At 60.9% G+C, this 57671-nt stretch carries 53 protein-coding genes, 2 tRNA genes and 1 pseudogene (1 of these 56 running past the window's edge); 18 read left to right on the forward strand and 38 right to left on the reverse strand.

All coding sequences use genetic code 11. From position 1 onward, the window contains the following. On the reverse strand, window positions 1-390 hold a 390-nt coding region (locus M2427_RS15155; protein WP_280707175.1), incomplete at its 3' end, for a transposase. A gap of 292 nt (window positions 391-682) precedes the next feature. Here M2427_RS15155 and M2427_RS15160 point away from each other — a divergent pair. Continuing rightward, window positions 683-961: a hypothetical protein gene (locus M2427_RS15160; protein ID WP_280707176.1), complete on the forward strand. Its 279-nt coding sequence runs from the start codon at window positions 683-685 to the stop codon at window positions 959-961. 34 nt (window positions 962-995) lie between these two features. Here the strand turns inward: M2427_RS15160 and M2427_RS15165 are convergent, their stop codons facing one another. Next, a complete protein-coding gene (locus tag M2427_RS15165) occupies window positions 996-1928 on the reverse strand; it encodes a Ku protein (RefSeq protein ID WP_280707178.1) in 933 nt (310 codons plus the stop codon). Between the two features lie 146 nt (window positions 1929-2074). Between M2427_RS15165 and M2427_RS15170 the strand changes: the two genes are divergently transcribed. The 5 genes and pseudogenes from M2427_RS15170 (at window position 2075) to M2427_RS15190 (ending at window position 7158) form a co-directional block, all read left to right on the forward strand. Continuing rightward, window positions 2075-2470, forward strand: coding sequence for a hypothetical protein (locus M2427_RS15170; RefSeq protein WP_280707179.1), 396 nt, complete (start codon window positions 2075-2077; stop codon window positions 2468-2470). A 46-nt stretch (window positions 2471-2516) separates the two neighbouring features. Next, window positions 2517-2966, forward strand: a complete 450-nt coding sequence (locus M2427_RS15175; protein WP_280707180.1) for a hypothetical protein — start codon at window positions 2517-2519, stop codon at window positions 2964-2966. 3 nt (window positions 2967-2969) lie between these two features. Next, complete coding sequence (locus M2427_RS15180) at window positions 2970-3695, forward strand: SOS response-associated peptidase family protein (RefSeq protein WP_280707181.1); 726 nt, start codon at window positions 2970-2972, stop codon at window positions 3693-3695. Between the two features lie 62 nt (window positions 3696-3757). Further along, window positions 3758-4799: pseudogene (gene dinB / locus M2427_RS15185) on the forward strand (DNA polymerase IV). 82 nt (window positions 4800-4881) lie between these two features. Beyond that, complete coding sequence (locus tag M2427_RS15190; RefSeq protein ID WP_280707183.1) at window positions 4882-7158, forward strand: restriction endonuclease; 2277 nt, start codon at window positions 4882-4884, stop codon at window positions 7156-7158. 112 nt (window positions 7159-7270) lie between these two features. Here M2427_RS15190 and M2427_RS15195 read toward each other — a convergent pair whose 3' ends face one another. From M2427_RS15195 to M2427_RS15205, 3 genes are all read right to left on the reverse strand, one after another. Then, window positions 7271-7903 (reverse strand): hypothetical protein, encoded by a 633-nt coding sequence (locus M2427_RS15195; RefSeq protein ID WP_280707185.1) that lies wholly within the window; start codon window positions 7901-7903, stop codon window positions 7271-7273. Then, window positions 7900-8313 (reverse strand): RusA family crossover junction endodeoxyribonuclease, encoded by a 414-nt coding sequence (locus M2427_RS15200; RefSeq protein WP_280707186.1) that lies wholly within the window; start codon window positions 8311-8313, stop codon window positions 7900-7902. Before M2427_RS15200 ends, M2427_RS15195 begins: the two co-directional genes overlap by 4 nt. A 132-nt stretch (window positions 8314-8445) precedes the next feature. After that, window positions 8446-9105, reverse strand: coding sequence for a hypothetical protein (locus M2427_RS15205; RefSeq protein ID WP_280707187.1), 660 nt, complete (start codon window positions 9103-9105; stop codon window positions 8446-8448). 434 nt (window positions 9106-9539) lie between these two features. Here M2427_RS15205 and M2427_RS15210 point away from each other — a divergent pair, with 434 nt between their 5' ends. Next, complete coding sequence (locus M2427_RS15210) at window positions 9540-10127, forward strand: NADAR family protein (protein ID WP_280707188.1); 588 nt, start codon at window positions 9540-9542, stop codon at window positions 10125-10127. On the opposite strand, the gene M2427_RS15215 is transcribed toward M2427_RS15210, so the two are convergent. The 6 genes from M2427_RS15215 to M2427_RS15240 form a co-directional block, all read right to left on the reverse strand. Next, complete coding sequence (locus M2427_RS15215; RefSeq protein WP_280707484.1) at window positions 10124-11074, reverse strand: PfkB family carbohydrate kinase; 951 nt, start codon at window positions 11072-11074, stop codon at window positions 10124-10126. The two genes, M2427_RS15210 and M2427_RS15215, sit on opposite strands and share 4 nt — an antisense overlap. A 54-nt stretch (window positions 11075-11128) precedes the next feature. Then, window positions 11129-13054: a hypothetical protein gene (locus M2427_RS15220; protein WP_280707189.1), complete on the reverse strand. Its 1926-nt coding sequence runs from the start codon at window positions 13052-13054 to the stop codon at window positions 11129-11131. After that, complete coding sequence (locus tag M2427_RS15225) at window positions 13051-14175, reverse strand: hypothetical protein (protein ID WP_280707190.1); 1125 nt, start codon at window positions 14173-14175, stop codon at window positions 13051-13053. Before M2427_RS15225 ends, M2427_RS15220 begins: the two co-directional genes overlap by 4 nt. Continuing rightward, a complete protein-coding gene (locus M2427_RS15230) occupies window positions 14172-16085 on the reverse strand; it encodes a hypothetical protein (protein WP_280707191.1) in 1914 nt (637 codons plus the stop codon). The genes M2427_RS15225 and M2427_RS15230 overlap by 4 nt, the downstream gene beginning before the upstream one ends. Window positions 16086-16096: 11 nt before the next feature. Next, a complete protein-coding gene (locus tag M2427_RS15235; protein ID WP_280707193.1) occupies window positions 16097-17239 on the reverse strand; it encodes a hypothetical protein in 1143 nt (380 codons plus the stop codon). Between the two features lie 1274 nt (window positions 17240-18513). Then, complete coding sequence (locus M2427_RS15240) at window positions 18514-20226, reverse strand: AAA family ATPase (protein ID WP_280707194.1); 1713 nt, start codon at window positions 20224-20226, stop codon at window positions 18514-18516. Window positions 20227-20622: 396 nt separating this feature from the next. On the opposite strand from M2427_RS15240, the gene M2427_RS15245 reads away from it, so the two are divergent. Both M2427_RS15245 and M2427_RS15250 read left to right on the forward strand, forming a co-directional pair. Next, the gene (locus tag M2427_RS15245; RefSeq protein ID WP_280707195.1) at window positions 20623-21183 is read left to right on the forward strand and encodes a hypothetical protein; all 561 of its coding nucleotides are present in this window, start codon (window positions 20623-20625) and stop codon (window positions 21181-21183) included. 275 nt (window positions 21184-21458) lie between these two features. Continuing rightward, window positions 21459-21842, forward strand: a complete 384-nt coding sequence (locus M2427_RS15250; RefSeq protein ID WP_280707196.1) for a hypothetical protein — start codon at window positions 21459-21461, stop codon at window positions 21840-21842. On the opposite strand, the gene M2427_RS15255 is transcribed toward M2427_RS15250, so the two are convergent. The 8 genes from M2427_RS15255 to M2427_RS15290 form a co-directional block, all read right to left on the reverse strand. Then, complete coding sequence (locus M2427_RS15255) at window positions 21826-22479, reverse strand: hypothetical protein (protein WP_280707197.1); 654 nt, start codon at window positions 22477-22479, stop codon at window positions 21826-21828. The two genes, M2427_RS15250 and M2427_RS15255, sit on opposite strands and share 17 nt — an antisense overlap. A gap of 277 nt (window positions 22480-22756) precedes the next feature. Continuing rightward, window positions 22757-23266: a hypothetical protein gene (locus tag M2427_RS15260; RefSeq protein WP_280707198.1), complete on the reverse strand. Its 510-nt coding sequence runs from the start codon at window positions 23264-23266 to the stop codon at window positions 22757-22759. Between the two features lie 535 nt (window positions 23267-23801). Beyond that, window positions 23802-23932, reverse strand: a tRNA-Glu gene (locus M2427_RS15265). Between the two features lie 525 nt (window positions 23933-24457). Next, a tRNA-Lys gene (locus M2427_RS15270) sits at window positions 24458-24533 on the reverse strand. A gap of 168 nt (window positions 24534-24701) precedes the next feature. Further along, window positions 24702-25295, reverse strand: a complete 594-nt coding sequence (locus M2427_RS15275) for a Spy/CpxP family protein refolding chaperone (RefSeq protein ID WP_280707199.1) — start codon at window positions 25293-25295, stop codon at window positions 24702-24704. A 193-nt stretch (window positions 25296-25488) separates the two neighbouring features. Next, window positions 25489-26490: a TRAP transporter substrate-binding protein gene (locus tag M2427_RS15280; RefSeq protein WP_280707201.1), complete on the reverse strand. Its 1002-nt coding sequence runs from the start codon at window positions 26488-26490 to the stop codon at window positions 25489-25491. A gap of 294 nt (window positions 26491-26784) precedes the next feature. After that, a complete protein-coding gene (locus M2427_RS15285) occupies window positions 26785-28347 on the reverse strand; it encodes a 2-isopropylmalate synthase (RefSeq protein WP_280707202.1) in 1563 nt (520 codons plus the stop codon). A gap of 1331 nt (window positions 28348-29678) precedes the next feature. Beyond that, entirely contained in the window at window positions 29679-29945 is a 267-nt protein-coding gene (locus M2427_RS15290) for a hypothetical protein (protein ID WP_280707204.1), read from the reverse strand. Window positions 29946-30234: 289 nt separating this feature from the next. Here M2427_RS15290 and M2427_RS15295 point away from each other — a divergent pair, with 289 nt between their 5' ends. The 3 genes from M2427_RS15295 to M2427_RS15305 all read left to right on the forward strand — a co-directional run bounded on the left by M2427_RS15295 (window position 30235) and on the right by M2427_RS15305 (window position 33290). After that, on the forward strand, window positions 30235-31458 hold the full coding sequence (locus M2427_RS15295) for an SMP-30/gluconolactonase/LRE family protein (RefSeq protein WP_280707206.1): 1224 nt from the start codon (window positions 30235-30237) through the stop codon (window positions 31456-31458). A gap of 86 nt (window positions 31459-31544) precedes the next feature. Then, window positions 31545-32060, forward strand: coding sequence for a GNAT family protein (locus M2427_RS15300; RefSeq protein ID WP_280707207.1), 516 nt, complete (start codon window positions 31545-31547; stop codon window positions 32058-32060). A gap of 96 nt (window positions 32061-32156) precedes the next feature. Further along, complete coding sequence (locus M2427_RS15305) at window positions 32157-33290, forward strand: D-alanine--D-alanine ligase family protein (protein ID WP_280707208.1); 1134 nt, start codon at window positions 32157-32159, stop codon at window positions 33288-33290. Window positions 33291-33335: 45 nt separating this feature from the next. Here the strand turns inward: M2427_RS15305 and M2427_RS15310 are convergent, their stop codons facing one another. The 8 genes from M2427_RS15310 to M2427_RS15345 are packed head-to-tail and all read right to left on the reverse strand — an operon-like array spanning window position 33336 to window position 40214. Further along, window positions 33336-34601 carry an MSMEG_0569 family flavin-dependent oxidoreductase gene (locus M2427_RS15310; protein ID WP_280707210.1) on the reverse strand — a complete coding sequence of 422 codons (1266 nt, stop codon included), beginning with the start codon at window positions 34599-34601 and terminating at the stop codon, window positions 33336-33338. A 12-nt stretch (window positions 34602-34613) separates the two neighbouring features. Further along, window positions 34614-34901, reverse strand: a complete 288-nt coding sequence (locus tag M2427_RS15315) for an MSMEG_0570 family nitrogen starvation response protein (RefSeq protein ID WP_280707211.1) — start codon at window positions 34899-34901, stop codon at window positions 34614-34616. Continuing rightward, the gene (locus tag M2427_RS15320) at window positions 34894-36054 is read right to left on the reverse strand and encodes an MSMEG_0565 family glycosyltransferase (protein ID WP_280707212.1); all 1161 of its coding nucleotides are present in this window, start codon (window positions 36052-36054) and stop codon (window positions 34894-34896) included. Before M2427_RS15320 ends, M2427_RS15315 begins: the two co-directional genes overlap by 8 nt. Beyond that, window positions 36051-37046, reverse strand: coding sequence for a sll0787 family AIR synthase-like protein (locus tag M2427_RS15325; protein ID WP_280707213.1), 996 nt, complete (start codon window positions 37044-37046; stop codon window positions 36051-36053). The genes M2427_RS15320 and M2427_RS15325 overlap by 4 nt, the downstream gene beginning before the upstream one ends. A gap of 2 nt (window positions 37047-37048) precedes the next feature. After that, entirely contained in the window at window positions 37049-37597 is a 549-nt protein-coding gene (locus tag M2427_RS15330; protein WP_280707214.1) for an MSMEG_0567/Sll0786 family nitrogen starvation N-acetyltransferase, read from the reverse strand. Then, entirely contained in the window at window positions 37594-38712 is a 1119-nt protein-coding gene (locus M2427_RS15335) for an MSMEG_0568 family radical SAM protein (protein WP_280707215.1), read from the reverse strand. Before M2427_RS15335 ends, M2427_RS15330 begins: the two co-directional genes overlap by 4 nt. Next, window positions 38639-39694: a Nit6803 family nitrilase gene (locus M2427_RS15340; protein ID WP_280707216.1), complete on the reverse strand. Its 1056-nt coding sequence runs from the start codon at window positions 39692-39694 to the stop codon at window positions 38639-38641. Before M2427_RS15340 ends, M2427_RS15335 begins: the two co-directional genes overlap by 74 nt. 37 nt (window positions 39695-39731) lie before the next feature. Then, complete coding sequence (locus tag M2427_RS15345; RefSeq protein ID WP_188100874.1) at window positions 39732-40214, reverse strand: MSMEG_0572/Sll0783 family nitrogen starvation response protein; 483 nt, start codon at window positions 40212-40214, stop codon at window positions 39732-39734. A 333-nt stretch (window positions 40215-40547) separates the two neighbouring features. Between M2427_RS15345 and M2427_RS15350 the strand changes: the two genes are divergently transcribed. After that, complete coding sequence (locus tag M2427_RS15350) at window positions 40548-41936, forward strand: PLP-dependent aminotransferase family protein (RefSeq protein WP_280707217.1); 1389 nt, start codon at window positions 40548-40550, stop codon at window positions 41934-41936. Between the two features lie 90 nt (window positions 41937-42026). Next, window positions 42027-42926 (forward strand): SMP-30/gluconolactonase/LRE family protein, encoded by a 900-nt coding sequence (locus tag M2427_RS15355; protein WP_280707218.1) that lies wholly within the window; start codon window positions 42027-42029, stop codon window positions 42924-42926. A gap of 753 nt (window positions 42927-43679) precedes the next feature. On the opposite strand, the gene M2427_RS15360 is transcribed toward M2427_RS15355, so the two are convergent. Then, on the reverse strand, window positions 43680-44282 hold the full coding sequence (locus M2427_RS15360; protein WP_280707219.1) for a hypothetical protein: 603 nt from the start codon (window positions 44280-44282) through the stop codon (window positions 43680-43682). Window positions 44283-44330: 48 nt separating this feature from the next. Between M2427_RS15360 and M2427_RS15365 the strand changes: the two genes are divergently transcribed. Continuing rightward, a complete protein-coding gene (locus M2427_RS15365; RefSeq protein ID WP_280707220.1) occupies window positions 44331-44873 on the forward strand; it encodes a Crp/Fnr family transcriptional regulator in 543 nt (180 codons plus the stop codon). 144 nt (window positions 44874-45017) lie between these two features. Here M2427_RS15365 and M2427_RS15370 read toward each other — a convergent pair whose 3' ends face one another. From M2427_RS15370 to M2427_RS15385, 4 genes are all read right to left on the reverse strand, one after another. After that, window positions 45018-45977: an ABC transporter permease gene (locus M2427_RS15370; RefSeq protein WP_280707221.1), complete on the reverse strand. Its 960-nt coding sequence runs from the start codon at window positions 45975-45977 to the stop codon at window positions 45018-45020. After that, window positions 45974-47086, reverse strand: a complete 1113-nt coding sequence (locus tag M2427_RS15375; protein ID WP_280707222.1) for an ABC transporter permease — start codon at window positions 47084-47086, stop codon at window positions 45974-45976. Before M2427_RS15375 ends, M2427_RS15370 begins: the two co-directional genes overlap by 4 nt. Beyond that, complete coding sequence (locus M2427_RS15380) at window positions 47079-48626, reverse strand: sugar ABC transporter ATP-binding protein (protein WP_280707223.1); 1548 nt, start codon at window positions 48624-48626, stop codon at window positions 47079-47081. Before M2427_RS15380 ends, M2427_RS15375 begins: the two co-directional genes overlap by 8 nt. Before the next feature lie 64 nt (window positions 48627-48690). Then, complete coding sequence (locus M2427_RS15385) at window positions 48691-49821, reverse strand: sugar ABC transporter substrate-binding protein (protein WP_280707224.1); 1131 nt, start codon at window positions 49819-49821, stop codon at window positions 48691-48693. Window positions 49822-50272: 451 nt separating this feature from the next. Here M2427_RS15385 and M2427_RS15390 point away from each other — a divergent pair, with 451 nt between their 5' ends. From M2427_RS15390 to M2427_RS15400, 3 genes are all read left to right on the forward strand, one after another. After that, window positions 50273-51583 carry an ABC transporter substrate-binding protein gene (locus M2427_RS15390; protein ID WP_280707225.1) on the forward strand — a complete coding sequence of 437 codons (1311 nt, stop codon included), beginning with the start codon at window positions 50273-50275 and terminating at the stop codon, window positions 51581-51583. 113 nt (window positions 51584-51696) lie between these two features. Next, window positions 51697-51915, forward strand: a complete 219-nt coding sequence (locus M2427_RS15395; protein WP_280707226.1) for a hypothetical protein — start codon at window positions 51697-51699, stop codon at window positions 51913-51915. Window positions 51916-52315: 400 nt separating this feature from the next. Next, window positions 52316-52495, forward strand: a complete 180-nt coding sequence (locus tag M2427_RS15400) for a hypothetical protein (RefSeq protein WP_280707227.1) — start codon at window positions 52316-52318, stop codon at window positions 52493-52495. Between the two features lie 195 nt (window positions 52496-52690). Here the strand turns inward: M2427_RS15400 and M2427_RS15405 are convergent, their stop codons facing one another. From M2427_RS15405 to M2427_RS15430, 6 genes are all read right to left on the reverse strand, one after another. Further along, on the reverse strand, window positions 52691-53002 hold the full coding sequence (locus M2427_RS15405) for a septal ring lytic transglycosylase RlpA family protein (protein ID WP_280707229.1): 312 nt from the start codon (window positions 53000-53002) through the stop codon (window positions 52691-52693). A 100-nt stretch (window positions 53003-53102) separates the two neighbouring features. Continuing rightward, complete coding sequence (locus M2427_RS15410) at window positions 53103-53948, reverse strand: CmcJ/NvfI family oxidoreductase (protein WP_280707230.1); 846 nt, start codon at window positions 53946-53948, stop codon at window positions 53103-53105. Between the two features lie 323 nt (window positions 53949-54271). Then, on the reverse strand, window positions 54272-55210 hold the full coding sequence (locus M2427_RS15415; RefSeq protein WP_280707231.1) for an ABC transporter substrate-binding protein: 939 nt from the start codon (window positions 55208-55210) through the stop codon (window positions 54272-54274). Next, window positions 55207-56301 carry an LLM class flavin-dependent oxidoreductase gene (locus tag M2427_RS15420; RefSeq protein ID WP_280707232.1) on the reverse strand — a complete coding sequence of 365 codons (1095 nt, stop codon included), beginning with the start codon at window positions 56299-56301 and terminating at the stop codon, window positions 55207-55209. The genes M2427_RS15415 and M2427_RS15420 overlap by 4 nt, the downstream gene beginning before the upstream one ends. Before the next feature lie 21 nt (window positions 56302-56322). After that, window positions 56323-57495 carry an acyl-CoA dehydrogenase family protein gene (locus M2427_RS15425; protein WP_280707233.1) on the reverse strand — a complete coding sequence of 391 codons (1173 nt, stop codon included), beginning with the start codon at window positions 57493-57495 and terminating at the stop codon, window positions 56323-56325. Beyond that, window positions 57489-57671, reverse strand: the 3' end of a protein-coding gene (locus M2427_RS15430; protein WP_280707234.1) for an ABC transporter ATP-binding protein. Its footprint extends 612 nt past the window's final position; only the last 183 of its 795 coding nucleotides appear in the window; its start codon lies beyond the right edge, outside the window; it ends in the stop codon at window positions 57489-57491. Before M2427_RS15430 ends, M2427_RS15425 begins: the two co-directional genes overlap by 7 nt.

Raw genomic sequence — 57671 nt, forward strand, 5'->3', positions numbered from 1 at the left:
CTGGTTGCGCACACGCGCCAACATCTGTGCGCCCTGCTGCTCGGGACTTTTGATAGGCACAAAGTTCTTGCGCAGTTTCGGCCGGCTTGCCGCCTCGCAAATTGCCTCGGCGTCCGCAGCGTCCGATTTTCCGCGCTGCACATACGGTTTGACATATTGCGGCGGGATCATCGCCACCTCGTGCCCAAGCGATTGAAGCTCCCGCGCCCAATAGTGCGATGCCCCGCACGCCTCTAGCGCGACAAGCGCAGGCGGCAAGCGACTGAAGAACTCCAAAACCTGCCCGCGCCTCAACTTACGCCGTAAAACCGGCTGCTCCGTTTCGTCAACGCCATGCAGCTGAAATACACTCTTCGACGTATCCAGACCGATGCGAACAATCGTTTCCACAGGCGGCTCCTTCGTTTGAGGTCAGCGACGACCTCATCTTGCCACGCAGTGTGGCGGAAGGGGGCCGTCCACCCCAACACGAGAGCCCGGTGCGGCCCTAGCCGCACGCGCACACCTATTAAAAGACCTGAGCGAACGTGATGCTGGCAATCCTGCGAGCACAGACTGGCATTTCACAGTGGTCTCAGAACGCGGGAAAACCTCGTCCTCTGCCGACGGGGAATCCCAGCCTTGGCGAGCAGCCGGAACAAACGATGGGCCACAGGATTCGTCGTATTCGGAGTCTATTGCAATGCTGATGATCTGTGAACGAAGGCCGACAACACGGACGCTGCGGGGATGGGCGATCCACGTTCTCCAGGAAGTAGGCGCCATCCGCGAGTGCGAGGAGCACGGTTGGATGCAGGATCGCGCCGATCCGCATGCGCGAGAGCGAGCCTTCGATATCGCTCGTCGAGACCCGCCAGCAGAGGTATCCCCTCAGGCGGCGGAAGCCGCGGTTCGCGACGTGCTGGACTCGATTGGCGATACCTGTCCGGAGTGCTCCCCTGACGAGGAGAACCGGCGCTAAGCATCGAGGCCGACCCGTCTCCGACCTTGGGGGCCTAAGCCGACTTTCGCTGCGACCTTGCGGCGGGCTTTTTAGCCGCCCCCTCCTTCGCCGCTTTTTTGCCGGTGATCGGCATCAGCATTTCCTTCTGCCCAGCGGCCGCCTTGCGCGGCTTCTTGGCCGTCTTCCTCGGCGCCTCTGTCGGGCCCGCCGCGTCTCGTCCGAGGCTCTTGCGCAGCGCATCCATCAGATCCACCACGTTCTCACCACGAGGACGCGCCTTCGCGGTGATGGGTTTGCCCGCGCGCTTCTGATTGATGAGATCGATGAGGGCGGTTTCGTACTGGTCTTCGAACTTGTCGGGCTCGAAATGGCCCGCCTTTTGATTGACGATGTGTTTGGCGAGATCAAGCATGTCCTTGGTCACTTTGACATCCTGGATCTCATCGAAATACTCGTCCGCGGAACGCACTTCGTAAGGATAGCGCAACAGCGTTCCCATCAAGCCCTTGTCCAGCGGCTCCAGCGCGATGATGTGCTCGCGATTGGTCAGCACGACACGTCCGATGGCGACCTTGTTCATGTCGCGGATGGTTTCGCGGATGACTGCGAAGGCGTCGTGCCCAACCTTGCCATCCGGGCACAGATAGTAGGGGCGGATCAGATATCGCGGGTCGATCTCACTCCGGTCGACGAACTCGTCGATTTCGATCGTTCGCGTTGATTCCAGCGCGACGTTCTCAAGCTCTTCCTTCGTCACCTCGATGAAGGTGTCCGTGTCGACCTTGTAGCCTTTGACGATGTCCTCGTTGTCGACCTCCTCGCCGGTATCGGCATCCACCTTGGCGTACTTGATGCGGTGGCCGGTCTTCCGGTTGAGTTGGTTGAACGAGACCTTTTCGGATTCCGACGTGGCCGGATAGAGCGCAACCGGACAGGTGACGAGGGAAAGACGTAGGAAGCCTTTCCAGTTGGCACGGGGGGCCATCGCGGGGGAACTCCATTACTGATGCCGGATTCAAGACGATCCACCAGCCTTGGTTCCGACATCACATCCTTCCCGCCAGGATGATTTTTTCTCAGGGCGAGCCGGAGCGGACTCGACATTTGTTCTTGTTATGTTCTAATTCTGACATGACCGACCGACCCGCGAGCTGGCGCATGCCGACCCCGAAGCAGATGGAAAAGCTGGCCGCCGAGGCCGTCCGCAGGCCGACACCTTCCGCTGCGGCTCCGGATGCACCGCTTCCGGCCGAATACTGGGACTCGGTGCTCAAAGATCCTCGCGCCGGCGCGCCAGCAGCCGAGATCCGGCAACAACGTCTTTCCGACGTTCAGCGCCACGTCCTCCGCGTGACCTGCCGCCGCTGCGAGCGAATAGTCGAAATCCAGACGGCCGACGCAGTCCGATTGTATGGCCGCAACGCAGTCTGGAAGGACGTGGCGCAGCGGTTGCTCGACAACACCTGCCAGCAGCGCACCGGCAGGCATGAAGAAGACGGGTGCTGGCCAGCGTTCGAGACGCCGTAGTCGCTCAGGATTTGCCGATCCGATCTCTTTGCGCCTGGATGTCCGGATGGCCCCGAAGTATCACCCTACGCCCCTGTCGGGCGGCGATCGCAAGGCTCTGGCAAAAGAGCTCGGCAAGGCGCGCGCAATGGCTGGCATCCTGGCGACCCAATCGGCGGAGATGCGGGCCAAAGGCGAGGCAATGATCCAGCAAGCCGATAGACTGCTTTGCGAAAGCTGGAACGAGCGGATGTGGAGTGACGGCGAACCGATCGATCCGTCACCTACCATTGATCAGGCTGTGAACGGAGGCTTCCCCTGGCTGGAGATCAGGTGCGCGCGCTGCAAGACGCCGAGCGACGTAGACCTCGCCGCGATGAAGCACCCGCCGACCACCTTCGTGCACGATCTCGCCAGCCGGCTGCGCTGCCGTAAATGCGCCAAGGCGGGCCGGCGTCCATCCGCGACTCTGCTACAGTTGACGTGGCAGCCGCGCCATCCTCGAACCGAATTCTGACCGATGTGCAATCTTTATTCGATCACGACCAACCAAGCCGCGATCAGCGCGCTGTTCCGCGTCGTGAACCGATACGTTGGAAATCTGGCGCCGATGCCGGGCGTGTTTCCCGACTACAACGCACCGATCGTGCGCAACGGAGCCGAGGGCCGCGAGCTCGCTACGGCGCGATGGGGGATGCCATCGTCATCAAAGGCGCAGATGGACGCCACGAAGAAACGGGCCGAGAAGCTGCAGGCTAAAGGCAAGACGGTCGATTTCAAGGAATTGCTGCGGATGGAGCCGGACAGCGGCACGACAAACATCCGCAACGTGAAGAGCAAACATTGGGCCCGTTGGCTCGGCCCCGAGCATCGCTGCATAGTGCCGTTCAATTCCTTCAGCGAGTTCAACAAGGCCGAGGGCGGTGATATCTGGTTCGCGCTCGATGAGACCCGTCCCCTCGCCTGCTTCGCCGGCATCTGGACCAACTGGACGTCCGTCCGGAAGGTCAAAGAAGGTGAGACGACCAACGACCTCTTCGCGTTCCTCACGACGGAGCCGAGCGCAGAGGTCGGCGCCATCCATCCCAAGGCGATGCCTGTCATCCTGACAACGCCGGAGGAAGTCGAGACCTGGATGACGGCCCCTTCAGAAGAGGCTTTGAACCTGCAGCGGCCGCTTCCGGACGGATCGCTCAGGATCGTCGCCCGCGGCGTCAAGGAAGACCAAGCCGGGCAGACAACGTGACCGCCGAGGACGACGACCAGGCAGAGCCCTCGCCCCGCCAACGCAAGATCATCCACGTCGACATGGACGCCTTCTATGCGTCCGTCGAGCAGCGGGACAATCCGGATCTTCGCGGCAAGCCGATCGCCGTCGGCGGCTCCCGGGAGCGCGGCGTCGTGGCGGCCGCCAGCTACGAAGCGCGCAAGTTCGGCGTCAGGTCGGCCATGCCATCGGTCACCGCGAAACGGCAGTGCCCAGACCTGATCTTCGTGAAGCCGCGCTTCGAGGTGTACAAGGAAATCTCGCGACATATCCGAACGATTTTCGCGGAACATACGGAAATCATCGAGCCGCTGTCTCTCGATGAGGCCTACCTGGATGTCACTGAGAACATCCAGGGCATCCCAGTCGCAACAGAGATCGCGACGATGATCAGGGCGAAAATCCTGAGCGAGACCGCTTTGACCGCTTCCGCCGGCGTCTCCTACAACAAATTCCTGGCGAAACTCGCGTCCGACCACCGCAAGCCGAATGGCCAGTTCGTCGTCACCCCGAGGATGGGTCCGTCATTCGTTCAAGATCTTCCCGTCGGCAAATTCCATGGTATCGGGCCGGCGACGAGCGCCAAGATGAATGGCCTCGGCATCTTTACAGGCATGGACATGCGCAATCAGACGCTCGAGTTCATGACCGCCAATTTCGGCAAGGCCGGCACCTACTATTACTGGATTTCGCGAGGCATTGACGATCGCCCCGTCCGCGCTAACCGCATTCGCAAGTCGGTCGGCGCCGAGACGACCTTTTTCCCAGGATCTCGCAGACTACGATGCGCTGGCAGAGGGGCTGCAGCCGCTGATCGACAAGGTCTGGCGTCACTGCGAGAGCACGGGCTCGCGGGGCCGGACGGCGACACTCAAGGTGAAGTTTTCCGATTTCGAGTTGATCACCCGCAGCAAGTCTGTAGGTATCATTGACGGGCCGGACGATCTCTCTGGCCTGGCTCTTGAATTACTCAAGCAGCTGATGCCACCCAAGAAAGCGATACGACTGATCGGAGTCTCCGTTTCAGGATTTGCCGATCTGGAGCCTGAAAACGAAGATCAGTTGCCGCTTATGTTGGACTGATTTTAGCAGCGTAGCTACCACGTTCAAAGTCCCTATGGAGTAACACCTTGTTTCTCGAAGTGGCGTTTGATGGATCGAGACAATGATTTATGACCTTTTCAGTCTGGGGTGGCATAGTTTCCAGCAACTGTGTTTGACCATCACGCGAGAAACTCTCGGTCAGACAGTTGAAGCGTTTCTCGACTCCTCGGACGCGGGAAAGGACGGCGCCTTTACAGGCACATGGCAGCCTGCAAAACGGGAGGCGTTGAGCGGGCGTTTCGTCATCCAGTGCAAATTCACTAGTAAGAGGGATAAGACACTCACGCCATCTGACGTCGCTGATGATGTGGAGAAGGCGCGCAAGCTCGTCCAGAGCGGTCGATGCGACAGCTATGTGCTTATGACCAATGCGGGTCTTTCGGGGGTAGGCAAGGAGGAGATTGAAACGCTCTTCAAGGAGGCAGGCGTCAAGACTTTCCTGTGTTTCGGTTCCACATGGATCTGCCAGCAAATCAATGAGCACAAACGGCTACGAATGCTGGTGCCTCGGATCTACGGCCTGGGTGATCTCAGTCAAATTATCGATGAGCGGGTATACGATCAGGCAAAAGCTCTCCTCGCATCGCTTAGCGAAGATCTAGCGAAAGTCGTGCTGACGAGCGCGTATCGGAGAGCGGCGGAGGCGCTCGACCGGCACGGCTTCGTGTTACTCGTCGGCGAGCCGGCTGCAGGCAAAACGACGATCGCCTCGATGCTTTCCATCGGCGCACTAGATCAGTGGGCAGCATCGACACTGAAACTCGACACTCCGGAGAAGGTGGTCGATCATTGGAACCCGCTGGACCCCTCCCAGTTTTTTTGGATTGATGATGCCTTTGGAGTAACGCAATACGAAGCCTTTCTGGTTCGTGGCTGGAACCACGCGCTCCCGATGGTTCGAACGATGCTAGGCAAGGGCGCGAAGATAGTGATGACGTCGCGCGACTATATTTACAACCGGGCGCGAAACGATCTTAAGGAGGGGGCTTTTCCGCTCCTGCGCGAAAGTCAGGTAGTGATAGATGTTCGTGATCTTACCTTGGAAGAGAAGGAGCAGATTCTCTACAACCACATGAAGCTCGGTAGACAAGAGCGGCCGTTCCGCACTGCTATCAAGCCTTATTTGCCACTAATCGCCGGACATTCGCGGTTCGTACCGGAAATGGCGCGCCGACTCGGCGATCCAGTGTTCACGCAGGGCTTAGAATTGAGCCGCCATGCACTTAACGCGTTCGTTGAGAAGCAGGAGCGATTTCTGCAGGAAGTGCTGCAGGGGCTCGATGAGGATAGCAAAGCCGCACTAGCCCTAATCTACATGAGGGACAATGCGCTGGAGAGCCCGGTCGCATTGGAAGAATCGGAACTAGAAGCAATCGAACGGCTGGGTAGCAGCCGGGGAGGATGTGTCGCTGCGCTTGAATCCCTGAAAGGGAGTCTCGTGCAGCATGTGATCGAAGATGGCAGTGCCATATGGCGATTCAAGCATCCGACCGTTGGCGACGCTTACGCAGGGCTGCTGATCAAGAGTCCCGAACTGCTGGGCATCTTTGTTCACGGCAGTTCGCTGGAGAAAATGTTGGGTCAGATTACGTGCGGAGATGTAGGGCTGGAGCGAGCCGTCGTAGTTCCTAAGGCGCTCTTTGACCTTGTGCTAAAGCGGTTGGATCAGACTTCAGATACTAGCCGCTACAAGACTCCTGCGCTGGCTGATTGGCATAGTCGGAGCCGTATAGATGATTTCCTTGCGTCGCGCTGCTCCAAAGACTTCCTGGTCCAGTATATTGCCGGACATCCTGATGTCGTCGTGCGGGTGTCAAGCCCAGGTCTCTTTCTAGATACGGTTTCGGAGGTTGGGTTAGCGGTTCGCCTCCACAAACTTGGATTGTTGCCTGAAGAACATCGCGCGGCATTTGTGACCAAAGTCGCTGCATATGCCATCGATGGTGATGACCTTTACGCCATTGAGAGCGCAAGGATTCAGAGTGTTTTCACTGAAGAAGAACTTGAGGATTTCTGGGGAAGAATCAGAAGCGAGCTTGTGCCTAATCTGGCAAACGTCCGGCGGAACTGGGAGTTCAACTGCAGCTCGAATGAACGCGCGGACGAATATCTCGAACCACTTCTGGGTTGGTTTTCCACCTTGAAGGAAAAATGTGCCGACGACTCAGAGCTAGTTGAAGTCATTGATCGAGAGATTTCGTTGGGAAGAGATTGGATTGCGGAGAGTCTTGCCGACGATCCGAGAAATGAACGACCTAAGCGCACATTCGGTGATGTCGAGGCGATGACCGACCTGCCGCTCACGGCACGAAGCATTTTCGACGATGTCGACGAATGATCCATGCCGATAACGGGCTGCGATTTGGCGGAGGAAATGCGATGCTAGGGCGCTGCACCTCCTTGGAAACATGCTTAGGGCCACTTGGCCCGGGAAGGTGCCGTCACGCACCTTAGGATTGCGCCGCGAGCCTCTCCGATATTTTGCGGAAGAACTCAACCTCTCCCATTTGTGGCAGGTCGTGCAAATTTCCGTGAATCAGCGCATTCCGCTTGGCTGCGAGGATGCGCAGAAAATCGCCTTCAGATGGTGTGACGTAGCCTTCTTGCGCCAATTGCTGCACGAGGCGACCAGGCGTTTGAGGCTTTACAAATGTGGTCGTCATGAGTCTCCGCGCGATGGCTTCAAAAGTCGCCCAGCCCAGCATGAAAGCGGCCGAGAGATGGTTGGTGTCTTGCAACAGTTTGATTTCGTCGAGGACGGATTGAATCTGTTCGCGAGACTGCACTTGAAGTTCGTCGGTGCGGCCAGCCGACGTTACCACAAAGACCCGAAGTTCCCAATCGGGGTGTTCTTTGATCAGGTTCGCAAGACCCTGCGCTTTCTTTTGATTCGAACTTTCCGAAGTCACGAGTTCGATGATTAGCTTCTTGCCCTTTCCGATGGCAATTGCGTCGGGGCGCAAATCTGCAAGAAATGGCGGCGCAACGGGGGCGGTCGGCCGCAAATAAACCTCATACCCTTCCGAACGAAGCTGGGGAATCAGACTTTGCATGAATTCCGCTTCCGTGATTTTGTCCGTCATCGCAACTCCTCGCGCGGCCGGTCCGAGAGACGCACATATAAGACGGGGCGCGGCCCGGTAACGGCGGCGACCACGGTCTCAGACGGATTTTCAACTTCAAATGGAACTCCCGGGTCGAATTTCTGAACGACAAGTCTCTCGACCTGCTGATCGTCGACGTAAATATGGGCTGAAAGAGCATCTAGAATTGGCTTTACGATGTTGTCGATGTCGCCCATCATTGGTTCATCAGGTAAATAATACAATGTCACACCGATCGGCTCTTGGCTGGCAAAGTGCGGCTGAGGCATCACCGCCGTGCTGGCGGCTTTGATGCGCTGTTTCCACTCGTTCTTGGATTCGGCTCGCTTCGCTTGAAGTGAGACGGCAGTTCCGTGAACTAGGAATTCGATCGGAAACGACAATTCCATAAGGCTGCGTGAGCGTTTGTCCTGGAGGAATATTATCAAGTTCTTGTACGCTCGTGAGCAAGCGGAATCTGTCGAAGTCGTTGCAACGCATTGCAGCATCTCTCTGCGGCGATCGGACAATTGTGCCGCGGCTCACGCGAATGGCGACTTCGGTTCGTATAATATCTCTTCGGCGTCGCCGTGATTGTACCAGAAGCCATTCGTTTCGAGATCGAAATCCATTTTTTTGGCGACGTGCGCGACCACTTCCATTCTGAGCGTATTGGCGCACTCGAGGGCGAGGTCCGCTTCATCTGGCGTCGCGTTTTCTCCCGCATGCACAATCGCATTTCGCTTGGGGACAATGACAGTAACGAACGTCTTCCAGAGCAGGGAGCCGTTGGCGAGTTTCAGCTCGTCGATCCCGATTTCATACATGCCAAGGACGAGCGGCAGCAGTTCGCGCTCGATCGCCTGTTTTCGGCGCTGGATGATCATGTTGATGAGAATTCTGGCCCAATTCTCGGAAAGGAAGGCGCCCTGCAGAAGTGGTTCAACGAGCATGTAGCGCGTAGTTAGCTCAATCGCCGTTACGGCACCCACGACACAGAAGCGGGGATATCCGCCCTGGCGAGCATAGCGGGCCTGCGCAATCACATCATCGAGTCGTTTGTCGATCGCGTCTCCGTATATGCCCAGGAAGTCGCGGATGGGCTGTTTGGACAGGTTCTTGATTGCATTGGCAATATCTTCCTGGCGACCAATCTCCTCCCAGTATTCTTCCTCGTACCAACTGTCCGGGTCTCTGCTCATGGCAAGCTCGCTGGCGTCTGCGACCAGTGAGAGTAGCACGAGAGGCCTGGGGCAATACGGTTGAAGACCAAAAACTAGCAGCAAGCCGCACATTGCAGCGCGCGTCGGAGCCTGGATCAGGTCGCCCCCCATCGCACGGAGTAACTCCGCAGGAAATCATAGTATGCGATGTCATGCGCGTAAAACGCATTACATTTGCGTTTATTAATAGTTCGTTATGAATTTATATGTCTAGCATATGTGATGCCGAAAGGGCCGAAGCTTAAAACGGCGACGATGTCGCTTCGACTTGAGCCGCAGACTAAAGCCGCAGCGAAATTGGCTGCGCGTGCGGAACGCCGAAGCGTCGCGAACTTCATCGAAGTTCTGATTATGCGGCACTGCCAGGAGCACGGCATCGAGATCCGTGCCTCAAAGTCATCAAGGAGAGAGATATGAGGAAGAAGGCTCCAAGGTCCGAGAGTGCGAAGAAGCCCAACGCAAGCAAAGGTGAGATCAGCTTCTACCGAGCAAACGAGAAACCTTATGGCGTGTTCAGCAACCTCTTTCGGTGCGAGGTTGAATTCGAAGGCCGCGTATACGCCACGGCGGAGCACGCCTACCAGGCGGGCAAGGCAGCCAAGCCTGCAGTTAGGGAGTGGATTCTACAGGCTCCGACGCCAGCATTGGCGGCGATGGCAGCACACGGGCTTTATACTTGGGACATTGTGCCCAATTGGGCCAGCATCAAGATTGACCGCATGCGCGCCGTGCTGCGCGCAAAGTTCTCACAACATGAAAACCTTCAACAGCTCTTGCTGGGTACGGGGTCGCGCCGTCTGGTCGAAGTGGGCACAACCAACAATGCGGTCAATCGATTCTGGGGGGAGGTCAACGGCAAGGGCGAGAACACGCTAGGCAAGCTGCTCATGGAATTGCGCGAAGAGCTTCGCAAGCAGAAGAAAGCGCCGATAAACGGACACGTTGCTCCGAAGGGTACCCGGCAGAAACGAAATTCCGCGACAGAGCTCGCGATAGCCTAGCGCTTGTAGCCGGCATAGGGTTCGACGTGGGCGACATCGAGACAGCGCTCGGACCGCGACATCAGCGCATTGCGAATGGTCGCGCCGCCGAAGGCGTGAAATGCGCCGCGAGCCCCTACGAATGCGCAGTTCAGGGCCGCTAGCCACTGTCCCATAACAAGTCCCGAATAGACGTCATCAACGCGGATCGTCCGGCGGGTGGCTCCAACATTCATGAGCGCGTGAATCAGGCCAGTTGTCACCATATCTCCGGCGCCACAGGTATCGACCAGTCTCGGCGCGGCGATTGAAGGGAGCGTCACGGTGCGAGCCCCGGTTTCCAAGGTCAGACCTTCGCCGCCATGGGTCGAAATGAAATATGGAGGCGCTTCGAACGACTGCGTGTCCATTTCGGCGCGCGTGTCTTCCGAGGCCTTCAATATATCGATGAACGGGAGAGCCTTGCGGAACAGCGACCAGTCCTTGAGAGAATTGGGTTCGAACAGGACGAGCGCACCGGCCCCGGAAGCTTCTTCCATAGCCAGCAACGTGGTGTCAGACAACCGATCGACATAAAAGATCGACGCCGCTCTGATCGCCCCCTTCGCTCGATCGGCATTGGACTCTGCAATCGGCCTGTATGACGGAAGCTGCCGATGCGTTTCCGGACACGTGGAGCTGAATGCGTGCCTCGCGAGTTGAATATCGAGATATTCAACGACGACCGGCGATTCCTCGTTGGGCTCGCGAAATACGAACTGCGTCACACAGCCTGCGCGTTGGATCTCATCGAGAAGAAAAGCGCCGGTCTCATCGGAGCCCAGGTTCAAGATGGGGGCGACGCGATGCCCGAGCATCGCCAAGGATACCAGGACATTTGCGCAGGAGCCTCCCAGGGCTTCAATGGGGCGGTTGCGTGTGGGCGTGTAAATGCGATCCAGCGTCGCAAAGCCCATGCCCGCAATCATCTTGGGCACTTTCCCCTCCGCAGCAATAGAGAGCGACTCCATGGCAAGTCCAATCTAGCCGAAAGAGAACAAATAGGGAACAGTTATTTTTGCTGCTCCCTTACCCACAACTTGCAACGCCTTTAGAAGCATTTCGAGCCCGGCCGGCCCTTGGACGCTGTCTGGAGCCAGATTCCAGCAGGTGTGCGGCCGGTCACAGACCTTACCAACGCTCACACCATATGGCCCCTCCAAAAGTTCGTGATCGTTACCAAGCCGTTCGCCTCGGTCGCCGACGCACAGCACGGCGGTGTTCGGAACCGCCAGGGCGCTTTGCATTTTGACGACGACGTTGCGCTTGCTTGCCGTTACCGGAAAGATGTCGACGGCATGTCCGGACTGCAGGATTTGAAGTGGAAGGTCTGCAAGAGCTTCCTCCAACCAGAGGAGCCCCCTGTCTTCGTCACAAAGCATGTTGCGGGGAATTGCCAACTGTAACGGCGCTTCTTTCGGTACCCAGCCGTCGCGAAACAAGCCAGCCAAACTCAGAAGGCGGCGGCGCGCCTCAGCTATCGCAGGGTCCGCCGGTGGCGGCTTTGCAGCAACGTCATTCGCGAGTGGCACGATCCAGGCACCATTGTAGTATCCGACTAGAATCTGCTCGTGATATGACTCAGGGAGTACCTTGCGGAGCATCTCCCCAATAGAGCCGCCGCGGCCTGTAGCGAAAGCGACGCGCAGGCCCGCGTCTGCGAGCCGACATAACTCGGCAAGTATTTCAGGATTTGGCGGCTCAAAGCGCTGTTCAGTGGAGACAACCGTCCCATCGTAGTCGACGACGACTCCACCGAACGTTTCGCTTTCAATGCGAGAAATGAATTCGGCTCGGCTTGCGGAGAGCTCGCTTGTCGTCGCTTGGGTGTCGGTCCTTATGCCTGCCTGGCGCTTTCGCCGTACCGAGACCTCGTCCGCAGCGACGATGTCATGCAGCACGTTGCTGTCAAACAGTCGGCGACCAAATTCGGCAACGCCGGGTTTACCCGGGTCGATGCCTTTGGCGAGACCCAGCGCCTCGACAAATGCCAAACCGAACGCAAGACCTTCAAAGCGCGCGGCCCGGCCGGCTCGACCAAAATCAACCGCATAGCAGCTGATGAAGGGCGGCAGGACGCGTTCGACTGCTTGCCAAGCTGAAAGGCTCCTATCGGATGTCAACGCAAGCACGAATGTTCCCTGAGGGTGCTTGTCGAGCCAAACATGGCGGCCGTGCGCAAAGTTGCGGAAGTCCGTGCGCTGCACGCTGCAGAGACCAGCTTCCCATGCACTAGTCTCAATCAGCGTTGCGGCCGCAGCCATCTGAGGATCATAAAGCAAGACGATCGTGTCGCAATGCAAGGCAGCGCCAAGCCGATCTGCAAGCCTCGCCCGTGCGTCCGCCCCCAGATGCTGCTCGATGCAATTGCGCAACTGCGCGTGCCGCATCTCCGGATCGGCCCTCCCAGCCAAGCGATCGCTTGCGAGGACCAGCGACAATGTCGAGGAAACTACCGAGTGTGTGGCCAGAAACCCGTCTTTTTCGTCCGCGACTGGCGATACGAAGCAAGTCCCCCCGTGTTCTAGGGCAAGGCGAGCAAGCGTGCCGCCCCTTGCGTTTGTGAGCACATACAGATCTTCGGGAGCACCTCGGAGCCCATGTTCAAAGGCTGCTTGGATGTCCTGGTTCTCCCCGCTTGCGCTAAAGAACCAGTTCGAGGCCGCCGGGTCGCTGCGTTCCAAGGCGAAAGCCATCGGGGTCACAGATGAAGACATTGCGAAGCCGAGTTGAGCTCGGCACTGTGCAAGAAACTCCGCGACGACGACCGACCCACCTGACCCGACGCAGTAGACCGGTCGCTTGGCGCATTGCGCTATCATGTGTGAGAGCGCAACATGACTTGTCTGAAAGCAAAGCGACAACGTCTCGTGGATTCGGTCGAGCTTACTCGCGAAAACCGCGGTCATGGCGAATGTCCTGGAGACACCGGTGCATTCGCGGCCCCGTAGGCATCGCCAGAAAGCCATACGTGGATTGGCGTGCTCGCCACGCTTTGAGCGCCGTCTACACGATCCCATTTCACTTCGTAAGAGACCGCTTCGACATACCGCACTGCCATGTCGTGCTCGACCGCTGCCATGAGGGCTCCGATGGCAAGCGTTTTGCTGCCAGACGGGGTTAGGACGACGTGGCTGTTGGTCACGTTTGCGAACACGCGCGTGTACCGTGTGTAAATTGCACTGAGGATGAGGTAGAGGTCGAGTGGATCGTCTTCAATCGCATAGATGACATTATCGGAATCGACTTCCCAGGATTGATACAGTTCGCTCTCGAATTCGGCGATCAGCTTGTCACTGGCGCGGGGATCGCGCTGGGAAAGCGGTAGAATTGGGCAGACGACAACCGGGCCACGAAGCTTTTCTCGCAAGGTTTGCAATGCTCGAGATTTACCCACGGCGAGAGCCGGCATCCAAATCTTGGGCTCTTGAGCGCTCCCTTCAAGGTCCAACCGACCGCTAAAACCATGAACCGGGTCGACGAAGTCACTTGGTACACTGTTGATCGCGTCGTCTAGACCGGCGTTTGACACCACCACAAGGTGGAAGTTCTTTTTCGGAGTCGCCTGGTTGGCACGCTCCAAGAGCAGGCGCGCGACCGGAAACGATATTCCAACGGAGAGAGCGCTTAGATCGAGCACAATATCGGTAAATGAATCGAGCGGAACACCAATGAGCGCCTCGGTCGCGCGCCGACCACCTATGACTGCGCCGTCCTCTTCGGCGAGAACGTCAATGTCAATAACCTCGACGGTACCGACAGTCTTTCCCAACGCTTCTATATTCTTCTCGGCTCGAGATACCAGCTCCGCCGATGGCTCCGGTCGCCGCTCACGCAGAAAAATCGCCTGCAATCGATCGCCGAGATGCGTTGTCAATATAGATGCAAATGTAACGCAGCGGGGATCGAATCCAGCACCTCCCACAAACAAACATCGCCTTCGCGGCTCCGCGAAGTATGTATTGGCGAAGGCAATAGCTTCATCGCCGTAATTGGCGATGCAATGCTCCCATCGCGGTCGGGTGGTCATGACGCGATCTCCGCGTAGCGCAGAAGATCAGATAGCTGACGTTCCAAGAATCCGCCGCGTCGCAACGTTAGAGCGTTGCGAAGGACAACCGGGCCGCCCAGCTCGATTAGACACCATAGCTTACCGCCCTGTCCGTAGTTGGGTTGTACGGTAATAGCGTTGTAAGCGGAGGCATAGTGGAGCACCTGGACGAGTCCCTCCCTCTCCCGGAGGAGCTGCTGAAATTCGTCTTGTGGAATTCCGATTGCGTTTGCACCCCCTCCAAGCGGGGCATTCGGCCGCAGACTTTCCCGCAAGCAGTCCTCGGCAATCGCCGCCACCATGCCGCGCACGCGCGCCGCGAAGGGAAAGTTCCACCCATCCATGATTTTCGTCGATCGTTCGACCAGGATCCGGTCCTGTTGACGAGCGGACAGTTGCGGCTGATCGCCGTTGATGACGCGCGCCTCCATGCGATCCACCAAAGCCGCCGATAGGTGCAGGAATAGCTCCGCGTTATCGGAGCTGGCGTCGCTGATCGTTGCCAAGCCGAAATGAAGCGCTCTTTTCTCCGCGTGACGTAAATGCACGCGCGCGCCCTCGGCCACGCCGGCATCGGCGGCCACTTCCTGGCGGGGTGTCGGATCGTTCTCCTGCCCTTCGAACAAGGACTGCTGTGGTACCCGGTTGATATACCGATGGATAAGGATTTTGAGCATCGCTGCCTGGACATCTCTTCCGACGTCCTGGGTCTGGGCGCCGCTAGCGTAGCGGTCAACCTCCTTGCGCAATGCTTCAACTCGCTGCGCCGACACGTGAAGGCGCGAACGCGTTCGCTCGATGTCAGCCTGGAGGCGTGCATAGGCTTGATCGGAAAGTTTCTCAGGTTCAGTGGACAGCAGCGCTGAAAAACTCCGATATTGCCGGCGTTCAAATGTGGGATGCCTCCGCAGATATCGATCCGCCATGCTCCGGGCCATCGAGCGAAATGCTGTGCGAGCTTTACCCCGATCGGTTGGCCGCTGCAGGAACACATCGACGTAGTCCCGGCCCGGCTTCAGTTCAGGTGCCAGATTGTCGTCGGCCTCACCGAGAGCAGTCCCCGGCGACAAGAGGTCGAACCGCATCATGATCCACCGGCCGATTCTGATCTCGCGACGGGAAAGATCACGAAATATCGGAGCAAACTGCCGCGGTGACAGATTGTGTGCGTCGTCGAGTATAACGAGCGGCTTGAAGACAGACCTCTCCCCGGCTGGTCCCGTCACTTCAATGGCTTCGATAACGTCGAATGGCCGAAACGGACGCGCAGCGGTCTCTGAAATCTCTTCGGCCTTTGGTGGGACCAAACGGGCGCCGACATCATAGACGGCGCGTTCCACCTCTCGTGCTCGCTCGACCAACGTTTCGGTTTCCCCACCGCCGATCTCTTCAAGAGCGGCCACGGCATCGCTGCGAGGAATAAATCGTATTTCGCTACGTGCGTGTCGACGTTCTAGATTACGAACTAGGCCCAATACGGCACGCGCCTGAATGAGTGCGAGAACGAGCTTTGTCCGAAGCGTCTCGTCGTAGGGCAGCTCCCAGAAATCGCGATACTCTCCCTCGAGCGGAAGCCGAACAGCCGCAATCTTTTGCTGCCCCTTCTGGATGAACTGACAGGCATCGAGTGCTTGAATGATGTCCGAGTACCCGTCTTTTTCCGGATCGGCGAGAACTGCTTCAACCATGCGTGCTTCAAGAAGTGTTGCAAGGGTGGTTTTGCCGCTCCCGGGCGTTCCCACAATGCGGATGAGCTTCTCGAAAAGTTGTCCACGCTTGGCTGCGTCCCCCAGATACGTTCTGAGCGGCTCCGGGCTTACGAGCGAGAGAAACGCAGCTTCGTCTTCTCGAAGATATTCTGTTGCGCGCTTCTCGAACGGATTTGCCATGTCATGCTTCTTCAGGAATGTCTGTGACGGCGGGGAAATAGGGCGCGCATAGGATGCGCACCGCCCTCTCCCTCGGTTTCCGCCCAGAGCAACGTAAGCGAATTGTTCGGGCAATTGTGCTCAAGAACAACAGGAAGGGCGCAGTCAGCGTAGCCGCGCTTCAAATCCTTCTGGTCCGCACTGAGATGCGCCTTGAGCTGTTCGTAGATGTCAGGGTCATAATATTTTTCCGTAAGCTTCCAGATTTCAGGGTCGCGCTGTTCATCGACTGTGACGGTCGGTGGCAGCAGCAGTCCTTCGGTCACCGACACATCTGGAAACCAGCCGGTCACGTCAGCTTTCACGGCATCCAGGCGCGTCAGTATCGCATTTCGAGCCTGGGTGGTTGAGATATAGTGATGAACACGCATGGCGGCATCGGGCGCGAGCGGGAAATGCTTGTTGTTCTCGAGAAAATGTTTGCGCGTTTCGGCGACGGCGGTGAAGAACTTATAGATCTTGCCGGTCCATTTTCCGTTATCCTTCTTCCTGACGAACGTTGTTCCGGATGCCGTAAAATCATCGATGAGAACGACATTGCGGAACAGCGCCTCGCCCGTGCCGCCAAGTTTAGCGAGATCAGTGGCTAGATTTGAGCTGAGATCCTCCCATTTCTCGTGATCGATGTGTGCTGCCAGTACAATCTGATCGTTGAGCAGCGTCCCGGCGTTGGCTCGCCGCAAGACGTCGATGCGAGCACCATCACTCAGTCCGATGTACAGCGTTTGCCGTCGACGGCGCCTTAATTCGGCACTCGCATTGGGGGCGGCGAACGCAAGGTACGCCGGGACCTTGCATGTATCGCTGACCGCCCTTCTGAGCATTGGCTCGACGAAGCGAGGCTGGAGCTCGACAACCAGCCGTTTGATCTCGCTACCAGAGAAATAAACCAAGCGATGTTTGACGAAGTCGTAAGCAGTCTGTCGATCACCCTGCTCGAACTGCGCAAGCCATCCCGCTAGGCTCTCCGCAAAACGGACGCCTGCGACATAGTCGCCATATCCATCGTACTTTAGGCCGGCAAGAAGGCGAACCCATGAATACTCCCGGGTCGCGACTTCCTCATCCCATTGCATAATACGCCTGAGAAGGCGCAACGCCAGTTGCTCATCCATGTTTCTGATCACTAAGAAAGGGACGCCGAATTACGCAGAAGACGCCAGCAAACCGAATCAGGCAATGATGCATCTTAGCGGAACTAGCCACCCGGGTTTCGCTCTACCAAGCGTTGCGGTCGACTTTTACCCGTCAGCGATGAGCCCCGATTCAAAGGCAAAGGACGAATGGCCGAGGCAGGATGTCGGGAAAATGGTCGGAAATGTCCCAAGGATGCGGGCGCCGAATGGCGTTGTCGCTTCTAACAGGTTGATTTGATTTCGTTTCTGCGCCACTGATCCAATGACGAGATGATCTTAGGGTTAGGCTTGCGCGCAGATTATCGGGCACGGCAGCTGACGGCCCTGACGTGCCTCAATGCGACCAGCGCGACGACGTGAAGATCATGTCCGACTTCCGGGATATCGATGTGGAGAACAATCAGCGACGTGCGGCAGTCCGTTCAAAGGAAGCGGAGTGGCCTTCAGGACCCGTGCGGCACGGGCCAGATACGTTCGCGCATCACCGTTCTCCGCAAGCCCCCTAAAGAATGACGCATTCCAACTGTTCTCTCCCGATGTCAAAATGCTCATTCTCAGTGACCGGGCGATCTCTTTGCGCGCGCGAGCGGGCGCCATCGGAGCAGACCCACCAACCTCATCCCTGAGATACTGTGGGTAAGTCGCCCAAAGGTTCTCGGCGTTACGATGAAACTGCTGTCCTAGAACATGACGCAGATGAAATTTCATGAGCTCGCGATTATTAGCACTCAAGCTTTGTATAGGGGCCGCTTCAAATTGTGCAGCTTCATAGGGAGGAATGATGCGCGTCAACCACAAAGGTTGACCTGCCAGCGTATCGAAGTACGGATGGAGGAATCTTTCATTCTGAGACGTGCCTCGAAATGTTCTACCTTTTTTACCTGAGTTACAGTGAGAGCAGGCAGGCACTAGATTTGCGGCCATCACCGAGAACTCTGGAAAGTCTTCTTTAGGGAGATAGTGGTCCACAGTTCCAGTCACTGAGGACCCGCACATTGGGCAGCTCTTCAACTGCATCTGGCGGATCTTTACGATCCGCTGCGAGCTTGACTGCGACTCATAAAGAGCCGTTTGCTGATCGCTTACGTCAGGGACGAAGGCCGTTCGGGAAATGTGCCATGGGTTGCCTTTATGGCTGCGATACCGCGCATAGGCTGCTTGCCACAAAGAGTAATGGAGTGACCATGGCTGCTTACCGCAGAGTTTCTGCAAATGCGCGTCGTCGCTTGCCGCCGCGGGCATTTCTATCCGTATCATTTTGAACGATTTCGAATGAGGCGCGCGACGTAGGAGAGCGTCTCGCTATTCATCTGGTTGCCGAACTGCTCAATAATCGCCTCGATAGAGATACCGGGGCCGAGCGTTTCGAACCAGGCTTGCAGGGTCTCCTGATATTGGTGCGATATGCTTGTGTCCGCGAAGACGAACTGGGAGATGCTGTCAATACTTGCTCCAAATGTTTGAAGCCGCGGCTTATCAACGGCAATCTTGCGATCTTCCAGAGAGAAAATTCGCACTCTTTGACTCGGCACCTCGCGCACGACGTAGGCGGAATGGGTTACGACAATCGCGACGGACTGTGTCGCGGTCACAACCGTATTCAAAATCGCCATGAACTCCGATACGAAATTCGGGTGGAGGTGGGTTTCCGGTTCGTCGAACAGAAACAAACATCCCCGCTCGGCCGAGCCGGCTGCTTGCGCCGCAAAACGCAACATTGCCAGTTCACCGCTGCTTAACTCTCGCACCCCCGGTCCGATTCCAAAGAGCACGGGCTGCTGTTGAGGGTCAATCGCTTGCGCCAGCAGTATGCGGCGCTTTTCATTTAAGTTCTTCGCATCCGCGAGTCGAAAAAAAAGGCGATCGCCGCGTTGATGCGTAAAGAGGTCGTAGGGTCCATTTGAGGATTTGAGTGGCAGATAAACGGACGACGCAAATCCCAGCGAATCCAGCGCCTGGTCAAGCAATGCCATCCGCCCGGTCCGGGCGAACATAGAGCCGTCACTAGGGGTAAAGGCGATCTTGCCGTCGTCCCGCAAGCAGTCGGTGATAGCTGACGTGAGCGCGTTCTCCTCTCCCGCTGGACTCAGGATCATCGAGAAGTATTGATAGTCCACCCCTAACCACGGTGGGATTGATCGTGGATACACATCCGATGCCACCGAGGAAAAGACGAAAATGCGATTGAAGGAAGCTGGCGGACTAATGCCGACGGGTGGGCTCTGAGGATCAACGTCATGACCAGCCCGCATCGCGGCAATGAAGCTTAGCAGCAATTGGGTTTTGCCAGTCCCGTTTCGTCCGATCAGGACCGTTATTCGATTGCGGGAAAGCGCATCGGGATCAAAATCAAAATCCACAATGTAGGGATTTTCCGCCGAGGGCAGTTGCGCTGTCACAATGAAACTTGTCGCAGCGTCCTCGACATCGATTATAGGCTGCGGCCGCAAATACTTTGTTCCGCGCCGATAAGCTACATATGCGGATTCGGCGCGCAGGGCACCGTAGGAAAATGTTTCCGATTCCAGAAGCGCGACTCTTGCCGGGTCCACCCTTTCGAAGCGTAGGACGGCAGCGTCACCTAGAGTACGCAGTGCTGTAACAGCCCGTTCGAAGCCGAGAAGACGAACGATCTCGCGGTAGAGATCCAGACTATCCAGCACGGAGCAATAAGGAAGATTCGCTTCGGCAAGCGGGGCCCAGGCACGCTGGCCAAGCAGTTCGGTGATCGCATCTTCGGTTCGCCTTTTCCCCTCGAACATGAGGCGGATGTCGATCGACGTCGCTTCTTTGGCGGAGGTCATCACGAGAAGCGTTGCGCCAAAATGATAACTGAAGTCGTTCCAATCGGTATGAACCGGCAGGAGCGCTAGCGCCGGTCTTTCTTGAATAGCCGCGATTGCGGCGGCGGAGTTTCGCGCCACGATGATCGGGATTGGAGCGTATGCAGGAAACAGCTCGGCCATGATCTGTAAGGTCAATCGCGATGTTGCAAGTGAGTCGATTGGTAGGAGAAAGTAGGTTTGTATTCAATAGTTTGTGCGAACCCCGATCAACGTTGCTCTGCGGCAGCAAAGCTCGACAAGGCTCGCACATTTTTCAACGCAGGAATCAAAACGCCGCACCCACAATTCAGGCCAGAATCCTAAGATTTTGGACGAAGGCGTATCTTTCCTAAGAGGGGCCGCGTGGCCACTGGTCCGCTCACACCTCGGAAGCAGATATAGCGCGGCCTGCCTACGGTGATCGTGTTACTGTTGGAGCGGTAGTCGTCCCGCCACTTGGCGACAAACTTGTAGATAGATTCCACGAAAGCAGTATAGCATCCGCCCGGTTGTCAACCGGCAGCAACGGGAAAACGATTGGACATTAGGCCACTCATCGCGGCTTCATTCTCGCCTGAAGAAGCTGAAGCATATGCCGCGTATTCGCTGACTGATGCTGATCGTGCTGCGCTCGCCGCGACCGGCGTTGATCTGCTGAAGCATTTCCCGCCGATCCCCGCCGCGTGCCTGCCCATGAGCTCCCTCCATTCCATTTTGCTAGAGAAGCACGTGAAGCAGAAAGCGTATGTCGTGGTCGGATCGCTATATGCCGATCGTGTCCGCGTTTTCGGAGAAGATGGCAAGCTGGACGGCAAGCGCTTCAGCCAATCGGACCCATCGTGGGACGGACACGGCTGGATAGTGCTCGGCGATCAGCTGGCCGATGCCTCCCTCTTCCGCACGGCGCGGTCAGGCAAGGGACACCCGGCACTCGCAGCGTTGGTCAAGCGGGAAGTCTCGCCGCAGGCCGCGATGATGATCTGCAAGGCGTCCGACACTGAAAAAAGCGGCCTCCGGTATGAGGCGCGCTACGTCCTCACACAGAATCAGGTCGATGGCCTGGCGCGGGGTGCCGGAAGGCTGATGGGCGTTCTGTGAGCTATACGCGCATCGCGCTGCCGACGGGAACAGTATGCAACTGTCCACTGGGCTTGGCGAAATGAGTGAAACGCTTTCCAGTTGATGCCCGTGAACGTGCAGTCGGTCATGAGCGCGATCCGCTGCACGCTCCACATCCTTCGTCTCTCGACGGCGAGCGAGGATTGACTGGAGTCGAAGTACCGGTTGCTAGTCACGGACCGACGGAAGGGTCTGCTGATAGGTTGGAGCCGTATGGAAACAGTATAGCATCCAGGTCGATGAGTGTGGGGACAATGGATTTCATTTATTTCAGAACCGACGATGCCGTTGCAGCGCAACGAGCGGCGGAATTTCTGCCGGAGGGCAGGCAATACCCGGTAGACAAGAAGTGGAGCGTGCGGATCGACAATCCGCATACGACAGGGATGCAGAAGCACAGCCACATCCAATTGAAGGGGCACGAGATCGCCGTTGTTAATCAAGACGGCACGCCCAGCCACGGTTCCGACCTATCAAAGATCCCTAGCTGGGTGCTGGACAAGGCTAAAGGGGCAATTACCGAAAGCTTCGTGGTCGTCGAGCGAGTGCCCGCAGCGGTCATTGCCGAGGCTCTACGACAAGAACTGACGGTACAGCAGGCAGTTGAGAACTGGTCCAAGACTAGCGGGAAGCAGTAGAGACTTTCTTCTTCGAGCCTTTCGACTTCTCGATGATCTCGTACTTCCGACTATCTCCCGGGAACTGCACGTATTCCTTCTTGGTGTCATGCCAGCGCAGGTACCGGAAGTTCTTGTGTGCGGCTACGTAGATGGCCCGCAACGCTTCCCGCGCAACATCCCTGTCAACACCTTCCTGTGAGAATGCGTTGTACAGGATCGTCCAGGCTACGGCGTATTCGTTGTACGACCGGTCATCAGTTGCGCCGAAGATGATGTCCGGCTTGAACCTCACCTTCTCAAACTCGTCGGCGATCTCGTCGACCGCACCCCAGCATGAAGACATGACAAGCGCCTTCGGACTGTACCGGTTGTCTGTGAACATCTGGACGAACTCGGGCCAGTCGATCGATGTGTCATCGGTGAGGCTGATCCCCTCCTCACGCCCATGACAGGAAACGTGCAGCACATTGCAATGCAGCTTGGCGGCGCGTGCGACCGCTTTCTTGAAATGCGTCTCGTCGATCGCATAGACGAGCCGGGCGTTGATGCTGAGCAGCTTGGTCAGGTTATAGGTGAGCGGGCCATCCAACTCTTCGGAATAGAAATCCTGCGGCCCGCTCGATTCGACAATGAGTACCTTCGCTTTCTCGATCAATGTTCGTTCCCTATCCGGCCAGCGCGACCGCCGGCTCTCGTAAGTATTTTTCTATATGCACAGCCCCCTGTCTCCGCTCGATCTCCGAGCAATTCCGGCACTCTGCGTTCACTTGCTGGTGCCGTTGGCCAGAGCCGTAGATGGCCTCGGTAAGCTGACGATCGGTAATGCCGGGACGGCGGCGGACGATGTAAAAAAATCACTTCGCGTAATTTCGTCATCTAAGCCTCCGTTATGGAGGCTTCCTGGGTATCGGCACAAAAATCGAAAAGATAGTTCAATTCGCGGATTTATTTTCTGTTTGTAGCTTGGCTCCATCCACCTTCAGCTCACCTAGCCGGGCGATGAGCATACCGATCACCACGCTCAATGCGTTCTGCGCATCCTCGGTCTCAAGTTCGTGCTTCCAGTCCGGCATCCAGTAAACGATGCGGCCCAGCAGCTGCTTCGTATCGGTCGGCTCAATGCGGTGAGCGAGTTTGTTTCGGAGAGTATTCCACGCCTCCACCACGTCCCACATTGACTTAGATTCGCCGTGCGAGTCGTCCGTAACATCGCCAAAGACCGCCCGGGCTACACAGAGAAGATTGAAAAAGGTGAGATGGCTTTTGCGGAGCTGGGCCGGGTCCTGCAGCGCAGCGTCGAGCTTTGCCCGGATCAGCTCTTCCAGCACCAAGTGCCCCTTGAGCACGAGCAGTGTTCCGTCCTCCGTGCGGGTCTCGATTTTCTGCAGTGCCGTTCTGATCTGCACGTAGGCGGCCGCGTGGGCCGGTATGTCGTCAACCATAGGGCCTACCTTGCGCTGTTCTTACTGAGCTTCGGGCGTGTGAGCGTCACCTCAATGCGCGCCCGGTCTTTCTGATGAGGCGTCGTAGTGCGTGCCAGCGCCTGCAAGCACGGTCAAGCCTTAGCGGGCCGCTGACATACCGCGGTTGGCCTTTTTCGAATCCTCGATGCCAATCGTCTAGACTGACTTGTGACGGCTGTGCGCCCGTCTTCTCTCGTCGAGAGTATCTCACGTGGCCCACCTATTCGCACAAAGCTCGATAGGCGAGAGTTGATTGTGCGACCACAACGTCAATACGAACATTCGAGGGCGCTCGCGCACGACAGCGCACGTCAGCGGCGGTTTGAATGTTTCCGGACACCAAAGGCGATGAGGAAATTTTTGCGAATGCGCCAGCCACAGTGCGGCATCGCACCGAGGCTAGTCTGCCAATGTCAGCAGCAAATTCCCCAAGCGTTCGCCGTTATTCACTGGCGTCTTATTCAACCATTATTCAACGAGTGCGGTTGATGGCAACCTAAGTGCTTGAGATTGCTGGCGCTCCCTAGGGGAATCGAACCCCTGTTTCAGCCTTGAGAGGGTAAAGTTGATCCGCTTGATGATCATCGTGAGGAGAGTCCTGCGACAGAGACCTTACTCGCTGGAGCTTCGCTCATCCAGGGCGGCCTGAAGCACGACAGCGGTGTCCTAAGGCTGTCACCCGATCCCGCGGCCCCCAACACAATGAGCAGGCGGATAGCTTCCTAAAGGCCGGGGTTCGCGATCTTCCCATTGATACGGAGACTAAGGAGCCGCGATCACCGATGCACAAATCGGTCTATCGGCGCTTCGAGGCAGGGTCAGTTCCCTGTACGACCTCATAGCGGCTTATCGGCCGGACAACATGAGAGTTCACGTCGACTTCATGCACTATTTCGATGGCAGCGCGGCGCAGCTGCCCCAATGCGTCGCCGATGACATCGAACAGACGTGGGAAAGTGCCGGATCTGTCGAGCGGCTCTGACCCAGATACAGATCAAGGAAGCGGTTCGGTCGCGCGCGCCTTCGAGTCGCCTTGGCCTCTGCCCACACCGGTAGAGTAGATCACAATGCCGAGAGTGAACTCGCCAGCCGGCTCTAAAAAGACCGTTTGAAAAACCGTTTTAGTTCGGTCGTCTCAAACGGTTCGCGAGGGTAAGTCATTGAAAGACTTGGTGGGCGCACCAGGGCTCGAACCTGGGACCCGCTGATTAAGAGTCAGCTGCTCTACCAACTGAGCTATGCGCCCGAAAGGCGGTCAATGCCTTGCGAGGCCGGTCGTTTAGCAAAGCGATCCGGGTCTGGCAAGCGATGTGGCGCATGTTTTCCAAGGTTCTTCCACAGCCCCCGGAAACGCGAAAAGCCGCTGGATTCCAGCGGCTTCTCCAAGGTTAATCCCCGGGAAATTCCGGGTCGCTCAAAGGCGCCCTTCCCTGTCTGGGCCACCATCGCGGTCACCGCCGTGGAAGTGCTCCATGCCACGCTCCATCATGCGGTCCATGCGCTCCCTGAAATGGCGGGGCGGGCCGTCTTCACCGCCGCCGAACGGGCCGCGGTGGTGGGTCAGCATGGCAAGGCGACGCTTCTGGCCGTCATCCAGGCTCTTGTAGAGCGGATCGGCTGCATCAGCGATCTTCTTCAGCGCTGCCGAGGTCGCAGCCATGTCGTCGGCGCGCTCGCGCAGGCGGGCGACCGGATCATCCGGCTTGCCGGCATCGCTGCTCGAGTCGCCTGGACCGGCGTTCATCCGCGCATTGGCACGATCGAGCCGCAGCTTGGCGAAGTCGCGCACCGCGGCCTCGACCGGCGGCCACAGCTTCTCCTGATCGGCATTGAGCTTCAGCCCGGCATGAACGGCGGCGATCCGCGCGTCGACGAGCGCGGCGCGATCTTCCGGGTTCATGCGGACGTGGTGGAAGTGCTCCATCCACGGGCGATGAAATTGGGCGTAGACCGCCCCCGAGCCGGCGATGCTGAGCACGGCGATGGCGGCGATGGTGAACTTCCTCATCCGAACCTCCTCTGGAAGGATGCCCTGAAGATGAGCGTCGTAAGGCCAAGGCGCAACTTACAACTTGGACAGACAGGCCACTCTTACGAAGATGTAACTCCTTGATGCATATCAAATCGCGAGCTGGAAATCATTTGCAACAAAGGGCTTCCGCGTTGCAGCATGGAAGCCCCTCATCGATGTCTCGTTGAGACTAGTTCGTCGTGCTTTTGGCTTCCTTCTGGAATTCGTCGATCAGCGGCTGGCCGACACGGCTTGCCGCATCCTTGTAGACCGACTCCATCGCCTTGCGCATCGCCTCGTCCTGCTCGCTCGTGAGCTTGATGATCTCGCTCTTGCCGCTCTTCTTGATTTCGGCCATCGCGTCGTCGTTCTCTTTCTGCGACTGGGCGTTGTTGAAGTCGCTCGCTTCCTTCATCGCCTTCGAGAGCTGGTCGCGAATGTCGGCCGGCAGGTCGTCCCAGAACTTCTTGTTCACGATCACGACATAGCCGATGTAACCGTGATTGGTCTCGGTGATGTACTTCTGCACCTCGTGCATCTTCTGGGTATAGATGTTCGACCAGGTGTTCTCCTGGCCGTCGACCACGCCCGTCTGCAGCGCCTGATAGACTTCCGAGAACGCCATCACCTGCGGCAGCGAGCCGAGCGCCTTGAACTGCGCCTGCAGCACGCGCGAGGACTGAATGCGGAACTTGACGCCCTGATAATCGCTAGGTGCCACCAGCTTCTTGTTGGCGCTCATCTGCTTGAAGCCGTTGTCCCAATAGGCAAGGCCGGTGATACCCTTCGGCTCGAGCAGCTTGAGCAGGCGCGCACCGAGTGGGCCTTCCGTCACCTTCCGCAGCGTCTTCAGATCGGGGAGGATGTAAGGCAGATCGAACACTTCGAACTCGCGGATACCGAGCGGGCCGAATTTCGAGTTGGACGGCGCCAGCATCTGCACGCTGCCGAGCTGCAGCGCCTCGAGCTCTTCCTTGTCCTTGTAAAGCGTCGAGTTCGGATAGACTTCGACCTTGACCTTGCCGCCGGTGTATTTCTCGGCGAGCTCCTTGAATTTTTCCGACGCCTTGCCCTTCGGCGTGTCGGTCGCGACCACGTGGCTGAATTTGATGATGATCGGGTCGGCGGCAGCGGGGCCGGAAAGGCCCAAAGCCAGTGCCGCGACGGACGCCGCGATCGCGAAGGTGCGCATAGTCTCTCCCTGTTATGTCTTGGGCCGCCCGATGCGCGGGCGGCCTGTCGTCATGCTCAATACAGGCCGGCGCTACTGCGTGCTATTGGCCGTTAGCAGGGCAGCTATTCACCACGAACGCCGCTGAGCTCCCTCTCCCTCTTGCGGGAGAGGGTGGGGAGAGAGTGTATCAACAGCGGGACTCCCCCAGAGGAGAGAACCCTCACCCGCCGCGCGGGACGATGCTTCGCATCGCCCGGACGCGTCGACCTCTCCCGCAAGCGGGAGAGGTGCAACAACTCGCAGCGGTGCTTCTCAGCTCGCCGCAGCCGTCGTCACGTTGTCGCGCTGGCGCTTCATGACGATCTTGTTGAGCGCGCCGAGATAGGCTTTTGCGGACGCCACCAGCGTATCCGGATCCGCCGCGCGCGCCGTCATCGAACGGCCCTCCTGCGACAGCCGCACCGAGACTTCGGCCTGCGCATCGGTCCCTTCGGTCACCGCGTGGACCTGATACAGCTCGAGCTTGGCCTCGTGCGGCACCAGGCGCTTGATGCAGTTGAACACCGCGTCCACTGGACCGTTGCCTTCGGCCTCCTCGATCTTGATCTGGCCGTCGACGTCCAGCTTCATGGTCGCGCGCTGCGGACCATGGGTGCCGGCGATCACGGTCAGCGAGGTCAGCTTGATACGGTCGTGCGAGGCCGCCATCTCTTCGTCGACCAGCGCCTCGATGTCCTCGTCGTAGATGTCCTTCTTGCGGTCGGCGAGCGCCTTCATCCGCGTGAACGCATCTTCCAGCTGGTTCGGGCCGAGCTTGTAGCCCATCTCTTCCAGCTTGTGCACGAAGGCATGGCGGCCGGAGTGCTTGCCCAGCACCAGCGAGGACTGTTTCAAGCCGACCATTTCGGGCCGCATGATCTCGTAGGTCGAGGCGTCCTTCAGCACGCCGTCCTGGTGGATGCCGCTCTCGTGCGCGAACGCATTCCGGCCGACGATGGCCTTGTTGTACTGCACCGGGAACGATGTCGCCGCCGACACCACCTTCGAGGCGCGGGTCAGCTGCGTAGTGTCGATCTTGTTCCAGTAGGGGAATTTGTCGTTACGCACGTTGATCGCCATCACGATCTCTTCGAGCGCAGCGTTGCCGGCGCGCTCGCCGATGCCGTTGATCGTGCACTCGACCTGACGCGCACCGCCGATCACGCCGGCCAGCGAATTCGCCACGGCCATGCCGAGGTCGTTATGGCAATGCACCGAGAACACGGCCTTGTCCGAGTTCGGCACGCGCTCGATCAGCGTCTTGATGAAGTGGGTGTATTCCTCCGGCACCGTGTAGCCCACGGTGTCAGGAATGTTCACCGTGGTCGCGCCGGCCTTGATGACGGCCTCGACGATGCGGCACAGATACTCCATCTCGCTGCGGGTGCCGTCTTCGGCCGACCATTCGACGTCGTCGATCTGGTTGCGGGCGCGCGCGACCATCGCGACCGATGTTTCGAGCACTTCCTCCGGCGTCTTGTTCAACTTCACCCGCATATGCAGCGGCGAGGTCGCGATCACGGTGTGGACGCGGCCGCGTTTTGCAAATTTCACGGCTTCGGCGCAGCGATCGATGTCGGCCGGATGGGCGCGGGACAGGCCGGCGATGACGGCGTTCTTGGAGCGGCGGGCGATCTCGCTCACCGCTTCGAAGTCACCCTGCGAGGTGATCGGGAAGCCGGCTTCGATGACGTCGACGCCCATATCGTCCAGCAGCTCCGCGACCTCGAGCTTCTCCTCGAAGGTCATGGTGGCGCCGGGGCACTGCTCGCCGTCGCGCAGCGTGGTGTCGAAAATGATGACGCGGTCCTTGTCGGACTTGTTCGCGGGGGCCATTGCAAATTTCCTTTTGAGCTTTCGCGCCGTCAGTTGGCTGGGCGCTTTGAGGTGTCCGGTGATCTCGACCAACCCCTGAGTGCCCAGGCGCGTGCGCCCAGCCGGCCCTCAGGGGCAGCTAAGAAGGAGCTCGCCAATAAGAAGAGTGGACAGCGACGCGGCCGGGATCGTGGCGGCGGCCAGAGCCACCTCCCCCGAAATCCCATCGATTTGGCCGCGAATCAGCATTGCCAGACCCTTTTGAGCCCCAAATCCTCGGTCAAAACCGTTGACGGATGGTTGCCGGGAGGCTCAGTGCGCCCGTTTCTAGACGAGAAATGGCAGCAACTGCAACGCCAAAAGATGGTCAGAGGGGCTGACCTGGTTGCGGGTCCGTGTCCCGGACGCGCTGCAGCGTGCAACGCTGCTGCGCAGAGCCGGGACCCAGAGCGGCACGGCATATGGAGAGATGGGCCCCGGCTCAGCAGCGCACCGCCGAAGGGGCGCTGCACTGCGTCCGGGGCACGGGAGCGCAGTGTGGCGCACAAGTCTTTCCTCCTCGTCATTGCGAGCGCAGCGAAGCAATCCAGACTGCCGCCGCGGAGGGATTCTGGATTGCTTCGCTGCGCTCGCAATGACGAAGTATGAGGCGACAACCTTGCTCTTCCAGCTGGCATTTCAGCTTGTAGACACACCTTCGCTTCTCGCGGCGTATTCCGCCCGAGCTTTGCTCTCATCTTCACGCCCTCTGGAAACAAAGGGCGCAGGGAAGGCCGGGTGCTGACCTGGCACCCACGGTCTGCTGCGCAAACGTGTAGCGCAAAAAGACCGCACAGCAGCATACAGGTGTGGCCAAACACACGGCCTTCCCTGCGCGATGGTCGGACGGCTTATGCCGTGCTCTCCCGGGAGCCGAATTCCTTCTGGCCTCCCTCGCCTCACGGAAGTCACCGGCACTGCGCCGGTTGGCGCGAATGCCGCATCCGCAAGACTTGGCCGTAGCGACGACGGCCGGGACCACACGGTTTTGCCGTACGCGAGCAGATCCTGCTTCGCCCCTAAGGGCTTCGCAGGGCTTTGGCGCCGTTCGTACAACGCGGCTTGCGAGGCGCTCACGGGGTTCGGCTCAATCCATCGCCCCGCCCTGCGCTCGCATCCGCGACGGCGCTGCCCGCGTCCACCGCGACCCGATCCGCGGCTCGTGACGACATACGACCGCCCCTTTTCGCCGGATCAGGATGGGCGATACATACGATAAATCCGAATTTCGGTAAAGCGGAATATCTTTTGGCGTGCCGGTTGACCGAGCGCTTGGGTGTTTTGCGCTTGTGGCAACACAAGCTCTTGGACGCCTACCCCGCGCGGCGGGCGCGGGCTCTGGTTTCCCAACGGTTCAGCATCTGGCCGAGCTCGCTCGTCGCGAGGGCCGGAGGCGCCATCCTGTTGACATCAGTCACCTCGTTGGTGTTGGCGGGCGCATTGGCATTGAGCCAGTCAGGCTGCATATAGCCGCGGCGAAGGCGGGCCTCCGCGTGCCGCTTGCGGGAGATGTGGTCGCGCACGAAATAGCCGGCTGCGAACGCGATCCCCAGCAGCACGATCAATATGAAAACGCCCACCGCTCAGCTCCGAACTTGTCCCACCGCGATTTGTGCGCAGCAATGAGGGCGAGGTCAAGGCTGAGCGCTGCATCATTCTCAGGCGCACGAATGGACATTCACGCTGACGGAACCGACATGCGCGGGTTCGCGAGCCGTGCTTTGAGACGGACCTGCGACGAAATGGCGGCATCATTTCGATATCGCGGAGGATGCGAACCTGCCTCTCGCAACTCGCCCCGGACCAGACTAACCTTGGAATGCTGGGCCGGATCAACCGGCCAGCTGAACATGACCCGGGAGGACGCGAATGACACGCCAACAGCAGCGTGAGCAGGAGCTTGCGCTTTCACGACGAACCTTGGTTCAGGGCCTTGCGCTTGGCGCCGCGGCCACGATGGCCGGAACCGGCACGGCGCTCGCCCAGAACGGCCCCGCCGCCCCGCCGACAACGATCACCACGCCGCCGCGCGACTTCGGTCCGCGCGGCGCGCCGACGACCTATTTCTGGGACCCCGATATCATCGCCGTCGATCCGTCCTTCAACGACCTCGCCCAGCCCAACACCTCGATCCAGCGGCTCCATACCGGACTGCTCTGGGCCGAAGGCCCGGCGTGGAGCGCGCAAGGCCGCTATCTCTTGTGGAGCGACATTCCCAACAACAGGCAGATGCGCTGGAGCGAGGACGATGGTCACGTCAGCGTATTCCGCACGCCGTCGAACTACAGCAACGGCAACTCGTTCGACTTCCAGGGCCGCCAGCTGTCCTGCGAGCATCTGACCCGGCGCGTGACACGCTACGAGAACGACGGCACCGCCACGGTGCTCGCCGACAATTACAATGGCAAGAAGCTGAATTCGCCGAACGACGTCGTCGCCCATCCCGACGGCAGCTACTGGTTCACCGATCCGCCCTATGGCGGCCAGCTCTACGAAGGCGAGCCAGATGCTGCGGGCGGACCGAGCAATGCGGCCGGCAAGCTCAATCCGAAGATCGGGCAGCCGGCCGGCTTCGCACCGGGCAAGCGCGAGCTGCCGACCAACTGCTATCGCATCGACCCTAGCGGCCGCGTCGATCTCGTCGTCACCGAAGATCAGGTGCCCGACCCGAACGGCCTGTGCTTCTCGCCCGACTTCAAGAAGCTCTACGTCGTCTCGACCGGCAAGGGCCCCGGCGACACCGGCGCCGGCGGCAAGGGCGAGGTCTTCGTGTTCGATGTCGGCAGCGACAACAAGCTATCGAACCAGAAGAGATTCAGTGACTTCATGATCGACGGCGTGAAGTGCGGGCCGGACGGCGTGCGCTGCGACGTCAACGGCAATGTCTGGGCCTCCAGCAATGCCGGCCGCGCCGTCGGCTATAGCGGCGTGACGGTGTGGTCGCCGGAGGGCAAGCTGCTCGGCCGCATTCGCCTGCCCGAAGTCTGCGGCAACGTCTGCTTCGGCGGACCGAAGCGCAACCGCCTGTTCATGGCCGCGAGCCAGTCGCTCTACGCCGTGTACACGGCGACGCAAGGCGCGGGGCCGGGCTGAGCAGGCATGAGCTGACTTGCGACGAGGCGCCAGCCTGCCCTGCTGGCGCCTCAAACTTGAAGCCGACCGTTCACAAGGACAATCAAATGACCATCACCGTTCGCCCCATGACCCTACAGGAAACTGCGATGATCATTGAGTATTTTCACTCGGCAACGCCGGAGCATTTGGAAATGCTCGGTGTCGACCCGTCCCGACTGCCGCAGGCATCGCATTGGCAGCGGCTCTACGCGCAGATGTTCGACCAGCCGATCGAGCAGAGAAGCGGCTTCCTGGTCAGCTGGCTTTACCATGACCGGTTGGTCGGATTCTCGACCGCCGACAAGATCCGTATTGGCCAGCACGCAAATATGCACCTTCACGTCATCGACGTCTCACAACGCAAGCAAGGCATCGGCGTCGCCTGCGTCAGGCAGACCGTCGAACTCTATTTCCAGACTCTCGAGCTGAAGCAACTCTTCTGTGAGCCCAATGCGTTCAATGTGGCTCCGAACCGGACGCTGCAAAGGGCAGGCTTCAAGTACGTCAAGACGCACATGACCGTTCCCGGCCCCCTCAACTTTCATCAGGCCGTCAACCGCTGGGTGATCGAGAGAGGTTGAGGGCAAGCGGGGGCCTTCACCGGCGAATTTATGCTTTGCGCACCCTGCTTCGCAGGCAGCACGTGACTTCCGGACGAGACGCGTGATAATTGAGCCATGGCTGACAAAATTGTGGCAGACAAAATTCACGTCGTTGTTCTCTATGGCGGCAGGTCCGGTGAGCATGAGGTCTCGCTGAAATCGGCCGCCTCCGTGCTCCGCCATCTCGATCGTTCGCGCTTCGAGGTGATCCCGGTCTCGATCGACAAGCAAGGTCGTTGGCAATGGAACGACCTCGCCGCGATCGACCCGGCGCAGGCCTCCTTGCCGATCCTGCCCGATGCGCCCGAGATGCGGCTCGTCCGAGGCGCCGGTGGACGCGGCGTTCTCATGCCGGTGTCCGGCAGCGCGAATGGCCCGATCGCAATCGACGTGGTTTTTCCGGTCATGCACGGCCCGCTGTGCGAGGACGGCGCCGTACAGGGCGTTTTCGAGCTGGCCGACGTCGCCTATGTCGGGTCGGGCGTACTCGCCTCCGCCGTCAGCATGGACAAGGATGTCGCCAAGCGGCTTGCTGAACTCGCCGGCGTGCCGGTCGCGCCCTATCGCGTGCTCACCCGCAAGGCCTACCTCTCGGATCGCGCCGCATCTCTCGCCCGGGCGGTCGAGGGCTTGACGCTTCCCGTATTCGTCAAGCCATGCAACATGGGCTCCAGCGTCGGCATCCACAAGGTCAAGAGCCGGGATGCGCTCGGCCCCGCGCTCGACGATGCGTTTCGCTACGATCTCAAGGTGCTGGTCGAGCAGGGCATCGACGCGCGCGAGATCGAGGTCGCCGTGCTCGAGGGCGAGACGTTGTTTGCGAGCGTCGCCAGCGAGCTCAATCCCAACGCCCATCACGAATTCTATTCCTACGAGGCCAAATATCTCGACCCCGACGGTGCCCGCGTCGATCTGCCGGCAAGGCTCGATGCCACGCAAATGGCGCGCGTGCGCGCGCTCGCGGTGCAGGTGTTCGCCGCGCTCGAATGCAGCGACCTCGCGCGCGTCGACTTCTTCCTCGACCGGCAGACCGGCGAATTCCGTTTCAACGAGCTCAACACCATGCCCGGGTTCACCTCGATCAGCATGTATCCGAAGATGATGGAAGCCTCAGGCGTGCCCTACGGCGAGCTGCTGACGCGCCTCGTCCATCTGGCGCTGGACCGCTACCAGCAGCGTCACGCGCTGGAACGCGGCTATTCCAGCTAGGTCGTGGCCGACTGCCATTTGAGTGCAGGCCCCTCGCGCCGCGTGTTAGGCGACTTCGCGCGCCTCGATGCGCGACACGCTCAATCGCTCGGTGATGTGATCGGCAACAAACTCCGCATCTCGCCCGATGCCGACAAACCGGCCCGAGCCCCAAGTGTAGAGCCACGGCAGGCCGATCACATAGGCGCCGTCGACCGACGTGATGCCGCGCTTGTGGGTCGGATAACCGGTGCCGTCGAACATCGGCAGGTCGACCCAGGACCAGTCGGACCGGAAGCCGGTCGTCCAGATGATACCAGTGATGCCGCTGGCCGCGAGATCGAGCTCGGTGGGCACCGCAGTGGGAGACCACACGGGCTCGTAGTGAGGCGTCACGGGCGCGGCGATCTTGTTCTTGGCGATGTGCTCGTCGATCATCCGGCAGATGCCATTATAGACCCGATCGGCACTGTCGAGATTGGCCTGGAGATCATCGCCAAACTGCAATCTGGTTCCACGACCGTCCTTGAGACGGCCGTAGAGCTTCATGCCCTCGAGTGCGAACTTGCGCAGGTCGATGTCCCGGCCGCCGTCTCGTCCGGTCAAATAATGGTTGGCGTTCTTGCGAACGCCCTCCTTCAGCGAGTGCTTGTCGACCGGCAGGTCGTACTGGCCGAGATCGTCGAGCCAGTCGACCGCGTCCCGGCCGCGATAAAAACGCGGGCAGCGCGGCGCGCTGCCGACGGCAAGATGCACCTTGCGGCCGGAGAGGTGCAGATCCTCCGCAATCTGGCAGCCCGATTGCCCGCTTCCCACCACGAGGATCTCGCCCGGCGGCAGTTGATCCGGGTTGCGATAGGCTGACGAGTGGATCTGCGTGATCGATGCATCGAGTCGGTCGGCAAACGGCAGCACCTTCGGAATGTGATATCCGCTGACGGCCAGCACGACGCTGTCGGCAGCGATCTCGCCCATCTTCGTCTCGAGCAGGAAGCCGCGGCCGGATTGCCTGAGGCGTGTGACGGCAACGCCTTCGCGGACTGGGGCACCGATGTGCCTGGCAAAATCCTCGATGTAGGAAACGATCTCGTCGCGCAGCATGAAGCCATGCGGATCGCTGCCGGCGTAGGGAAAGCCGGGAAGCTGGCATTGCCAGTTCGGCGTGACGAGACAGAACGCGTCCCAGCGCTGCGTCTTCCAGGAATGCGCAATGGTGTTTTTCTCCAGCACGACATGGGCGATGCCACGCGCATTAAGCTGCGCGCTCATCGCAAGACCGGCCTGGCCGCCGCCGATCACGACGACCGGATAGTGAGAGTGAAGGTCGGACATGATCAGCTCCTGCTATTCCTCAAATGAGACGACAGTGACGGACGCACCAGGCGTGCCTTCAAACTCAGTAGCCGCGGCCTCGATCCGGGTGAGTTGCCCGAGCGCGCGCGAGCACAGAAAGCCGTACTTCTCACGGACGCGCTCAGCGGCGATCGTCAGCGCAATGCGGCTGCGTTCCCTGAAATCGGCGAGGGTATAGGTCGTGCCTGGAGCAAAGTGATCCTTGATCACGAGCGACGGCGAATAGCAGGCCTCGATCCGCTCATCAGGCCAGCGCACGTGAAAGTGCATCTCAGGCATAATGCACCTCGCGCATCTGCTGATAAGTCGTCATGTGAGCGAGGGCGGTGCGGCTCCAGTCATGACGCCGGGCAACCCTCGCGCCGTTTGCAATCAGTCGCGAGCGCAAGGGTTCGGCGAGCGCACTGAGGGCGGCATCCGCGATCGAGCCCGCGTGATACGGATCGCACCAGGCAACATCGTCGGTGCCGAGATATTCCGTGAAAGGCGCGAGATGCGAGACCACCGCCGGCACGCCGCTGGCCATCGCTTCCAGCACAGCCAGGCCAAAGCCTTCGCGCAAGGACGGGAACAGCAGCACATCGGCCAGACGAAACAGCGATGGCATGTCAGCGTCTTCAAGCGGACCCGTTTCGATGACGGCATCAGCCGGCAGCCCTGCCTCACGCAGCCGCGAATTGAACTGTTGCCGATAGAGACCGTGATCCAGCAGGGAAGCCCCGCCGACGATGACGAGCTGTGCGGTCCGGTGCACGGCATGCACCTGCCGGAAGGCCTCGATGATGCCGAGCGTATTCTTGCGCTGCTCGACGCCACCGACGGAGAGCAGGACCGGGCCGGCGCGAAGGCCCAGCCGGGCACGCAACGCCTGATCGCCAGACCTCGCGACGGGCGAATAGCGCGCCGTATCGACGCCATTGCCGACCAGCGTCGCCGGGCGCGACATCTCCGCCTCCAGTTGCGCCTGCCAGAACCGGCTGACGACGAACAGGCCGTCGGCCTGGACGATCGAACGACGGTCGAGCTCGCAAAGCCGCTCGTCCCTGAACGCATCGATATGATGAACTGTGCGGACATAGTGCTGGATCAGGCCGCTCTGCTTCAGCGTCGCGAGCGCGTTTCCGGAGATGCCGTCCTGGGCGTGATAGACGTCGTATTGCCGGTTCGCAGCATCCTCGAAGTACCGGACATAGTCCGCGATGCGTGCTTCGACCATCGCCACAACGTCACTCGAGGCGGGCGATGCAGGCACGGAGCGCGTCGCGGCGACGCTGCGGCGGAAAAAGCCTTTGCCTGTGGGATCGGGGGCATGAACGACGGGCCGATGCCCGAGCTCCGCGAGGGCGTCCGCCAGCGCGAGCGCGTGCACCACACCGCCCCGCGGGTTGGTGGAATGCGCCAGGATCGCGATCCGAAGCCCAGGCAAACTCATGCCACGCTCCGTTGCCGATAGCTCTGATCCGGCGCGTAGCCGATCAAAGGCTGCGCCGCGAAGTCCCAGACGGTTGCGCGGGCAGACGCTGCGCTGATATCGACTGTTGTCCCCGCACTGACCTCTCCAATCGCGGCCGCCGCGATGCCGCGCCGCTGGAAGCGCGACAGGATCTCATCGACATGTTCTGATTTCGCCGACAGGAGATAGCCGAAGCTCGGGAACGTCAGCAGCCAGCGCTCGAGCGGCGCGCTCTCGGGAATCGGAACCGCCTCGACGTCCAGCGTGATGGCGACCTGCGAACATTCGGCCAGCATCGCCGCGGTCCCGACGATGCCGCCCTGACTGATGTCCTTGGCCGCGAGCGCGAGCCCGGCCTCGGCGATGGATGGCAAGATCTCCAGATCGCCCCGCAACCGCTCCGCCGGCGCGTCGGTTGCCGCCTCCCAGTTCGCGAACGGTTCACGGTAGCGGCCGCGCAGATCAATCGCCGCGATGAGCTTGTCGCCGGGCCTGGCGTCGAAGCTGGTGAGAAGCCGCTTCGCGCGCCCGAGGATCGCAACGGCGAGCTGGCTCTGGTTGTTGCGCACATTGGTGTGCCCGCCGATGACCGGCACGCCGAATGTCTTCGCAGCCGCTTTCAATCCTTCGAGAATGGGTGCGGCCTTGTCCGTACCGTTGGACCAGATCGCGTTGACGATAGCCGTCGGCCGTCCGCCCATCGCCACGACGTCCGAGATGTTGACCATGGCGCCGCACCAGCCGGCAAACCAGGGATCGGCGGCGACGAACTCGTTCATGAAGCCTTCGATGGCGAACAGCGTATAGCCGTCGCCCTCCGGAATCGCCGCGCAATCGTCTCCCACCGCGATGGCATCGCTGCCCGACAGATCGAGCGCGGCCGCAACGGCCGCGATGTCGGCCTTGGCGGCGATGCCGCGGCTTTGGCGGAGCTTTTCGGCAAGACTCGTGAGCGCGGCCTCCGTCAACATGATCAGGCCGCCAGCTTTGCCAGTGACAGGAAGCCGGTTTCGGGCGTCCGGAACGGCGGGTAATGGTCGAGATCCGCCTCCATGCGATGATGCGGCCGGCCATGGAGCTCGAATTCGCCGAGCGAGCGCCAGTGCATGTGCTGGAACAGCAGCGCGTTCTGGCTCTGCACATTGGCAAGAAAACGCCGGCAGCCGCGCGCATGCGCGGAGGACACGGCGAGCCGGATCAGGCCGGCGCCAACCGCACTGAGCCGGCGATAGCCTTTTTCGACGGCCAGGCGGGAGCCCCACCACACATCTGCATCCTGCTCATCGGTGTGAATGCGCACGGTACCGACGACCTCGTCCTCGGCCACGCCGAGCAGCGACACCGCCACGAGCGGAATGGCTGAAACGTCGACCGCGTCACGATCATCGCCCGCAAACACGCCCTGCTCCTCGCAGAACACCTTGCGCCGCAGGGCTGCGGCCGCATTGCGCTCCCAGGCTTCGGTCGCGAATTTCACCTGGAATTCCGGTGCAACGAACGGCTTGAACGGCTCGAACATCATGCGCTTGCTCCGCGTTCGTAAGTGGACAGGGCCGAGCAGGCGCCGCATTTGCCGCAGCCTGCCTTGATGTCGGTGGCGCGCAAGCCCCCGTCGCGCAGCATCTCCGCGAGCGGACGCAGGATCTCATGCATGAACGCCGGCGATGGCGTCGGATGACTCTCCAGCGGCGTGCCGGCGATCGGCACGAACGGCACGACGAAGGGATAGACGCCGATATCGACGAGCCGGCGCGACAGCGCGAGGATCTCGGCGGGCTCGTCGCCGAGGCCGGCCAGGATATAGGTCGAGACCTGACCGCGGCCGAACACCGGGACGGCCGCTTCGAACGCTTCCATATATTGCTCGATCGAAACCTGCGCCTTGCCCGGCATGATCTTCTGCCGCACGGCGGGCCCGATCACTTCCAGATGCATGCCGAGCGCATCGACGCCCGAACTCTTCATGCGCTGGAACCAGGCAAAATCATCAGGCGGTTCGCACTGTGCCTGGATCGGCAAGTCGACGGCAGCTTTGACGGCTTGCGCACTCTCGGCAAGGATGCCGGCGCCGCGATCGGACGTGTGCGGCGTGCCCGTCGTCATCACCATATGCCTGACACCGTCGAGCTCGACAGCGACCTTGGCGACCTCGGCGAGCTGTGCCGGCGTCTTGCGCTCGACCGTGCGCCCGGCCGCGAGCGACTGGCCGATGGCGCAGAACTGGCAGGTTTTGGTGCGGCTCTGGTAGCGAATGCAGGTCTGCAGCACGGTGGTGGCGAGCACGTCGCGCCCGTGCAGGGTCGCGATCTTCCAATAGGGGACGCCGTCCTCGGTGGTGCGGTCGTAGAATTTGGGTCGCAGCGGAAACGAGACGTCTGCGAGCACGACGCCGTCGCGCGAGATGCGGCTGCGGCCGGCCTCATCAGGACGCTCGACGAGATACGGGCTCTCGAACGCCGGCGCATTGTGGACCGGAATCATCACGGTCGCGCCATCGATCGTGAACGGCGTGTGATCCGACGGCCCGGCGCCGCCGCGGCGGCTGGTTCCCCCGGTCTTGGGATCAGCGAGCCGGACCCCGAAGGATTGCAACTCGTTGATCAGTTGCTCGGTCGGCATCCCCAAGGGTTGCAGCATCTGCGGTCTCATCTGATTGGTCTCCCGGAGTGGGCATGAGGCGGTTCGGGTGAAAGCCGTGCATGGGACGCGCAGGGCTGTCGTTCAGCACCAGCGACAGCAGCTCCGGCCGGGCGTAGTGGCCGACCGAGTCCATCATCCGCTTGCGCTTGGTGATCAGGGCGAGATCGAGATCGGCGACGAGGATGCCCTCGCCGCTGGTCAGCGGCGGCACCAGATGGTTGCCTTCCGGGGAGACGATCGCGGTCATGCAGCCGCCGCGCAGGCCTTTGCGCAGGCCTTCCTCCGGCGAGATCTTGGCGATCTGCTCCTCGCTCAGCCAGCCGGTGGCATTGACGACGAAGCAGCCGCTTTCCAGCGCATGATGCCGGATCGTCACTTCGATCTGGTCGGCAAATATCTGTCCGACCAGCGACCCCGGGAACTGGGCCGCGTGGATTTCTTCGTGTTGCGCCATCAACGCGTAGCGGGCGAGCGGGTTGTAATGCTCCCAGCAGGCGAGCGCGCCGACGCGGCCGACCGCAGTCTCGACCACCTTCAGGCCGGCGCCATCGCCCTGCCCCCAGATCATGCGCTCGTGAAACGTCGGCGTGATCTTGCGGCGTTTCAGGACGAGCGCGCCGTTCGCATCGAAGACGAGTTGCGTGTTGTAAAGCGAGCCGTGATCGCGCTCGTTGACGCCGAGCACCACCACCATGCCGTGGCGCTTCGCCGCTTGCGCTACGGCATCGGTCACGGGACCAGGCACGATGACGGCATTTTCGTAGAGCTGGATGTGTTCGGCGCCGCTCAGGACCGGCGGACGGACAAAGGAGAAATACGGGTACCAGGGAACGAACGTCTCCGGAAAAACGGCGAACTGGACTCCCTTGCCCGCCGCTTCCGCGATGGCCGCCAGGATCCGGTCGACCGTTCCGGTCGGCGTCTCCAGATCCGGCGCGATCTGAATCGCGCCGGCCCTGATCGTGCGTTTCGCTGTCACTGTGTTCTCCCTCGTCCGTCGCGTGAGCCAGCCGAGGTCAGACGGTCCAGGTGTGGAGCATGAACGCGTCGTCCCTGCGGTGAAGCAGGATGAGATCGAGCACGTCGAGCGGGTTGATCGGCCGGATGCCCGGAATGAGCGACGGTTCGCCATGGCCGTACAGCGCCTGCAAAGCGAACCGGCAGGCATAGACCTTGCCGCCTTCGTCCATGAACTTTGCGAGCTGGTTGTTGAAGTTCTGCGCGCCGGGGAAGGCTTCGTCGCCGATCTTCGGGAAGCCGCGCTGAATGCCGAGCGTGACACCGGGACCGTAAAGCAGAACCGAGGTCTCGAAACCCTTCCGCTTCAGGCGCAGCGCCTGAAGAATGTTGACGAGGCCGATGGAACCTTCGAACGCGACGGTGTGGAAGGTGACCAGCGCCTTCTCACCCGGCTTTGCTTTGACGTCCTCGAAAACCTTCTCTTCATAGTCGACGAGAAAGTCGCCCTTCTGACGCGCGGGCATGTTCACTGCTGGCATAGACACCTCCTGTTCACGTCCGGCCTCCCGGATCGAGATCAGGTTTTGCAATCAATATGCCAATCGACGTTCTGCACGACAAATCATCAACCCATACAATTTGCATTCACTTATACAGTCAATGTTGAATGGAGACCTGACTGGATTCGGATATGCTGGCGCTATGCCCGAAAAATAGTGCCTGAAAAATGCTAGGCAGCACGCTCGATCGGTGTGCAACGCCTCACCCCAGAACCACTCTTGCAAGGCGACCGGGAAGCGCGACACAATTGCATCGCCGCTTGCAACAATATACAGTCAATTATGCTGACGTAACTCGACGGTACCTAAGCAATGGCCGACTGGCGACCCGACCTCTCGAACAGCGACAAGCCGCGCTATCTCGCCATCGCGGACGCAATCGCCGACGATATCGCCGCTGGGCGGCTCGTGATTGGTGACCGCCTGCCGCCGCAACGGAAACTGGCCAAGCGCCTCGACGTCGATTTCACCACCGTCGCGCGCGGCTATGTCGAAGCCCAGAAGCGTGGGTTGATCGAATCGAAGGTCGGACAGGGAACCTTCGTGCGCGACAAGCCGCGACCGCGGCGCTCGGCGACAAGCTTTCCGCCACGTCCCGTCGACCTGTCGATGAACCTGCCGCCGGAGCCCGACGATCCCGAATTGATCGAGCGCATGCAGGCCGGCGCCGAACATGTGTTGCGCGACATCGCATCGCTGCTGCGCTACCAGGGCTTTGGCGGCACGCAGGCCGACAAGGATGCCGCCTCGAGCTGGCTCGGCCGCCGTGCATTGGTGCCGGCCCAGAACCGCATTTTCGTCTCGCCCGGCGCGCATCCGGCGCTGCTCGGCATCCTCTCGATCCTTGCGAAGGCGGGCGAGGTGGTGCTGTGCGAGGCCATCACCTATCCCGGCATCAGGTCGATCGCCGCGCAGCTCGGCATCAACCTCGTCGGCCTGCCGATGGATGCTGAAGGCATCGAGCCGCAGGCGCTGACCGACGCCTGCAAGAAGCTGAAGCCGAAGGCCATCTACCTCAATCCGACGCTGCAGAACCCGACCACGCTGACGATCCCGGACTCGCGCCGGCGCGAGATCGTCGCGATTGCACGGCGCTACAAGCTGCCAATCATCGAAGACGATGCCTACGGCTTCATTCCCGAGCACGGCCACGGCCACGCGCCCTTCGCCGCGATCGCGCCCGATCTGACCTGGCATGTCGCGGGACTCGCGAAATGCATCGGGGCGGGCTTGCGCGCCGCCTACGTCGTCGTGCCCGATACGCGCTCGGCCTGGCCATTTGCCTCGGCGCTGCGCGCTGCGACCGTGATGGCATCCCCGCTCACCGTGGCGATCGCGACACGCTGGATCGAAGACGGCACCGCGGACACGATGTTGCGGTTCATCCGCGCCGAGACATCGGCGCGGCAGAAGCTCGCCGCCGAAATCCTCCCCAAGGGGTCCTATCGCGGCGATCCGCTCAGCTTCAATCTATGGGTCGAGCTGCCCACGCCCTGGAGGCGCTCGGCTTTCGTGGAGCATATGCGGCAGACCGGCATCGGCGTCGTCGCCAGCGACGCCTTTGTCGTCAGCGATCCGCCTCCCGAGGCCGTGAGAATATGCATCGGCGGTCCTTCGACGCGAACGCAGATCAGGGGCGCGCTCGAATATGCGGCTCACGCGCTGGTCGAAACGCCGGCGCTGGCGTCGCCGTTTCTCTGATCCGGGGCGCTTGCAAATTCAGCAAGCTCGATCAAAGTAAGGACGGCACGCAGGCACCCCTAAGAATCTGCGGCTCATCAAGGAGGACGCATGCTTCCCTATGCCGCCCACGATCCTCGCTTCGATCGGCTGGTCATCGGCCACGTCAATCTCGAAAAACTCACCAGCGGATGCCGCTGGGCCGAAGGCCCCGCCTACTTTCCGGCCGGGCGCTACCTGATCTGGTCCGACATTCCGAACAATCGGATGATGCGGTTCGACGAGACGGACGGATCGGTGTCGGTGTTCCGCTCGCCGAGCTTCAACTCCAACGGCAACACCACCGATCGCCAGGGACGGCTGGTCAGTTGCGAGCACTTCATGCGGCGCGTCACCCGGACCGAGCACGACGGCTCGATCACCGTGCTGGCCGATGCATTCGAGGGCCGCCGGCTGAATTCGCCCAATGACGTCGTGGTCAAATCAGACCATTCGATCTGGTTCTCCGATCCGACCTACGGCATCGACAGCGATTATGAAGGCCAGCAAAGCCCGTCCGAGATCGGCGCCTCCAACGTCTACCGGATCGACGGCGATACCGGCGCCATCACGCGCGTCGTGTCCGACCGGGTGCAGCCGAACGGGCTGGCCTTCTCGCCGGATGAAAGCAGGCTCTATGTCGCCGACACCGGCGCAACGCATGTCCGCGGGTTGCCGCCGACGATCTGGTCCTATGCGGTCAAGGGGCAAACGGTCGGAGAGGCCTCGCTGTTTGCGACCTGCCCGGACGGGCTCTATGACGGCTTCCGCTGCGACATCCACGGCAATATCTGGACGTCGGCGGGCCGCAGCGTGTTCTGCTACGCACCCGACGGCACGCATATAGGCACCATCCCGATCGGCGAGATCGTCGCCAACGTCTGCTTCGGAGGCCCGCGCCGCAACCGCCTCTACATCTGCGGACAGACCTCGCTGTATTCGATCTATCTCAACACGCGAGCGGCGGTTTAGAGAAGACTAATGACGAGACGACGCGTTTTGATAGCCACTGCGCTCATGATGTCAATGTTGCTGTGCGCCGTCGCAGCCGCACCATGGGTGCTTTACTGGAAGGGTCTCAGCGAGATTGAGGGCCGTCCCACGCCCGCTACGCACGCGGCCACGACCGAACAGATAGACGGCATGCTCAAGAAGCTACGACTCACCCAATCCGTCCAAATCCGTCCGAGCTCACCCTATTCCTATTTGCTTCAGGGAGGCGCCAACGACCCAAGCGCTCGCGTCGCCTGGGTCGTTGCACGCGCCTATAACGTTCAGCACTTGAGCAATCGTCGATTTTGGCACCTGTCTGGCGCAGCTTTGACTGTATGGCTCACGCGCAACTGGACGCCATCGGAGCTGATCACCGCAGCCGCTCAGCTGAATTACTAGGACGCGGACGCATTAAGGCGCAGCCACAGCCCGATTCACGCGGAGGACCCAGAAGATGCCATTCAGGACCCGTCTGTCGTTCCCCCGAGGAACGCCACGCGGTTTGTTCAGCAACATCGGCTTGATGGCAGTCCATTCATGATCGGCGTTCGTAGTGCATGATTCGAGCCCCCAATTCTTGAGTTTGAATCACGGCAGTCCGGCCAAACGCAACGCTCCTGGCCTGCTCTTGGTACGGCGCTTACGAACAGGAGCGGACATCAACCGGTCCTCAAGCTCTGCCAAATCCGTCGAAAATGACCCGAAGCGGTCCTCGGTATCGTCCAGAGCAAACTAACCGTGCGGATGCTCGCCTCTTGCAATCATCAAGTGATGCTCTTGGTGATGCATCCCCCGAGTCATAACCCCGATGAAACCGAGAGCCTTGAGCTTAGCGGCATCACTCTCCGGGACGCGGACTTCGAGTATCGCGCCTCCCTCAATGTTGGTGGATTTGAATTGCCATCCTGTGTATCCGTTCATCGTGGCAGCATGGGCCGTGATCATTCGCTGAACTGAGCCAACAACGGGGCCCGCTCCTGTAACGATGTATCGGATACCCCCTTCGAGAGGTTCGGTCTTAACTTGCGCGGACAACGTGACATTGCTCATGTCGACCAGATGCTCGCGTAGAGCATCAATATTCACCTTGGACCAATCCGTGCGCGGGTCCGCTTCCAGTATCTGTACAATCTCCTGAATGGCAGCAAACGCATCCTGTCCCGGCTGCGTCGGTTCTTGGGCCATCTCGTGCTGAGACGGATGGCCGCTTCGCTGCATCATCATGTGGTGCTGATGATCCATTGGCATTGACCCGTGCTGCGGATGTTGCCCGCCAGATTGGCCATTGGCGCTGATTGGAATAAGCAGCATTAGTGGGAGAATGAATTTGCGCATGATGGTCTCCTTCGGAGTTTGTCTTGCCACAGGAGACCAACTTGGGACATGATCGCTATCATGTCCGACGAACTTTGCCTCACATTCCGTGACCTCTCCCGACGTGAGGATGACCTTGAACCCGGTGAGGCCCTTTTCCATCGGGGCGACACGGTTCGCCGCGTCTACTTTGTGACCAGGGGAGCAATCCATCTCGTTCGGCACCAAGCATCTGGAACCTCTTTGGTCATTCAGCGAGCGCGCGCTGGCCAGATCGTTGCTGAGGCATCGCTTTTCGCGACCACGTACCACTGTCATGCGGTGGCCATGCTCCCTACTGCTGTTTGGAGCGTCGCGAAGCCCGAACTGCTCAGACGTATCTCAGCGGACCCGAGCATTGGACTGATATTCATGAAAACCCTTGCTCACGAACTGCAGCACTCGCGTTTCCAAGTAGAAGTCCTGTCCATGAAAACAGTCGCGGCCCGCCTCGAGGCATGGATCGAATGGAACGGGGAGCTGCCGCCAAAAGGAGAGTGGGTCAACCTCGCCGCCGAGTTGGCTGTCAGCCCCGAGGCGCTTTATCGCGAATTTGGTCGCCGACGAGCTTAACGGGGGCTGTTAAGAGTCTGGTTGTGGCCCATCGCGACATATTGCGCTGCCGCCCGAAGTCGGTCGCTATAGGGCAAAGCAGACTTGCTTTAGTCGCATCACGCCGCCGGGTTTATGGGCACACGGCCTAGGCGATTTGTCGCCCTAGCTCGTGATCCGTTCGCTGCGGCCGTACACCAGCAGCATGAAGATGATGACGAGGCCGTAGATCACCTGACGGCCGGCCTCGGGCATGTCCATGATCGACAGCACGCTGTTGAGCAGCACGATCAGCACGACGCCGATCAGCGTGCCGAGATAGCGGCCGCGGCCGCCGAGGATGTTGGTGCCGCCGATCACGACCGCCGCGATCGACGGCAGCAGATAGGCGTCGCCCATGCCCTGGTAGGCCTTGGTGGAGTAACCGGCGAGCAGCACGCCGGCGAGCGCAGCGGCAAGGCCGCAGAGAACGAAGCAGATCACGGTGATGCGGCGGGTGTCGACACCGGCCAGATACGCGGCCGCCTCCTTGTTGCCGATGGCGTAGACGTAGCGGCCGAGCGCCGTGCGCTGGAGAATGATCGCGACAAGGACCGACACCGCAGCCCAGACGAACAGGGCGTTGGGAATCCCGAGCGTGCGGTCGCCGGCGAGCATTCGCATCACATCGGTAGCGGCGGTCTGTGGGGCATAGCCGCCAGTATGCGCGACCATCAGGCCGCGCATCACCGCGTTGACGCCGAGGGTGAAGATCATCGAGGGCACGCGCAGATACGCAACCCCGATGCCGTTGATGAGACCGACCAGAAGCCCGACGCCGAGCCCGACCGGAATCGCGAGCGGTCCGCCGATGGACGTCGCCATCATGGCGGCCGCGGCGAGCGTCCACGGCACCGACAGGTCGATCTGCGCGATCAGGATCACCATCATCATCCCGGCGGCGACAATGCCGAGGAAGGCGCCGATCTGGAGCTGCTGCAACAAATAGGTCGGCGACAACAGCGGCGCGCTGCCGAAGCGGGCAAAGGTGTAGACCGTGCCCGCCACCAGGATGACGAGGATGAACAGGGCCGCGATCAGGATCGGGCGGTCATCGCGCGAGAGACTGAGAGAGGCCGAACTCATCGAAACAGCTCCAGCGTATTCTTGACGCGCAGAACGCCGAGCGCGCCGATGCTCACCGCCGCCAGCAGGATCAGGCCCTCGAACAGCGGCTGCAACAGCGGCGCGATGTCGAAGATGCGAAAGAAGAACGAGATGACGCGCAGCACCATCGCGCCGAAGATCGAGCCGATCGCGCTGCCGGTCCCCCCTAACAGGGACGTGCCGCCGATGACGACGGAAGCGATGGAGTTGAGCGTATAGGCGCCGGCCTGCGGAATGTCGGCATTGCCTGACGATGTCTGGATGGCAAGGAACAGGCCGCCACAGCCGGCAAAGAAGCCGGCGAGCGTGAAGGCCGCGATCTTGGCGCGGTCGATCGGCAGGCCCGACATGTAGGCGGCGCCTTCGGCCGAGCCGACCGCATAGACCGCCCGGCCAATCACGGAACGGCGGAACGGCACCCAGACCAGGAGTGCGATCAGGACGAGCAGCACGAAGGGCACCGGGATCCAGGCCACTGGCGCGAACCAGCTTGCGGCACCGTCGTCAAAAATGTGGACCGTCGCGGCGAAGTCGCCAAGCGAGTTGGTCAGCGCCCAGTTGAGATCCTCGTCGATCTTGCCGCCCGGCGTCGGCCGCAGGAACAGCGCGATGCCGATATAGACCGCGCCGGTCGCAAGCGTCGCGATGATCGGCTGGATGCGCCCATAGACGACGACGCAGCCATTGACGAAGCCGGCCAGCGCGCCGATCGCGAGGCATATGACGGTGCCGAGCAGGATGCCGCTCACTCCGCCGGGAAAGGTGCCGAGGCCGAGATGCAGGCCGAAGATGTCGAGATGCAGCGGGGTGCCGCCAACCGCCCCCGTGAGCAGATAGCTCGCGAAACATCCCACCATGGTCATGACGGCGCCCACGGAAAGATCGAGCCCCGACGCCAGCACCGGGACGGTCTGGGCCATCGCCAGCATGGCCAGCGCAAAGATCTCGTCGCCGTTCTGCACCAGGACCGCCGACGAGAAGCCCTTGGGGTGGGCGAGATTGTAGAGCAGATAAAGGATGGAGAACAACAGCACGGCGGTGACGATGCCGATGTTCTGGCGAACCCTGACGGCGATATCGTCAAGCATGGGCCGCTCCGGCAGCAGCCGGCGCCGCCGCGTCGATGTTCAGCGCGCTCGCGATGATATTGGTCTCGTTGAGATCGTCGCCCTCAAGCTCGCGCACGATGCGCCCGTCATACATGATCGCCACCCGGTCGCAGCAGCCGATGAGCTCGTCATAATCCGTCGAATAGAACAGGATGGCGGCGCCCTGGTCGGCGAGCTCGCGCATCAACCGGTAAAGCTCCTGCTTGGTGCCGACGTCGATGCCGCGGGTGGGATCGTTGAGCAGGATGATGCGCGGATCGGTCATCAGCCATTTGGCGAGCACGACCTTCTGCTGGTTGCCGCCTGACAGCGTGGAGACCGCATCGCCGGGCGCGCCGATCTTGATCTGCAGCCGCGCGATGGCGCGCTTGATCGCCTCGTTCTCGCGCGCGCGATCGACCAGGGGTCCGGTCGAGATCGCATCGAGCGAGGCGATCACCAGATTGTCCGCGATCGACATCGGCAGCATCAGGCCTTCGGTCTTGCGATCCTCCGGCACGAGCGCAATGCCGACCGACTTCGCTGCAGCCGGCGACCCCGGACGCACCTCGCGGCCCTCAATGGTGACCCGGCCGGAAACACCGCGCAGCACGCCGAACAGTGCCAGCAGCAGCGATTTCTGGCCCTGGCCGTCGAGCCCGCCGAGGCCGACGATCTCGCCGGCGCCGACGCGCAGCGAGATGCGATCGAGGTGCCTGTCCCAACTCAGATTCTCGATATCAAGCACCGGCCTCGGCGCGTCCCGCGCGGGCTTGGGCGGATATTGAGCCGCGATGTCGCGCCCGATCATGAGCTGAACGATATCGGCGGTCGAGCGCCTGCCCTTGTCGAAAGTCTCGATATGCCGTCCGTTGCGAAACACGGACGCACGATCGGCGAGCGCCTCGACCTCGTGCATCCGGTGCGAGATGTAGAGAATGGCAACGCCCTCGGCCTTGAGCCGCGCCAGCATGGCGTACACCTTCTCGACGTCGGCGCTGGTGAGGGCCGACGTGGCCTCGTCGAGGATCAAGAGCTGCGGCTTCTTGCCGAGCGCCTTGGCGATCTCCACCACCTGGCGGCGTGACAGCGGCAGATCGCGCACGCGCATCAAGGGATTGACGTCCTCGCATCCGATCTCGGCCAGCAGCTCCTCGGCACGGCGGCGCTGCGCCCGCGCATCGATGAGACCGAAGCGGCGCGGCGGTGAGGCGATCGAGATGTTGTCCGCGACCGAGAGGTCGGGCATCAGCGACAATTCCTGGAAGATGCAGACCACGCCGGCTGCGTTCGCTGCGGACGGCGTTGCGAAGCTCACATCGCGTCCTCCAAGCCGCATGGTGCCGGTATCAGGCTGGACCACGCCGGCGATGATCTTGATCAGCGTCGACTTGCCGGCGCCGTTCTCGCCCAGCACCGCATGGATCTTGCCGCGCTCGCAGGCGAAATCCACGCCTTCGAGCGCGCGCACGCCGGCATAGCGCTTGGAGATTCCGGACAGAGTGAGAAAGGCAGGCTGGGGCAGGTTGGCATCCGGCATGACAGGGCTCACGCAGCGGCGGCCCGGCGAAAGCCGGGCCGCGACCGTGACGTCTCCAGTGCGCTCACTGGGTGTTCTTTTCGCTCTGCGACATGATCTCCGGCGCCGTGAAGTTGACGCCGCAGGGCGTGAACTGGTTCGGCGCGAAGAAGTTGGCGTTGAGGTCCGGCCAATAGTTGGTGCCTGGCTTCAGGTCCTTGTAGGTCGCGACCGGGATCGGGATCGAGATCAGCTGCGGCATCACGTTGCCCTGCAGCGCGGAGATCGCCGCCTTGGTGGCGATGGCGACGAGTGCCGGTGATTGTCCGTAGGACATGCCTTTCAGCCCGTCCTTGGCGTGATCGGCGATCTGCTTGCGGAACTCGTTCTCGCCCTCGCCCGACATCGGCACGAAGGGGTGCTTGGCCGCCATCAAGGCTTGAACGGTGCCGTCGGAGCCGCCTTGCGTGAACACGCCGTCGAAATGGCCGTGCACGGCGAGCGCGTCCGCCGTCACCTTCTGCGAGGTGCCGGTGTCCCAATTGCCGACCACTTCGGTGATCTTGAAGCTGTTGCCCGGCGCTTCCATCACCTCGCGGAAGCCGAGATGGCGGTCGCGATCAACCGAGTTGCCCGGCAGGCCGCGAACCTCGAGGATGTCGCCGCCCTTCTTGCCGCTCTCATCCATCAGCCACTTCGCCGACATGCGGCCCATTTCCTTCTGGTCCTCGTTGACCATCATCACCTTGTCGGTGTCGAGGACGTTGTCGAAGGGAACGACAACCACGTTGTTCTTGTCGGCGAGGCGAATGATGCGGTCGAAGCCATCGGGGGCCACCGCGATGGTGACGATCGCGTCATAGCCCTGATTGATGAAGTCCTCCATCGCGCCGAGTTGCGCTGCAACATCGGTGCCGGTCGAGACGACCTTGAACTCCTTGATGTTCTCCTTGATGCCCGGCTGCGCGGCGAAGGCCTTTGCGGTCTTCACCATCTGAATGCGCCAGGTGTTGCCGACGAAGCCGTTGACGAGGGCGATCTTGTAGGGACCGGGCTTCTTGTCCCACTGAAAGAACTTGGTTTCGGACGACCAGGGCTTGAAGCATGCGGGATCGGCGCCCGGACCGGATACGACCTTGGGCCCCGCAAGGGCGCTGGCCGAAGACAACAACAGGCCAACGCAAGCGAGCCCCGTCAAACGAAGCGTCCACACCATATCTATTCTCCTGAGCTTTTTGTTCCACCCTTGAGCGGCGCAATGGCCAAGCCGGGAATTGAGCTTCCCGTGCAATTCACCAAGCTAGGATGGCACGCAACCTCTGATGCGCACAAGCCGAATGCCGGTCGTAGGCGCTGACGTGTGTCGAACGCATCAGGCGAAACCATCACATCTGCGGGAGACGATGCGGCGCTGCGGCGTAGCCGAAAACACACGCGTGACAAGCGGATGTTCGCGTCCAGCTTGATGCAGCGCAATCGAATGATTGCGAACCAAAGGACCGCGCAGCAAAAAGAATGATACTCTGGGAAAAATGCCGACGCGATCATGGTCAGCCGCGCATCCGAATTGCTGAGGGCCGCGCATGTTGACTTTCGTACATGCCCTCCAAATACTCGCCGGAAAGTAGAAGACCAGTCACAAACGACTGACTTGAGGGAGGGATAGGATGCCGACTTCACGCAGGCAGCTGCTGAAGGGTACGGCGGCTGCCGCCGCCGCACTCAGCCTCGATTGGACCCGGGCCCAGGCGCAAGCCGAGAATTTGCGCATCGGCCTGATCTACGATCTCACCGGACCATTCGCCGCGGGCGGCTCGGTCGCCTCCTCAGTCGGCGCGCAGATCGCCATCGATCTCGTCAACGAGAAGGGCGGCATCGGCGGCAAGACCAAGATCGTGCCTGTGCCCGCCGACTCCCAGAGCAAGGCCGACGTTGCCATCAACGAGGCCGAGCGCCTGATCAGCCAGGAGAAGATCGACATCATCAACGGCGTCTATTCCAGCGCACACGCCGTGCCGATGGCGGCGAAGGTCGAGCAGCAGAAGAAGATCCTCTGGATCACGACCGCGGTGTCGACCGCGGTGTTCAAGGACAAGAACCTGCAATATGTGTTTCGCGCGCAGATCCATTCCGACCAGTACGGCCAGGCGTTTGCAGGCTTCCTCGCCGAGCACGCCAAGGGCAAGCTCGGCATGGAGCCGAAGGACGTCAAGGTCGCGCTGATCCACGAGGACGGTCCCTATGGTGTCGGCGTCGCCGCGGCCGACGAGACCTATGCCAAGGAGGCCGGCATCCAGGTGGTGCTGCGCGAGGGCTACTCCGCCTCAGCCCCTGATCTCTCGGTGCTCGTCACAAAACTCAAGCGCGCCAAGGTCGATGTGATCTCGCATGCCGGTTACAACCCCGACATCACCCTGTTCCTGCGGCAGGCGCGCGAGAGCGGGCTGCGGTTCAAGATGCTGTTCGGTGCCGGCGCCGGCTACAGCCAGCTCGACAAGCTGCGCACGACCTTCGGCGCCGACATCGACAATTTCTGCAACATCGATCCGGTGCCGGCGCAGCTGCTCGATCCCTCGAAGCTCGCGCCCGGCATGGGCGACCTGATCAAGACCATGGTCGCGCGCTACCAGGCCAAGCTAGGTGCGACCGACGTGCCGCCGCACTGCTCGATGGGTTTCAATCAGACCTGGGTCTTGCTCAACAATGTGTTGCCGGTGGCCAAGGAGAAGTATGGCAGCTTCGAGCCGGAAGCCATTCGCAAGGCCGCGCTCGATGTTGATATCCCTGCTGGCGGCACCATCCAGGGCTATGGCGTGAAGTTCTTCCCGCCGGGCACGCCGCTCTCCGGACAGAACGAACGCTCGACGCCGGTGGTGATGCAGAACGCCGGCGAACATATTTCCGTCGTGTGGCCGACCAACATTCGGACACAGGACCCTGTGTTTCCGCTGCCGAAAGGATCGACCTACGGGGCCTAGACATCAGGCTGAAGACGCAACGTCCTTGCGTCTGATCCATTTATGAGAGTTCCATGCTCGTGCTATAGAACGCCGCCATTCATCACGATGGCGCACGAGAGGTGGAGGTTTTCATGAAGACTCTTTCTGCTGCTCTGTTTGGAATTGTTGTGCTCTCGGCAGGTCTGTGGCTGTCGTCGACACCCGCTGCCGCCCTTGGCGGCTGCGGTCCGAACCAGCATCGCAATGCAGCCGGCCGCTGCGTTTTCGGCGGTCAGAACGAAGACTACTGCATCCGCAAGACCGGTCACCCGGCCACGCGCATGCCCAACGGCACGATGAAGTGCATCTGAGCTGGCGTTTTCGCTGCACTTCTCCATCGACGCGACACGCCATCCTCTCCCCGTGCTGGAGAGGATGGTCGTCAGGCGCTCGGCGCGATACAAATTCGCCCAATGCTGATCCGCGTTGCAGCCGTAACCAAATGCATCCAGGAGTTATTCTTTTCGCGCTGTAGTTGTGTTTTCGGTCGCCTGGCAACCCGAGATGGTTGTGAGACGAAGTCCTCTTGAAACAAAAGACTTCTAGAGTGTGATCTGGGTTATTAGCGGCGCTCGATTTTCGTACGTACAAACCGGTCAGCCGACCGCATTTTCAGCCTGGTTGGCATCCAGGCAAATTGGCTCGCATTTTCGAAGCCGTGCAGCGGGATCGCACATTTTCAGATCGTGAATTCCAGCGATGGGGGTGACAATGCCCACCATTTTCGAATTGCTCTACAGGGAATTTTGTCGCGCCCGGCTTGCCGAGATGCGCAAGCAGCTTCTGCTGACGCGCGAACACCCCAAAGTTTTTCTGCCGGACGACGATTCCCCCGACCCGGACGGAACGGACCCGCAACACGAGGCTGAATTGAAGCGCGCGGGGGAATAATCACGTCCCGGCAACAGTCTTTCTGGATGGCGGCGCATTTTCAGGAGGCAACATTGAACACGCCCGAATTCTATGCCGCGTCGATTGCCTGTCTCTCGTGCCTGACCATCGTCGTGATGATCGCTGTCGGAGCCTGGTAGGCAAAGCCCGTGGGATGAGCGATGCGTTGGACGGCACTATGGCGTCAAGGCGGAGCTATTCCACCGAGACCCGCACCACGCCGGCGCTCATCATGCCGAGGGCGCGCGCGGCAGGCACCGAGAGATCGACGATGCGGCCGCGGATGAAGGGACCGCGATCATTGACGCGGCATTGAATGGTCCGCCCGCTGTAGGACACCTTGAGCACGCTGCCGAACGGGCGCGTCCGATGCGCGCAGGTCAGCTCTCCGCTCTTTGCTGCTTTTCCGTATCCATAATATGAGGCAAGTCCGCTTTCGGCGTGGGCGACGGAAAATGAAAGCGAGAAAGTGGTCAGACAAAACAATAGCGTCGGCTGCGCTCGCACGGCACCGCTCCCGGTTGGCCCTGCCCCGCGCTGCAACGTCGTTATATTCCTGGAGTTCCGGGAACCGCCGGGCGATGCCCGGCGGTTGCATCACACATTGTTACTGTCTGTGAAAGACCAGCGTGCGAACCTCGATGCTCTCGCGCGGCGCAGCATCATCAGGCGTGGTCGGATCGACGAAGGCGGTATGCGGCCCGAAGCGCGTGCGGCCGTCGGTTGCGGAGTCGTAGCATTTGAGCAGCAGCGCCTCGTCCGCCGTCATCTCGGGGAAATAGAACCAGCGATGATCAGGATTGTATTTCACCGAATAGGTCTCGCCGCGGCGGTTGGGATAGATCAGGTCCGAGGCGACGAGATCCTCGGGCGCGACGGTGGTGCCGTCGGCCATCGCCAGCGGTGAATCACGCAAGGGGCCACGGATCGGCCGCCAGAGATTGATCACCTGCACACGGCCCTTGAGCAGCTCCTCGGCTTCGTCAGGCAAATGCTCGCGCACGCGGTTGGCCCCGGAGACGACGGTCTGGTCGACATGCACGCGCGTTGCCGGCTGGCGCGGCCCGCCATCGCGAATATCAGGCGCGCCTACGACGCGCTTGCGCACGGTGTGGTCGAAGATGAAGACGCGGTCGGCCTTCAGCGTCGCGCGCAGGAAGGCCTCGACTGCGGGATAATAGACGGTGCGTACTTCCTCGTCGTTGTAGAAGTCCTTCACCCGGTTGGGGTGCCGCACCAGCGCGAAGCCTTCGCGATCGAGCGAGAAATTGTCCGCGATCAGCCGCGCATCGAAGATCGGGACCAGATGCGGCTCCGGAAGCGAGGTGCTTTTGGGCTCGCCCGGCGGCGGATCGAAGGCGTAAGTGCGTGGCTTGCCGGACACCGGCGCGAGGTAGTTGAGTTCAGCAGTGACGAAGGGAAGCGATTCGATTTTTGTTTCTTGCAGGCCCATCTAAGGTCTCCCGATGTGGTCGTCTGCATGATTTCTGACGACGTAGAGCGTGGTGCAAGGGAGGTGGTGCAAATAGCAATGGGGGTGTTGTGGTGAGCGCGGAATGCAGAAGGAATGTTTTGAGGCAGCCGATTAAGTTGGAATGTGACCTGCGCACTTCACGGATGCTTGAGCACTTTGCGAGGTCTCTTGCCCCGGACGCAGCGCATCACGCAGTGGTGCGCTGCTGAGCCGGGGCCCATCTAACCGCGAGCATTTGCTTGGCATGGGTCCCGGCTCTGCGGAGCAGCGCTATGCGCTGCACCGCGTCCGGGACAAGGCGGCTACAACCCCGCCCTTACAATCGCATCCGCAAACGAGCGATCGACGATCTCCGCGGCATCCAGCTTCTGCTTGATCAGGCCCCAGCGGAAATAGAGATCGATCGTGCTCTGCTCGTCCGCGACCACGCCGTCATCGATCGGTGCGATCCGGATGTTTGCGCGCGACAGCCAGTTCTGTGGCACGGCGGTCGGGATATTCATCAGCTTGCCCCAGGTCTCGGCATAACCGTTGACGTTGGACAGTGACCACGCCCGCGCCGCCGTCAGCCGACGGACGAAGTCGGTCAGCTCGGCGCGCTTGTCGCGGATCGCATCCGGCCGCGCCACCTGGAAGCTGAGGCCGGGCGTCAGGCCTTGCGCGGTGATGATGCGGCGCGATTTGAACAGCACCTCTTCCTGGCTGACGTAAGGCTCCCAGGTCGACCACGCATCGACCGAGCCTTGCGTGTAGGCGATCTTGGCGTCGGACGGCGCCAGGAACGCGATCTGCACGTCGCTCGCGTTCCAGCCGTTCTTTTCGAGCGCGGCGAGGATCAGCTGATGACCGATCGAGCCACGGCCGGTTGCGATCTTCTTGCCGCGCAGATCAGCAAAGCTCTTGATCGGCGAGTTCTCGGGCACGAGGATCGCAAGCGCCTCGCCGGTCTGCCGGATCGCCGCAATTGCTTTCACCGGGGCGCCCGACGCGGCGGCAAAGGTGAAGGGCGCATCGCCGACAAGCCCCGTCTCGATCGCGCCGGCGCTGAGCGCTTCGAGCAGCGGGGCTGCCGCCGGAAACTCCTTCCATTCGATCCTGTAAGGGACATCGTTGAGCACGCCCGCGGCTTCCATCACCGCCCGCGCATTGCCCTTCTGGTCGCCGACGCGCAGCGTCGTCTGCGCATTGGCGAGATCGGCGCCCGCGAGAGCGAGCGCCGCTGCAAGGATGAACCGGATCATTCCGCCGCGATCCCGTGCTGCTGGTCACGCGCGGCAATCAGCTTGCGCGTCAGCGGGATCAGCTCGCGGCCATAGTCGATGGCATCGGGCAGCGGATCGAAGCCGCGGATCAGGAAATGGCTGACGCCGAGATCGTAGTAGTCGGCGAAGACCTCGGCGACCTGCTCCGGCGTGCCGACCAACGCGGTCGAGTTGCTGTTGGCGCCGGTGAGTTTTGCAATTTCGGTCCACAGCCGCTTGTCGATGCGCGCGCCCTGGTCGGCAAGTGCCAGAAGCCGCTTGGCGCCGTCGGTGGCGTGATTGGGCCGGCGATAGCCGGTCTGGTCCTGCAGCGCAGTGGCGCGCTCGAGGATCCCTTCGGCCTTCTTCCAGGCCTTCTCCTCGGTGTCAGCCAGGATCGGCCGCACCGACAGGCTGAAGCGCGGGCTCGGCCGCCCATGCTTGGCGGCCGCCGCGCGGACCCGCGCGGTGACGTCGCGCACCTGCGCATAGGATTCGCCCCACAGCGCAAAGGTGTCGGCATGCTTGCCCGAGACCTCGATCGCAGCGTCCGATCCGCCGCCGACGAAGGTGTAGATGCCGCCCTTCTGGACAGGTTTCACCTGGGAGAACCCGTTCTCGACGGTGTAGTACTTGCCGCTATAGTTGAACGGCTTCTCGCTGGTCCATTCCAGCCTGACGACGTCGAGGAATTCGCTGGTGCGGGCGTAGCGCTCGTCCTTGTCGTCGAGCGTGTTGCCGTCCTGATGCAGCTCGGTGGCGTTGCCGCCGGTGATGACGTGCAGCGAGACGCGGCCGCCATAGAGCTGGTCGAGCGTGGCGAGCTGGCGCGCCAGCACCGTCGGTGCAGTGAAACCGGGCCGCTGCGCGATCATCACCTTGAGCTGTTTGGTGATGGTCAGCACGTGCTGGGCGACCTGCAGCGAATCCGGCGTGGTCGAATGGAACGCCAGCAGCGCGCGGTCGAAACCGCCGAGCTCGTGCGCCTTCGCCACCGTCTCGATATAGGCGGGATCGAGCACCGGCCCCTGGCGCACGATGGTCTCGGAAGCATTGCTGTTGGCGATAAAGCCGATGAACTCGACCGACATGATGGTCTCCTTGTTGATTTTCTAAAGTCCTAGCGCGGTGCGGCCGAGGCCGGTGCGCGTGGCGTCGTCCTGCGGCGTATGCACGCGCCCGCACAGGACATCGCGATAATGCCGCTCCAGCGGATTGCTGCGGGACAGGCCGTGATTGCCGGTCAGCGACAACGCGTCCTCGACCACGGCGACCGCATTGTTGGTCACCGTCAGCTTGATGACGTTGGATTCACCGGTCGAGAGATCGACACCGTCGTCGAAATCGCGGGCGAAGGTGTCGAGCAGCCGCGCATTGACCGCGAGCCGGGCCTCGATGGCGCCGAGGATCTCCTGCGCACGCGGCAAGCTCGCGAGCGGGGCACCGAGGCTGGCGGGCACGCGCTGCTTCAGGAACTGGACGAACCAGTCGCGCGCGGCACGGGCAACGCCGTCATAGATCGCGGCAACGAAGACGGTGTGAACCGTCGCCTGCGCCACGTCAGGCGCGCGCCAATCGGCAGGCTTGCGGACGTCGACCTCGGCATCGCGCGGGATCACGACATCGTCGAAGATGACGTCGTGGCTGCCGCTGGCGCGCAGGCCGTGATGATCCCAGGTCTCGACGATGCGGGTGCCCGGCAGGCCCGCCGGCACCAGGAACTGGCCGACCCGCGGCTCGGCCTCGTCCGTCCGGGCCCAGACCAGGTACCATTTCAGGATCGGCGCGCCGGTCGAATAGATCTTGTGGCCGGAGAGGCGCCAGCCCGTTTCGGTGCGGCGTGCGATCGTCGCCGGCAGGCCGCCACGCGACGGAGAGCCGAGTTCGGGCTCGACACGCAGCGCATTGACCAGCGCGACACCTTCCACCGTCTCGCGCGCGAGCTTGCGCGACAGCTTCGACGGCCAGGACTGGCTGCGCCCCATCACCAGATGGTTGATGTAATGCATCGACAGCACCAGCGCGGTCGACGGATCGGCCTTGCCGATGATGCCGAGGACGCGCGCGGTGTATCGTGCGCCCGCGCCGGCCCCGCCGAGAGCCGCCGGCACCGTCAGTGGCAGCAGGCCCGCTTCTGACAGCTCGCGGAAATTCTCGAAGGGAAAACTGCCGGTGTGGTCATGCTCGGCCGCGCGCGCAGCAAAACCTGGCGCCAGCGCCTCGGCGCGGGCGATATAGTCGGGCTCGCCATGCGCGACCCGTCCCTGAGCTACAGAAGTCACCATGTGGCATCCAGTCCCAACAGACCAAGAATCTGGCGGCGCAGATCCGCCAGATACGGATCGCCGCGATGACGCGGATAGGGCCGGTCGACGCGGATATCGGCCTTCACGCGCGCGGGGCGCTCGCTGAAGACGATGACGCGGTTGGCGAGCACCAGCGCCTCCTCGGCATCGTGCGT

The sequence above is a fragment of the Bradyrhizobium sp. BR13661 genome (assembly GCF_029892425.1).
Taxonomy (GTDB): Bacteria; Pseudomonadota; Alphaproteobacteria; order Rhizobiales; family Xanthobacteraceae; genus Bradyrhizobium.

Coding starts and splice junctions, on each gene's coding strand:
- M2427_RS15160 (WP_280707176.1), top strand. CDS start 683: ATGCTGATGATCTGTGAACGAAGGCCGACAACACGGACGCTGCGGGGA.
- M2427_RS15165 (WP_280707178.1), bottom strand. CDS start 1,928: ATGGCCCCCCGTGCCAACTGGAAAGGCTTCCTACGTCTTTCCCTCGTC.
- M2427_RS15170 (WP_280707179.1), top strand. CDS start 2,075: ATGACCGACCGACCCGCGAGCTGGCGCATGCCGACCCCGAAGCAGATG.
- M2427_RS15175 (WP_280707180.1), top strand. CDS start 2,517: ATGGCCCCGAAGTATCACCCTACGCCCCTGTCGGGCGGCGATCGCAAG.
- M2427_RS15180 (WP_280707181.1), top strand. CDS start 2,970: ATGTGCAATCTTTATTCGATCACGACCAACCAAGCCGCGATCAGCGCG.
- M2427_RS15190 (WP_280707183.1), top strand. CDS start 4,882: ATGATTTATGACCTTTTCAGTCTGGGGTGGCATAGTTTCCAGCAACTG.
- M2427_RS15195 (WP_280707185.1), bottom strand. CDS start 7,903: ATGACGGACAAAATCACGGAAGCGGAATTCATGCAAAGTCTGATTCCC.
- M2427_RS15200 (WP_280707186.1), bottom strand. CDS start 8,313: ATGGAATTGTCGTTTCCGATCGAATTCCTAGTTCACGGAACTGCCGTC.
- M2427_RS15205 (WP_280707187.1), bottom strand. CDS start 9,105: ATGAGCAGAGACCCGGACAGTTGGTACGAGGAAGAATACTGGGAGGAG.
- M2427_RS15210 (WP_280707188.1), top strand. CDS start 9,540: ATGAGGAAGAAGGCTCCAAGGTCCGAGAGTGCGAAGAAGCCCAACGCA.
- M2427_RS15215 (WP_280707484.1), bottom strand. CDS start 11,074: ATGATTGCGGGCATGGGCTTTGCGACGCTGGATCGCATTTACACGCCC.
- M2427_RS15220 (WP_280707189.1), bottom strand. CDS start 13,054: ATGACCGCGGTTTTCGCGAGTAAGCTCGACCGAATCCACGAGACGTTG.
- M2427_RS15225 (WP_280707190.1), bottom strand. CDS start 14,175: ATGACCACCCGACCGCGATGGGAGCATTGCATCGCCAATTACGGCGAT.
- M2427_RS15230 (WP_280707191.1), bottom strand. CDS start 16,085: ATGGCAAATCCGTTCGAGAAGCGCGCAACAGAATATCTTCGAGAAGAC.
- M2427_RS15235 (WP_280707193.1), bottom strand. CDS start 17,239: ATGGATGAGCAACTGGCGTTGCGCCTTCTCAGGCGTATTATGCAATGG.
- M2427_RS15240 (WP_280707194.1), bottom strand. CDS start 20,226: ATGGCCGAGCTGTTTCCTGCATACGCTCCAATCCCGATCATCGTGGCG.
- M2427_RS15250 (WP_280707196.1), top strand. CDS start 21,459: ATGGATTTCATTTATTTCAGAACCGACGATGCCGTTGCAGCGCAACGA.
- M2427_RS15260 (WP_280707198.1), bottom strand. CDS start 23,266: ATGGTTGACGACATACCGGCCCACGCGGCCGCCTACGTGCAGATCAGA.
- M2427_RS15275 (WP_280707199.1), bottom strand. CDS start 25,295: ATGAGGAAGTTCACCATCGCCGCCATCGCCGTGCTCAGCATCGCCGGC.
- M2427_RS15280 (WP_280707201.1), bottom strand. CDS start 26,490: ATGCGCACCTTCGCGATCGCGGCGTCCGTCGCGGCACTGGCTTTGGGC.
- M2427_RS15285 (WP_280707202.1), bottom strand. CDS start 28,347: ATGGCCCCCGCGAACAAGTCCGACAAGGACCGCGTCATCATTTTCGAC.
- M2427_RS15295 (WP_280707206.1), top strand. CDS start 30,235: ATGACACGCCAACAGCAGCGTGAGCAGGAGCTTGCGCTTTCACGACGA.
- M2427_RS15300 (WP_280707207.1), top strand. CDS start 31,545: ATGACCATCACCGTTCGCCCCATGACCCTACAGGAAACTGCGATGATC.
- M2427_RS15305 (WP_280707208.1), top strand. CDS start 32,157: ATGGCTGACAAAATTGTGGCAGACAAAATTCACGTCGTTGTTCTCTAT.
- M2427_RS15310 (WP_280707210.1), bottom strand. CDS start 34,601: ATGTCCGACCTTCACTCTCACTATCCGGTCGTCGTGATCGGCGGCGGC.
- M2427_RS15315 (WP_280707211.1), bottom strand. CDS start 34,901: ATGCCTGAGATGCACTTTCACGTGCGCTGGCCTGATGAGCGGATCGAG.
- M2427_RS15320 (WP_280707212.1), bottom strand. CDS start 36,054: ATGAGTTTGCCTGGGCTTCGGATCGCGATCCTGGCGCATTCCACCAAC.
- M2427_RS15325 (WP_280707213.1), bottom strand. CDS start 37,046: ATGTTGACGGAGGCCGCGCTCACGAGTCTTGCCGAAAAGCTCCGCCAA.
- M2427_RS15330 (WP_280707214.1), bottom strand. CDS start 37,597: ATGATGTTCGAGCCGTTCAAGCCGTTCGTTGCACCGGAATTCCAGGTG.
- M2427_RS15335 (WP_280707215.1), bottom strand. CDS start 38,712: ATGCTGCAACCCTTGGGGATGCCGACCGAGCAACTGATCAACGAGTTG.
- M2427_RS15345 (WP_188100874.1), bottom strand. CDS start 40,214: ATGCCAGCAGTGAACATGCCCGCGCGTCAGAAGGGCGACTTTCTCGTC.
- M2427_RS15350 (WP_280707217.1), top strand. CDS start 40,548: ATGGCCGACTGGCGACCCGACCTCTCGAACAGCGACAAGCCGCGCTAT.
- M2427_RS15355 (WP_280707218.1), top strand. CDS start 42,027: ATGCTTCCCTATGCCGCCCACGATCCTCGCTTCGATCGGCTGGTCATC.
- M2427_RS15360 (WP_280707219.1), bottom strand. CDS start 44,282: ATGCGCAAATTCATTCTCCCACTAATGCTGCTTATTCCAATCAGCGCC.
- M2427_RS15365 (WP_280707220.1), top strand. CDS start 44,331: ATGATCGCTATCATGTCCGACGAACTTTGCCTCACATTCCGTGACCTC.
- M2427_RS15370 (WP_280707221.1), bottom strand. CDS start 45,977: ATGAGTTCGGCCTCTCTCAGTCTCTCGCGCGATGACCGCCCGATCCTG.
- M2427_RS15375 (WP_280707222.1), bottom strand. CDS start 47,086: ATGCTTGACGATATCGCCGTCAGGGTTCGCCAGAACATCGGCATCGTC.
- M2427_RS15380 (WP_280707223.1), bottom strand. CDS start 48,626: ATGCCGGATGCCAACCTGCCCCAGCCTGCCTTTCTCACTCTGTCCGGA.
- M2427_RS15385 (WP_280707224.1), bottom strand. CDS start 49,821: ATGGTGTGGACGCTTCGTTTGACGGGGCTCGCTTGCGTTGGCCTGTTG.
- M2427_RS15390 (WP_280707225.1), top strand. CDS start 50,273: ATGCCGACTTCACGCAGGCAGCTGCTGAAGGGTACGGCGGCTGCCGCC.
- M2427_RS15395 (WP_280707226.1), top strand. CDS start 51,697: ATGAAGACTCTTTCTGCTGCTCTGTTTGGAATTGTTGTGCTCTCGGCA.
- M2427_RS15400 (WP_280707227.1), top strand. CDS start 52,316: ATGCCCACCATTTTCGAATTGCTCTACAGGGAATTTTGTCGCGCCCGG.
- M2427_RS15410 (WP_280707230.1), bottom strand. CDS start 53,948: ATGGGCCTGCAAGAAACAAAAATCGAATCGCTTCCCTTCGTCACTGCT.
- M2427_RS15415 (WP_280707231.1), bottom strand. CDS start 55,210: ATGATCCGGTTCATCCTTGCAGCGGCGCTCGCTCTCGCGGGCGCCGAT.
- M2427_RS15420 (WP_280707232.1), bottom strand. CDS start 56,301: ATGTCGGTCGAGTTCATCGGCTTTATCGCCAACAGCAATGCTTCCGAG.
- M2427_RS15425 (WP_280707233.1), bottom strand. CDS start 57,495: ATGGTGACTTCTGTAGCTCAGGGACGGGTCGCGCATGGCGAGCCCGAC.